This window comes from Streptomyces sp. NPDC003038 (assembly GCF_040611115.1).
Lineage (GTDB): Bacteria > Actinomycetota > Actinomycetes > Streptomycetales > Streptomycetaceae > Streptomyces.
In genome coordinates, this window is the sequence record NZ_JBEXNN010000001.1 from 1 (window position 1) to 57,422 (window position 57,422).

Sequence of the window (57,422 nt, forward strand, 5' to 3'; positions counted from 1 at the left end):
GAGCACGTGCGCGATGATCATCCCGGCGCCGCCGTGCCCGGCCATGCCGGCCAGGTCGTCGTATACGAAAAGCGGGTCAGCGCATCTTTCCGCCGCGCGGCATCTTCATGCCCTTGGGCATCGGGCCCTTCGGCAGCGGCATGTTGCTCATGAGGTCGCCCATGGCACGCAGCTTGTCGTTGACCTGGGTGATCTGGGGGCCGGCCAGCACGCGCGGCAGCTTGAGCAGCGTGGTGCGCACCTTCTGGAGCGGCACCTCGCCCTCGCCCGTACCCACGATGAAGTCGTGGACCGGCACGTCCGGCATGATCCGGGCCAGCTTCTTCTTCTCGTTCGCGAGCAGGGGCTTCACGCGGTTCGGGTTGCCCTCGGCGATCAGCACGACGCCGGCCTTGCCCACGGCCCGGTGGACGATGTCCTGGTTCCGGGTCATCGCGACGGCCGGGGTGGTCGTCCAGCCCCGTCCCACGTTGTCGAGTACGGCCGCGGCCGCGCCCGGCTGTCCCTCCATCTGCCCGAAGGCAGCCCGCTCGGCCCGTCGTCCGAAGACGATCGCCATCGCGAGGAACGCCACCAGGAAGCCCAGGATGCCCAGGTAGACCGGGTGGCCGATCAGGAAGCCGATCGCGAGAAACACACCGAAGGTGACGATTCCCACGCCCGCGACGATCAGACCGACCTTCGGGTCTGCCTTGCGCGTCATCTTGTACGTCAGGGCGATCTGCTTCAGTCGCCCGGGGTTCGCAGCAGTCTCTGCGTTTGACTTCCTCGCCATACGGCGAAGTTTACGTGGCCTGCGGGGTCCGGGTCGCCGCGGCCTCAAGTACGTGTTCGGTTTCGACCCGGTCCTTGGCCCTGCGGCGGTCTTCGAGTACCGCCGTCCAGGCGTTGCGGCGGGCCCCGCTCATGAGCAGGGACTCGATGCCCCGGAAGGCGTCGGTGAAGGACGGAAGGGCGGTGGCGCGTACGGGCGCGGCCTGCATGATGTCGGTCCCTTTCACGGTGTTCACGTCGGCAGGGTGTGCGGTGCGTGCGGTGCATGCGGTGCATGCGGTGCGTGTGTGCGAAGCGTGGACCCATCGTCACTGATTGGTGTTACCAGCGCATGACCGGTCGGTCAAACGTGGCAAAACATTGACGCGGCCCGCCGGACTCTTCCAAGAAAGAGCCTAGGGGCCGCGTCGCTGCGTGTTACTGCCTAGTATGACTTTGTGCGGGACTTCACACGGTGGCGCGCTTCTCCATCGCCTGCTGGTAGAGACGGCCCGCGCGGTACGAGGACCGGACCAGCGGACCGGACATCACACCGGAGAAGCCGATGTCCTCGGCCTCCTTCGCCAGCTCCACGAACTCGGCCGGTTTCACCCAGCGCTCGACGGGGTGGTGCCGCGGCGAGGGCCGCAGGTACTGGGTGATGGTGATGAGCTCGCAGCCGGCCTCGTGCAGGTCCTTCAGGGCCTGCGTGACCTCTTCGCGCTCCTCGCCCATGCCGAGGATCAGGTTCGACTTGGTGACCAGGCCGTACGCGCGGGCGCGGGTGATCACGTCCAGCGAGCGCTCGTAGCGGAAGCCGGGGCGGATCCGCTTGAAGATCCGCGGCACGGTCTCGACATTGTGCGCGAAGACCTCGGGGCGGGAGGCGAAGACCTCCTCCAGCAGCTCCGGGACGGCGTTGAAGTCGGGGGCCAGCAGCTCGACCTTGGTGTGTCCGCTCTCGCGGGCCGCCGTCTGCTGGTGGATCTGGCGCACGGTCTCGGCGTAAAGCCAGGCTCCGCCGTCGGGCAGGTCGTCGCGGGCCACGCCCGTGATGGTGGCGTAGTTCAGGTCCATGGTGACCACGGACTCGCCGACACGGCGGGGCTCGTCCCGGTCCAGCGCCTCGGGCTTGCCCGTGTCGATCTGGCAGAAGTCACAGCGCCGGGTGCACTGGTCGCCACCGATGAGGAAGGTGGCCTCGCGGTCCTCCCAGCATTCGTAGATGTTCGGACAGCCGGCTTCCTGGCACACCGTGTGCAGTCCTTCGCCCTTCACCAGGGCCTGCATCTTGGTGTACTCGGGACCCATCTTCGCCCGGGTCTTGATCCACTCGGGCTTGCGCTCGATGGGGGTCTGGCTGTTCCGGACCTCCAGGCGCAGCATCTTGCGTCCGTCGGGTGCGACTGCGGACACGACCGGCTCCCTGTGACTTCGATTCTTCGGCGCCCACCAGGGTACGCCCGTAATTTCATACGCTCTTACGTCGGCCAACCTGCGCAGGCTCGGCCCCATTCCCCGGTCGTCAGGAGCCCACGGCCGGTTCCACTTCACGGGGCCGCAGCTCCGCGTGCTCCAGCACGTCCTTCAGGTGCCGCTCGATGACCGGCAGCACCTCCGCGATGGTGATCTCGCGTCCGAGCTCGTAGGAGAGCGAGGTCACACCGGCGTCCCGGATGCCGCAGGGCACGATCCGGTCGAACCAGGTGTTGTCGGGGTTCACGTTGATGGCGAAGCCGTGCATCGTGACGCCCTTGGCGACCCGGATGCCGATGGCGGCGAGCTTGCGGTCCTCGCGGCGCTGGCCGGCATTGGACGGGGCGTACTCGGGGCCGGCCAGGCGGGGGTCGAACTCGTCGTCGTCCGGGCGCCCCCCGTGCGGGGACGCGGTGAAGTCGAGGGACAGGCCACCGGTCTGCGGGCGCTCGTGGACGGGGTCGCCGAGCACCCAGACGCCCGAGCGGCCCTCGACGCGGGTGGTCTCCAGGCCGAAGTCGGCGGCGGTGCGGATCAGCGCCTCCTCCAGCCTGCGAACGTGTGCGACCACGTCCACCGGGCGGGGCAGTTTCATGATCGGGTAGCCGACGAGCTGCCCGGGGCCGTGCCAGGTGATCTTGCCGCCGCGGTCCACGTCGACGACCGGCGTGCCGTCGAGCGGCCGCTCACTGTCGTCGGTGCGCCGGCCCGCTGTGTAGACCGGCAGGTGCTCCAGCAGGAGGCAGGTGTCCTCGATCTCGTCGGCGAAGCGGGCGGCGTGCACCCGGCGCTGCTCTTCCCAGGCCCGGGTGTACTCGACGGATTCCGGTCCGAAGCCCAGACGCACAAACCCAAGCTCAGCCACCGCAGCGCCTCCTCGTTGAACCTGCCGTGTGCACGTATCGCACTCAGCCAAGGGTACGGCTGCCCGCGCGGGCGTCTTCAGTGCCCCGTCCCGGCTCCGCCGCAGCCTCCGGCGCGGCCTGCGGCACGGGCCCGGGAAGCTGCTTCGGCCTGCGCCTTTTCTTGGCCGGGCGGTCCGGGTCCTCGTCCGCCCGGGGCAGCCGCCGGTGCCCCTCCGAGTGGTCGTTGACCCAGCCGCAGACCCCGCACGCGTACCGCCCGTCCAGCCCCGCGATGTAGGTGCCGCAGCGCCTGCACTCCGCCTCGGTCAGTTCGGGCGCCGGCAACGGAGCTGTGGATTCTGTGTACGCGTGGGGGAGGTGTGTCGCGGGTGGCCGGCGGGTCATGGGCCGCAGCGTACGCGGGCGGAGGGGGGCGATCCGTAAAGGGCCCTACCCGTTCTGCACACGATCGGATGAATGTGGGACAGAGCGGGCGGTCCGGGCGAAGTTCGCCGCTACATTCACGCCGTTCACAGGGCCGGGACTCCGGTCCGTCACGTCAGGAGACCGTGGAGCCGATGACGGAACGACCTGCCCAGCGCGTCCCCAACCGGCAGCTCGCGGCACTGATCGCGGAAGCCGGGTTCTCCAACGCCGGGCTCGCCCGCCGCGTCGACCAGCTCGGCCTGGAGCACGGTCTCGATCTGCGGTACGACAAGACCTCGGTGACCCGGTGGCTGCGCGGGCAGCAGCCCCGCGGGACCACGCCGGCGCTGATCGCGGAGGTCTTCACCAGACGGCTCGGGCGGCGGTTGTCGGCGCAGGATCTGGGTCTGGACGCGTGCGCGCCCGTGTACGCCGGGCTGGAGTTCGCGGCCACCCCGGAGGAGGCCGTGGACATCGCGAGCGGGCTGTGGCGCAAGGACTCCGGGTCGCACGCCGAGCTGCGGAAGATCGCCTTCACCCCGGCCGGTCTGGTCGTGCCCAGCCGGGACTGGCTGATCGGGCGGGCCGACGAGCGGGTGGGCCGGGGCACGGACCTGGCCCAGGCCCGCGTCCCGTCGCAGGGCCGGACCTCGGTGCCCCGGCAGCGGCAGATCGACCGGGGGCCCGGGCAGCGGGTGACGGCCGGTGACATCGCGGCGCTGAGATCGGTGAGCGAGCTGTTCCGCACCCTGGACCACGCCTACGGCGGCGGCCACGCCCGGCAGGCGCTGGTGCGCTACCTGGAGCACGAGGCCGAGCCGATGCTGCGCGGCACCTACGGGGAGACCACCGGGCGGCGGTTGTTCTCCGCCGCCGCCGACCTGACCCGGCTCGCGGGCTGGACCTCGTACGACATCGCCGCGCACGGGCTCGCCCAGCGGTACTTCGTGCAGGCGCTGCGCCTGGCGCAGGCGGCCGGCGACCGGCCGTACGGCTCGTACGTGCTGGTCACCATGAGCCGGCAGGCGGTCTACCTCGGCCACGGCCGGGAGGCGGTGCAGCTGGCCCGGGTCGCCCAGCAGGGCGTCGGCTCCGGCCCGCCTCCGGTGGTCCAGGCGCTGCTGCACTCGGCCGAGGCGCGGGGGCACGCGGTGATGGGCGAGGTGCGGGCGGCCACGGCGTCGCTGGTACGGGCCGAGCGCTCGCTGGGGGCGGCGCGGCCGGGGGACGACGTGCCGCCCTGGGCGCGGTACTTCGACGAGGCGCAACTGGCGGACGAGTTCGCGCACTGCCACCGGGACCTGCAGCAGTTCCGGGCCTCGGCGCAGCACGCGGAGCGCTCGCTGCAGTTGCGGGCGCCCGCCTACGCGCGGTCGCGGCTGTTCTGCCGGGTGGTGCTGGCCTCGGCCCGGCTGGGGCTCGGCGAGCTGGACCAGGCCTGTGCGCTGGGCGCGGAGGCGGCGCAGCAGGCGATGGAGATGCGGTCGGTGCGCGCGGTGGAGTACGTACGGGACTTCGAGCGACGGCTGGAGCCGTACCGGGACGCCGCGGCCGTGCGGACGTACCGGGACCGGGTGGCGGCCTTGTCGTGACCCTCCGGGTCGCCGCCGGGGTCCGGCCCCGGGGCCCGCGCCCCGACCGCCGGCGGGGCCGGCCTGCTGCCCCGCCGGCGGCACCGGCACCACCGGCACCACCGGCACCACCGGCACCACCGGCACCGAGTCTCAGGCAGCCACCGGAAGCGCGGACTCCGGGGTGGCCGGGAGCGGGATGCCGAAGTCCCGCAGCACCGCGGTGGTGGCGCGGCGCGCCGAGTGCAGGGCCCCCTGGACGGTGTTCGTGTCCCGATGGTCGCCGCACACGTACAGCCCGGCCAGAACCCGCACCGGGCGCCGCGCATCGTAGGGCGGCGGCATGGCCGGGACGGCCTCCGGGGTGTGGTGGACGGCCAGGAGCTCCCAGTCCCGTGTGGCGCTCTCGTAGAGGCGGGCCAGCCGCGAGGCGACCGTGCGCGGCGGTGGCGGCGGGCCGAGCACGGTGGTGGTGACCAGGCTCCGCCCGGCCGGGGCCCGCGTCGGGTCGACCGCGCTCATCACGGCGGTGTGGGAGACGGGCCACGCGGGGTCGCCGTCCAGGAGCAGTGAGCCGTCCCACGGCAGGGGCTCGGCGGTGGCGTGGTGCAGGACGGTGACCTGGTGGAACTCCGGGACCCGTAGACCGGGCAGCAGTTCGGCGGCGGCGCGGGCGCCGGTGGCCAGCACCACGGAACGGCAGGCGAAGTCGCCGTGCTCCTCGGTGGTGACGAGGTTGGTCGCCACAGAGCGGACCCGGACGCCGGTACGCACCGTGCCGGGCGGCAGGCCCGCGGCGAGCAGGTCGGGCAGGGCCGCCGCGCCTCCCTGCGGCACCGCGAGGCGGCCACGGGCGAAGCCGCGCAGGGCCAGATCGGCCACACGGCTGGACGTCGTGAGCTCCGGGTCGCGGAGCAGGGTGGCGAGCAGGGGGCGCAGCACCCCGTTGAGGGTGCGCGGCGGCAGGCCGCGGGAGCGCTGGGCGGCGAGCGCGGTGCGTTCGGGGCGGGCGAGCAGGCGCTCCTCCGGCAGAGCGGCGAGCCGGCCGAGGGCGGCGCTGAGCCGGGCCTGGTCGAGGGAGCCGCTGGCCAGGGCGCGGGCCGGGGTGAGAGCCCCGGCGCGGAGCTGTTTGCCGTCGGTGTGGACCAGGACCCCGGGCGCGAAGGGGCGCAGGGTCAGGGCCTCCAGGCCCGGCGTGCGGGCCAGTTCCGTGTACGAGGTGTTGAGCAACTGGCCGGTCCGGTCCAGCCGGAACCCGTCGGCCGACTCGGTGGCCATCCGGCCGCCGGGGTCGTCGGCGGCTTCCAGGACGGTGACGGTGACCCCCGCTGCGATCAGGTGGTGCGCGGCCGCGAGTCCTGAGACTCCGGCTCCTACGATGACGATGTCCGCATGGTGTGCGGCGTGGTGTGCGCTGCTGAGCACGTGCCCCTCCCCGAGGTCGGCGCGGCTGTGTCTGCTCCTCCTTCCCCCAACCTGCTTCGCCGGAACCCGACTTCGCGCCGCGATTACGGTCAAGTCCGGTCGCACGGCGGTCGCATTCGGGTCACGAACGGTCGCACGGTGGTCGCACCACGCCCCCACCGATGCGCTCCGCGGCGAGGCCTCTTAGTGGTCCCCGTCGAGGGCGGCGCGGATCGCCTGCTCGATGCCCGGATCGCGGAAGACGAAGCCCGACTCCAGCAGCCGGGCCGGCCGGGCCCGCTGACTGCCCAGCACGTCCTCGGCGAACTCCCCGAGCGCGATGCGAAGGGCCAGGGCCGGTACGGGCAGCACCACGGGCCGGCGCAGCACCCGGCCCATGGCCGCCGTGACCTGGCGGTTGGTCAGCGGCTCGGGGGCGGTGAGGTTGACGGGGCCGTGGAGGGCGGGGGTGTCGATGATGTGGCGCAGGGCCGCGATCTCGTCCCGGAGGGAGATGTGCGACCAGTACTGGCGGCCGTTGCCGAGCCGGCCGCCGACGCCCGCGCGGAAGACGGGGAACAGCCGCCCCCAGGCGCCGCCCTCGCGGGCGACGACCAGGCCGGTACGGGCGAATGCCGTACGGATGCCGGCCGCGCGGGCGGGCGCTGCGGCCGCCTCCCACTCCACGCAGACCGAGGGCAGGAAGCCCTGCCCGGCCGGGGCGTCCTCATCGACGGCCCGGTCGCCGGTATCGCCGTAGTAGCCGATGGCGGAGCCGCTGACCAGGACGGCGGGCGGCTGTTCCATCCCGGCGAGGGCCTGGGCGACGGCCGCCGTCCCGAGAACCCGGCTGTCGCGGATCTCCTTCTTGTACGCGGCGGTCCACCGGCGCTCCCCGACCCCGGCCCCGGCCAGGTGCACGACGGCCCCGCAGCCGGCCAGCCCGGCCGGATCGACGTGACCGCGCGCGGGATCCCACCGGGCCTCGTCCGGGGCGGCGGCCGCCCGGCGCACGAACCGCACCACGTCGTGCCCGTCCGCGCGCAGGGACCGTACGAGGGCTTTGCCGATGAGGCCGGAAGAACCGGTGACCGCGATACGCATGCCCCCATCCTGCCGGGTCGCCTCGCGGCGGGCCGAACGACGACCGCGCGCCGGATCCCTGCGGGCAGGGCGGGCGCACTGCGCGGCGGGCCGAACGACGACCGCGCGCCGGATCCCTGCGGGCAGGGCGGGCGCACTGCGCGGCGGGCCGGGGCCGGCAGGTGGGCGAGGGATGGCAGGCGGGCGCGGGTGGCCGACGGGCGAGGGGCGGGGAGGCGGGCCGAGCGGGCCGGGCGGGGGTCAGGACGTGCCGAGCCAGGTGCCCACCGCGTAGGTGACCGACATGGCCAGGGCTCCGCCCACCACATTGCGCAGGACCGCCCGGGGGACCGGGGCCCCGCCCAGGCGGGCGCTGATCACGCCGCACAGGGTGAGGGCGGCCAGGACCGCCGCCGCGGTGACCGGGACGCGGGCGGAGGGCCCGGGGAGGGTGATCGCCAGCAGCGGGAGCAGCGCGCCCACCGTGAAGGCGAGGAGGCTGGCGAAGGCCGCGTGCCAGGGGTTGGCCAGCTCGTCCGGATTGATGCCCAGCTCGACCCGGGCGTGAGCGCGCAGCGCGTCCCGCTCCGTCAGCTCTTCGGCGGCCGCCCGAGCCAGTTCGCGGCTCAGGCCCCGGGACCTGAGGAGGGTGGTGAGTTCGTCGAGCTCCGCCTCCGGCTCCTCCGCCAGTTCCCGGCGTTCCAGGTCCAGCGCGGCCCGTTCGGAGTCCCGCTGGGAGCTGACGGAGACGTACTCCCCCGCGGCCATCGACAGCGCGCCCGCCAGCAGACCGGCGACGCCCGCCGCCAGGATGGCCGGGCGGGAGGTGGTCGCACCGGCCACGCCTACCACCAGGCCGGCGGTGGAGATGATCCCGTCATTGGCACCGAGGACACCCGCGCGCAGCCAGTTGAGCCGCGTACTGATCTGCGCGCTCTGCGGTCCGCCCGCGGCGCCGCGACCGCCGTGGGCCTCCAGGTGCGCCCGCGTCGGTATCTCCGCTTCGTCGTCCGTCACGGCACCACTGTCGCGGCCCCGGCCCCGCCCGGCCACCCGTGGGGAGGATCCGGGGTGCGGCCCGGGGTGCGCGCGCCCCGTCCCGGTACCAGGGTGGAGGGGTGAGACGCGGACGCGGGGAACCGGGCCGGCTGCGCGGGGAACCCCCGCCGCGCTGGGCCCGGATCGCGCCCGCGGTGGCCCTGGTGGTGCTCGTGCTCGCGCAGCGGGCCACGCCGGGCGTCGAGCTGGGGTTCTTCCTCGCGGGTCTGCCGCCGGTGGCCGCCTTCGCGTACGGGGCGGCCGGTACCGCGTTCTTCGCGGCGCTGGTGCTGGTACTGGTGGGGGTGCCGGAGCTCGGCATCACGCAGGCCCGCGGCTCGGACGTGGCCACGGTGGCCGCCATCGGGGTGCTGAGCGTGGTGATCGCCTGGGTCCGCCGGCGCCGGGACGCGCAGCTGGTCAGCGTACGGACGGTGGCGGAGGCGGCCCAGCTGGCCGTGCTGCCGCCGGTGCCGGGGCGGGTGGGTCCGGTGGGCTGCTCCCTTCTGTACCGGGCTGCGCAGCGCGGCACCCTGGTCGGCGGCGACCTGTACGACGTACGGGCGGGGCCGTACGGGGTGCGCGCGCTGGTCGGGGACGTGCAGGGCCACGGCCTGGACGCGGTGGCCACGGTGGCGGCGCTGCTCGGGGCCTTCCGGGAGGCCGTGCTGGACGACGCGGAGCTGGCGGCGGTGGCCGCGCGGCTGGACCGGCGGCTGCTGGCGGACTCGGCGGCGGGCCCGGTCGACCATCCGGAGCTGTTCGCGACGGCGGTGCTGCTGGAGTTCCCGCCCGGCCTGGACGTCGTACGGGTGGTGTCGTGCGGGCACCCGCCCGCCCTGCGGCTGCGCGGGGCCGCCGTCGACGAGGTGGCCGTGGAGCCGGGTCCGCCGCTCGGCCTGGGACTCGCCGGGCCGGCCCCGCCGGCGGTGGCCGAGCTGCCGGTGCGGCCCGGGGACCGGCTGCTGCTGCACACCGACGGCGTGACGGAGGCCCGGGACGCGACGGGCCACTTCTATCCCCTGGCCGCCCGCGTGCCGGTGCTCGCGCGGGACCCGGACGGCCTGGTCCAGGCGGTGTGGCGGGACCTGGTGGCCTTCACCGACGGTGGTCTGCGCGACGACGTGGCGCTGCTGCTTCTCTCCCTGGACGGCGCCTCGGGTGAGAGGCGCACGCGGGCATGACCGCCTCCCCTCATCGCCGCCTCCCCTCATCCCCGCAGCGCCGCAGCGTCCGAGGCCCTCGGGAAGCCGCTGCCGCGCCAGCTTCCCGAGGTCCCGCTGGTCCGGCTGGTCCCCTGGTCCCGCTGGTCCGGTGGACGCGATGGCGGACCGGACCGTTACGACTCAGCCGCAGTCACGGATGAAGGCGCGCACCATCTTGCAGGTGACATTGGACGGCCGGTGGATCCCCGTCCGGACGGCCATCGTCCGGATCTTCCGGTTGGTGGCGCGCTGAGCGTCATAGGTGCCCGAGTCGAGCAGGGATATCGCCAGCCGCATCGCCTTGAGGCGGCGGTTGTGGCTCTCGTACCACTCGCGGGGCAGGCCCGCCGGCAGCGGCTTCTTCTTGACGTGCTGGATGGTGGTGGCAGTGGCCATCTACAGCCTCCCAAACGGTAGTTGGCGTCCTGTCGTTCTCCCTCGATTTTACCGGCGACCACTGACAGAAGGCCCTGGCCAGACACCCTCTGGATAGGCTTGGCGCCATGGAGATCTGGATCAATCCCGCCTGTTCCAAGTGCCGCGGCGCGCTGGCCCTGCTGGACGCGGAGGGCGCCGAGTACACGGTGCGCCGCTACCTGGAGGACGTCCCCTCCGAGGACGAGATCCGCGAGGTGCTCGGCCGCCTCGGTCTGGAGCCGTGGGACATCACGCGGACGTCGGACCCCCGGGCCAAGGAGACCGGCGTAGGAGCCCTGCCGCGCGAGGAGACCGACGCGGCGCGGGGACGCTGGATCGCCCACCTGGCCGCGCATCCGAAGCTGATCCAGCGCCCCATCATCACCGCCGAGGACGGCACGGCCGTAGTGGCCCGCTCCGAGGAGGCCGTCCGCGAGGCGCTGTCCCGCAAGGGCCCGGCCTGATCAGGCCACCGCGGCGAGCCGGCGGGCGATCTCCTCGGCGCCGTCAGCGGCAGCGCGTGGTGCGAGACACCGGGCAGTACGTCGACGCGCGCGCCCGGCAGCGCCTCGCGCGCGGCCCGGAACGCGCGGCCGGCGTCGTGACAGCGGGCGTGCTCGGCGAACAGCACGTCGATCCGCGCGCCCATCAGCTCCCCCAGTGCGGCCAGGGCCGGGCGCGGCCCAGTGACCGGCCGGACGGCGGGAAAGCCGGCGGTCTCCTCCTGCAGTCGCAGCCAGGCCGGATCGAGCGCGGCCCCGCGGGTCTCCCAGGCGAGGAAGGAGCGGATCCGCTCGGGGGTCGGACGCACCAGCATGGGCAGTGCGCGCAGTACGTAGCCGGGGCGCAGCCCGGCGAAGACCTGGGTCGGATCGAGCAGCACGAGGCGGTCGAGCCGGGCGGGCCTCCGGGAGGCGTGGCGGGCGGCGTGGTGGGCGGCGTAGTTGGCGGCGATCCACGCCCCGTAAGAGTGCCCGCCGAGGGCCACCGGCCCGTGCGGGCCGAGCCCGTCGAGGACCGCGTCGAGCCAGCCGACCAGGTCCCCGGTGTTCCGGATCGCCCGCCCGGGCGCCGGGACACTGAGCCCGGGGTCCCCCACCAGGTCCACGGCGTGCACCCGATGGCCGCCGGCCGCCCCGGCGGCGGCGCAGGCACCCCACACGGTGGAGGTGGACCCGCCACCGGGCAGCAGCACCAGCGGCGGGGCGCCGGCCGGGCCGCAGCTGTTGACGCGGGTGATCCCGTACGGGGTGGGCAGGTCGACGGACTCGACGGGCCGGGGCCACCAGCCGAGCACCTCGTCGTAGGCGGTACGGAAGGAAGACGTCCGGAACATGGCCGACTCCAATGCCTCGCTAGGCGATAATCTCGCTCAGCGAGAGACATTAGGCGGGAGGCGATGTGGACGACAAGCAGGAATCCCACAATCCGGAAGAGCCCGAGAACCTGGAACTGGTGCACCTGCTGCGGGCGGTGACCGTCGAGTTCGGCCTGCGCCAGGCGGAGTTCGCCGCCGGCAACGGCATGCACCCCACCGACGTACGGGCCCTGATCTGCCTGCTGGACGCGGCCCGCGCGGACGAGCCGGCCACGGCGGGCCTGCTCGGTGCCCGGCTCGGCCTCAACTCGGCGGGCACCACCGCCGTGATCGACCGGCTGGAGCGGCTCGGCCACGTGGCACGCTTCCGCGACGACCGCGACCGGCGCCGGATCCTGCTGCGCGTGGCGCCGGAGGCGATCCGCCTGGGCCGGGAGTTCTTCGGGCCGCTGATCGACGGGGTGCTCCGGGTGGTGGACGCCTTCGACCCCGCCGAACGGGACACCGTCCGCCGCTTCCTGACGGCCACCCACGCCGTCCTCGCACCGGAGCCGCGCCCATGACCACCCCCGGCTCGGGCTCCGACCTGCACCTGGACCTCCCCGCCGAGGGCGCCCGGCGGACCGCGCTCGCGCAAGCCCTGCGGGGTGCCGTGCGCAGCGGTCGGCTCGCCGGCGGGACCCGGCTGCCGCCCTACCGGGCCTTGGCCGCCGACCTGGGGCTGGCCCGAAACGCCGTCGCCGACGCGTACGCCGAGCTGGTCGCCGAGGGCTGGTTCACCGCCCGGCAAGGGTCCGGGACGCGGGTCGCCGAGGGGGCGGCGACCGCGGCCGTGCGGGCCGCCGCGGCCGGGCCCGCCCCCAAGGGGCCCCGCCACGACCTGCTCCAGGGCAAGCCGGACCCCGCCTCCTTCCCGCGCGGCCCGTGGGCCGCCAGTACCCGGCGCGCCCTGTCCGAGGCGCCCACCGAGGCCTTCGGGCCCGGCGATCCGCGGGGCCGCCCGGAGCTGCGACGGGCGCTGGCCGCGTACTTGTCCCGGGCGCGGGGCGTGCGTACGGGCCCGGAGAACATCGTGATCTGCTCCGGCTTCGCCAACGGCCTGCGGCTCCTGGCCTCCGTACGGCCGCGGGACTGGGCCGTCGAGGCGTACGGGCTCCCCTTCCACCACGCCATCCTCGAAGCGGCCGGGGTCCGCCCGCACGCCGTCGCCGTCGACGAGGACGGTGCCCGGACCGGGGAACTCCCCTCGCCGACCCGGACGTTGATGCTCACACCGGCTCACCAGTTCCCGACCGGCGGCCGGCTGCTGCCGGGGCGGCGCGCCGCCGCCGTGGAGTGGGCCCGTACGACGGGCGGCGTGATCGTGGAAGACGACTACGACGGGGAGTTCCGCTACGACCGCAAGCCGGTCGGCGCCGTGCAGGGCCTGGCGCCCGAGCACGTCGTGTACGCGGGCTCGCTCAGCAAGAGCCTCTCCCCCGCGATCCGCCTCGGCTGGATGGTCCTGCCGGACCACCTGATCGGCCCGGTCCTGGAGGCGAAAGGCCTGCGGGAGTCCTGGGCGAGCGCGCTGGACCAGCTGGCACTGGCCGACTTCATCGAGTGCGGTGCCTACGACCGCCATGTCCGCCGGATGCGCAGGCGCTACCGGGACCGCCGCGACCAGCTGGTCTCCGTACTGGCGGCGCGCGCCCCGCAGGTCCGGCTGACCGGCATCTCCGCCGGGCTCCACGCCGTGGTGGAGCTCCCGCCGGGTACGGAGGCCCCCGCCCTGGCCGCCGCCCACGCCGCGGGCCTCGCGTTGGACGGCCTCTCGGGCTACCAGCACCCCGCCGACCCGGACCCGCCGCACGAGGGGCTGGTGGTCGGGTACGCGGCCCCGCCGGACGCGGCGTTCACACGGGCTTTGGAGGCGTTGGTGGAGGTGGTCCGCCGGGTGGGCCCGTAGGGCGGCCGTCCCCAGCGCGCACTGCGCCCGCAGCTCGCCCTCGGCGGGGTGTAAGGCTGTACGGCGCAACGAGCGGCCGATGAGCGCGGCGCCTCACTCCGCTCACTCCGCCGGGAGCTGCGCCTGCGCCTGCGCCAGGATCTCCGTCAGCCGGGCCCCGAACTCCGCCCCGCGCGGGTCCGCCGCCCCCGTCCGGGCCGCGGTGAGCAGCGCGTCGAGGGCGCGCCCGTAGGCACCGGGCACGTCGCTCCAGCCGGGCAGTGCGAAGACGCCCTCGGCGCCGCGCAGCTCCAGTCCGACTCCGGCGGCCGCCTGCGGGGCGCCCAGGCTGAGCACGGCGGTGCTGGCCGCGCCGGAGGCGTGGCGCAGCGCCAGCTGGACCACGTCGGCGGGGCCGCGGGTGGCGCTGACGGAGGTGACGTCGCCGAGGATCGGGATCAGGACGGACAGGGCGTGCGGGCCGACGTCCCACAGCCCGCCCTTGGCCTTGCGCCAGGGCGAATCGCCGTACGGGCTGGGTGCGCCGTCGGGCGGGAAGACGGCGCCGAGCCAGTGGGCGGCCGCGGTGAACCAGCCCGGGCGTCCGGCCTGTTCCGCGACCCAGCCGGCGGTGGGCTCGGCGAAGCGGAGCGTGAGGAAGACGACGGAGGCGACCTGGTGCCGCGCCACCGCGTCGGCGAGGGCCCGCGCGTCCTCGACGGTCGTCGCGACGGGTTTGTCGAGCAGCAGGTGGCAGCCGGCGGCGGCCGCGCGCACGGCGAGCGGAGCCTGTACGTCCGGCGGCAGGGCGAAGGCCACGGCGTCACAGTCGGCGAAGAGCGCGTCGGGGTCTTCGTACACCTTTACGCCGTACGTGTCCGCCAGCTCGGCCGCGGCTTCGGGCCGGCGGCCCCACACTCCGGCGAAGTCGGAGCCGGAGTGCGCGGCGAGGGCGGGAGCATGGGTGCGGTGGGCCCAGGGGCCCGTGCCCATCAGCCCCACCCGGGGGCGGGGACCTGCGGGTACCCGGCCGACGGCGCTCTCCGCGGCACCTGCGGCAGGGGTCGGGCCGGCGGGATTCACATCGGATGAAATGCTCACCGGCCCAGTCTGCCCCACCGGGACGGGGGCGCTGCCACCAACCCGCACCACCCACCCGGCCTGCGGCGCACACCTCGGTAACACGGGGTTCACACACGGGCAACGGAAGAGAAATGGCGGGCAGGCACGCTGCGGTCATCACCCAAGCGAGCAGCAGCGACCAGCAGCACCCGCAGAGTCTGAGGATGGGGCCCGTGAGCTACAAGGCTGAGTACATCTGGATCGACGGCACCGAGCCGACGGCGAAGCTTCGCTCCAAGACCAGGATCCTGGCGGACGGGGACGCGCTGCCCATCTGGGGCTTCGACGGATCGAGCACCAACCAGGCCGAGGGCCACGCCTCCGACCGCGTGCTGCAGCCGGTCTTCTCGTGCCCCGACCCGATCCGCGGCGGCGACAACCTCCTCGTGCTGTGCGAGGTCATGAACATCGACATGACCCCGCACGAGTCGAACACCCGCGCACTGCTGCGTCCGGTCGCCGAGAAGTTCGCCGCGCAGGAGCCGATCTTCGGCATCGAGCAGGAGTACACCTTCTTCGACGGCACCCGCCCGCTCGGCTTCCCGGTGAACGGCTTCCCGGCCGCCCAGGGCGGCTACTACTGCGGTGTCGGCGCGGACGAGATCTTCGGCCGCGAGATCGTCGAGAAGCACCTGGACCACTGCCTCGCGGCGGGCCTGAGCATCTCCGGCATCAACGCCGAGGTCATGCCCGGCCAGTGGGAGTTCCAGGTCGGCCCCGTCGGGCCGCTGGAGGTCTCCGACCAGCTGTGGATCGCGCGCTGGCTGCTCTACCGCACCGCCGAGGACTTCAACGTATCGGCGACGCTGAACCCGAAGCCGGTGAAGGGCGACTGGAACGGCGCGGGCGCGCACACCAACTTCTCCACGAAGGCGATGCGCGAGGACTACCGCGCGATCATCTCCGCGTGCGAGGCGCTGGGCGAGGGCTCGAAGCCGCTGGACCACGTGAAGAACTACGGCGCCGGCATCGACGAGCGCCTGACGGGTCTGCACGAGACGGCCCCCTGGAACGAGTTCAGCTACGGCGTCTCGGACCGCGGCGCGTCGGTCCGCATCCCGTGGCAGGTGGAGAAGGACGGCAAGGGCTACATCGAGGACCGCCGCCCGAACGCGAACGTGGACCCCTACGTGGTGACCCGCCTCATCACGGACACCTGCTGCGCGGGCCTGGAGAAGGACGGCCTGGTCTGAGACCCGCGCCGCCGACGGGCCCACCCACCCCAGGGGGCCCACCCGCCTGACCCGACGCCCGCCGCGCCCTTGAGGCACGGCGGGCGTTGTCGTTGCCTCGCGGCGGTCCCGCGCGCCGGAAACAGGGGCGGACGCCCCGGCCGTTGGGTCCGTTCGGGACGGATGGGGGGCACCTGGGCCGGACTATGAGATGCGGATCCATCAGATGAGACGCGGTCTGCCCCCGGGCGGAGGACATCTGCTTGAATGACCGCATGGCCAGCCTTCCGCACACCTCGACCGGTCGCAGCGACCTCGAGCCGTTCTGGCCGTCCCGTCAGGATCACGATTTCGACCGGGTGTGTTGCCGCGCGAAGAACGCGCCGGCCCTCTAAAGCCTCCTGGATCTCCCACCGGACCTTCCCCGAGGCCTTCGGTCCGCGCGGTACGACGACGTACGTACGTCTCCTGCCGACCACTTCGCGTGAAAGAGCTGACCACTCATGGCCCACACCCGTCCCCTGACCTCTGCCGCCTCCGCCGCGACCGCCTCGACCGTCCCTCCGTCCTTCCCGTCCGGTCCGCGCCACCGGCTCCGAGCCGTGGACCGGGACGAGGTGGCCCGCGTGGTGGACCTCCTCCCGCCCGGCGCCACCTGGCTGCCCGCTCCCGCGCACACCCTTCCGGCGCTGCCGGGCCGGCCGCCGATGGTCGGCTACCTGCTCCTCGTACCGGCCGACCAGCAGCCGCCGGTCGCCGCCGCACCGCAGGCCGTCCCCGCCCCGGCCCTCCCCGCCCCGCGGGCGGCCGGGGACCCGGCCGCCCCTGGTGACGCCCTGGTCCGCATCGACGCGGCGCGGCGCACCGCCGAGGTCGACGGAGAGGTACTCGACCTCACCTACCTGGAGTTCGAGCTGCTGGCCCACCTGGTGGCGCACCCGTACCGGGTGCACAGCCGGGACCAGCTGGTGAGCACCGTGTGGGGCTACGGGCACGTCGGAGACGGCCGGACCGTGGACGTCCACATCGCCCGCCTGCGCCGCAAGCTGGGCGCCGCCCACCGCGGCGCGATCCAGACCGTGCGCCGGGTGGGCTACAAGTACGCGCCCTGACCGGTTCGCCGGCCCGCGCGTGGGCCCGTACTCCCGCTCCGGGAGTACGGGCCCACCCGGGCTACGCCGCCTCGGTGCGGCGGCGGGCCACCAGGCCGAGCAGCGCGTCGACCACGAGGAACACGAGCAGGCTGATCCCGAGCATCGGCAGGAACCAGCCGGCCACGGCGGTCACCGCGGCCATCGGCAGCAGCACCGTCACCGGCAGCTTCCGCCAGGCGCCGCGCGGCCGCACGCGGCCGACGGACAGCTTCCGCTCCTTGGTGGGACGGCGCAGCCACCACATCCGGTAGCCCCAGACCACGAGGAACATCACCGCGACGGCGAGCGCGGCCAGCGCGAGCTGGTTGGCGAGCCCGAAGGTCTGCCCCATGTGCAGGTCGATGCCGAAGCGCGTGAGCTGGGCGAGCAACGGGTAGTCGGCAAAGCGCAGTTCGTCCATGACCCGGCCGTCGGCGGGATCGACGGCGACGGCGTCCAGGTGCACGGGGACCTGCTTGTCCTTCTCCTTGACCACGTACCCCTTGCCCTCGGCCGGGAGCGTCACCTGGAGGTGCTCGGTGACGCCGGCCGCCCGGGCGGCGGCGACGGCCCGGTCGATGCCGATGTCGGCGCTGGGCGCGACGGGCGCCGGGGGCGGCATCTCCATACCCTCGGGCATGAGGTGCCCGGCGTGCTCCCCGGCCCCGCCCCCGGCGGCGCCGTCGTTCACCGACGCGGAGACGGAGGGCGTGGCCCCGCCGAGGCGGTCCTGGAGCTGCCCGATGTTCTCGCCCGCGTACCGCGACCAGGTCAGGCCGGTGGCTGACAGGGCGACGAGTCCGGCCACGGCCCAGAGTCCGACGGCCCCGTGCCAGGACAGGGTCCGGCGCCGGCCGGTGGCCTTGCGGTCCGGGAGGACGAGCCGCGACTTCCGCGTACGGCGGCGGCCGATCCAGAGGGCGAGCCCGCCCAGCGCGACCACCCACAGCCAGCTCGCGGCGAGTTCGCTGTAGTGGCGGCCGAACTCGCCGAGCTGGAGGCTGGAGTGGAACTCGCTCAGCCAGGCCCGCAGCGGCAGCGCGTCGCCGACGGTGGCGAGCTGCCCGCGCACGTCGGCCGTATACGGGTCGACGAACACGGTGAGGGTCTCACCCTCGGCCAGCCCCGGGCTCTCCATGATCACACGGGTGGTGGCCTCCGCGTCGGGCGCGGGCCACACGGACACGACCTCGCCCCGGGGCGCGGCGCCCTTCGCCGCCTCGACCTGGGCACTGAGCGGCAGCGGGCTGCCGTTGGCCCGGGCGACGGTCAGTTCGTCGGCGTAGACGATCGCCTCGGCCTGCCACGAGGCGGCGTACAGCAGCCCGGTGGCGGCGGCGGCGAACAGCAGCGGGGCGATCAGCAGGCCCGCGTAGAAGTGCAGGCGCAGGAGCAGTGGCCGCAGGGCGGCCAGGCTCCCGCTGCGGGTCGTGGGTATGTCGGCGTCCGCGGTGCGGACGTCCGGAACCTCGTCAAGAGACATGCGGATCCTAGGTGTTGGCGAAGACATGGGGGATCGGCCCCGGGTCTCGCCTCTCACCTCGCGCCTCTCGCGTTCGCGACTCAGGCGGGGGCAGGACGGCCGGGGGCCGTGGCTCGGAGAACGCGCGGAGCAGGCGGACCGCGGCGCACCACGGCATGGGCGGGTACGGCACCGCGCAGGCGGCGCGGCCGTCCGCGCGGGGGGCGCTTCACGGACACGGCCGGCGGCACCGCGACGGCCACCCGCGCCCGTACCAGGGCGAGCGCGCGGGAGAGCGGCCGGGCGGCCAGCAGCGCCGCGGATCCCAGGACCCCGGCCAGCCGGAAGACGGAGGCCTCGCCCCATGCCAGCCAGGCGGCGCAGAACAGTGCGGCGAGCACGTGCGCGATGATCATCCCGGCGCCGCCGTGCCCGGCCATGCCGGCCAGGTCGGCCAGCTCTGCCATGCCGGGCAGATCGGGCAGGTCAGTCAGATCGGCCAGCTCGACCCGGTCCGCCGCACCCGCCATGTCCGCCGGCCCCGGCACCCCCGGGGCTTCGGCGGCGGTCGGGCCCGTGTCCGTGCCCGGCATGTCCGTGCCCGGCATGTCCGTGCCCGGCATGTCCGTGCCCGGCATGTGGTGGTGCCCGTGCATCGGCTCCGGCGCGTGCCCGGCCGCAGGCGCGTGCCCGGACTGCGCCGCCCGGCTGCCCGAGAAGACCAGGTGCAGCGCGCCTTGCACGCCGAGCAGGGTCACCGTGATCCCGACCGGGCCCCGGCGCCGCCCGGCGCCGAGCCATGCGAGCGCGCCGGTCACGGCGAAGGCTCCCAGAAGCCCCGCGAACGGAATATCCGTCCCGGACATGGAGGAATGCCCCATCGCACCCAAAGCGACACACACCGCCGCGAACGTCGCGGCCCGTGCGGCGCGCATCGGCGCGGGGTTGTCGGACATGGCGGGAGCCATGCTCCCACGGGGCCCGGTGATGCCCGCCCCGGGGCCGTACCCGATCATGTGCGAGTGAAGCCATTGCCACTGGGAGCGGTGTACGCCGGCGGAGTCCAGCTCGGGGCGTACGTCCTGGAGCGGATGGGCGCGCCAGAGCGGGAGCAGGTGCTGCTGGGCTGCTCGACGAATGTCGACAATCTCGCCGCCGGGCGCTGGGAGACGCTGCTGAGCAGCGCCTTCGTCGTCGAGGAGCCCATGCCCCTGCCCTACGCGCTGCTGCTGGTCGCGGTCCTGGGATACGCCGAGTACGCGTACGGGGCCTGGTGGGCGGCGGGCGTGTTCCTCCTCGGCCACGCCACGGCGACGCTCCTGGTCTACGGCGCCCTGCGCGGGACGGCGGATCCGCTGACCCGCCGGGCCCTGGACGTGGGGACCAGCTACGGATTCAACGCCGTGCTCGGCGCGCTGACCTCGGCGCTGCCCCGCGGGCCGGTCCGCACGGCCGCCCGGGTGGGCCTGCTGGCCCTGGCGGCGGCCCCGGTGGCCATGCGCGCACGCACCTTCACCGACGCCGGGCATCTGGCGGCGCTGGGCATCGGCATCGCGGTCTCGCTGGCCGCCGATTGCCTTTCCGGGACGAACCGGCAGAAAATTGCATGACGCCGCCGAATGACACGAGTAACTCGCACACCACGGGAGCCACCACGATGTCCGCCACCCCCTCCACCACCGTCGCCAACCTCCGCGACCTCGGCGGCACCCCCCTCTCCGGCGGCCGCACCGTCCGTCCCGGCCTGGTCCTGCGCTCGGGCCAGCTCGACCGGCTCGACCTCGACGCCGATCCGGTCGTGGCCGCGCTGGGTCTTCGTACCGTCATCGACTTCCGCACCGACGCCGAGCGCGCCGACCACCCCAACCGGCTTCCGGCCGACGTCCGGACCCTGGTCGGCGACGTCCTCGCGGACAAGCTGAACTCCGCCGAGAAGCCCGCCGCCGTCCAGCTCAAGGACCTGCTGTCCGACCCGGTGGTCGCCGAGGAGCACCTGGGCGGCGGCAAGGCGCAGGCACTGTTCGCCGACACCTACCGGGCCTTCGTCAACTCCGGTTCCGCCCAGGCCGCGTACCGGACCCTGCTCACCGCGCTCGCCGACCCCGAGGCCGGCCCCCTGCTCTTCCACTGCACGGCCGGCAAGGACCGTACGGGCTGGGGCGCGACCATCGTCCTGGCGCTGCTCGGCGCGGACGACGAGACGCTCATGGCCGAGTACCTCTCCGTCAACCCGGCGGTCAAGCAGGCCTTCGCCCCGCTCATCGAGGGCTTCACGGCGGCCGGCGGCGACCCGGACATCGCACTCGCGCTGATCGGCGTCTTCCCGTCGTACCTGGAGGCCGCGCTGGGCGAGGTCGAGACCCGCTACGGCTCCATGGAGAAGTACGTGCGCGAGGGCCTCGGCGTCGACGACGAGACGGTCGCGGCGCTGCGCACCCGCCTGGTGGCCTGACCGCGGCGACGGCCCCCGCACGGCTTTTTGACCCGAACGTGTGGACTGCGGGCGGGTGACCATCCGACCATTCGCTCGTTCTGCTGAACGTGACTGCGCCGGATACCGCCAACCGCCCCCTGTCTCCCGATGTCGAGCAGGCCGAGGCCGCCATCGTCGAGCACTACCCGCGGCTGGTGCGGCTCGCCTACCTGGTGCTGCCGCCCGCCCTCGGCCGCAACCGCCGTGTGCTCACCGCCCATTCGCTCGTTCAGCGGGCACTGCCGCGCGGGCGCCGGGATGCCGCCGCCTCCGTGCGGGGCGGGGTCCCGGGCCAGCGCGGGCCGGGCTCCGGAGCCGGTTACGCGTACGTCCGGCTGCGGGTGCTGCGCGCCGCCCTGGAGGCCGGGATCCCGCTGACCTTCCGCGCCCTGCCCCGGCGTGCGCAGCTGCCGCCGGCGCTCCCCCAGGTGTGGGGGCTGCGGCTGTTCCCGCGCTCCGGCGGGGCCGAGGAGCTGGCGCTCGACCAGTGGCTGGCCACCCTCGACGGGCCCGGCCGCGCCGCATGTGTGCTGCGGGCCCTGGAGCGGCTGCCCGAACCCGAGGTGCTCCGCGTACTCACCGAGGCCGGGGTCGCGGATCCCGCCGCCGCGGTCGCGGAGTCGGGGGACCCGGCGAACGACACCCTCTTCGCCTCCCCCGAGTTCGACCCGTGCGTGCTCCAGGCCCGGCCCACCGACCTGCTGCGCCGGCGCCGCTTCGCGCGGGCCGCCCTCGCCGCCGGCGCCGCCCTCGCCGTCTGCGGGGCGCTGCTCGCGCTGCCGGGCGGCGGCTGGGGCGCGGACGGCGCCGCCGCGCCGCCGTACTCCCGCAACGCCGCGGCCGAACAGGCCCTCGACCCCGCGAAGCTGCTGCGCGCCGCGCCCACGGTCTGGCGTACGTCCTCCCGTACGGACTTCTCCTCCTGGCCCGCCCGCGGCGACCGGGCCGACGACGCCGCACTCCTGCGCCGGGCGCTGGCCGTCTGGGCGCGCCCCGGCTCCTCCGTGGTCGTCTCGGCCACCCCCGGCACCCCCGCCGGACCGCCGATGGGCCCGCCGCAGCTGCTGTTCGCGGGCGCCGTCGACCAGGCCGTCGTGGTACTGCTGTACGACGGCCTGCGCGTGGTCCGCTACGCCGAACCGCGCGCCGGGACCACCGGCGCCGCCCTCGACTTCGCCCGGACCGACGGCGCTTCGGCGGACACCGCGACCGCTCTGGTGCTCAGCCGGGTCGACGGCAACGTCCGCTACCTCACCGCGCCCTGGGTCACCGGCGCGGCCCTGCGGGACCTGCTCAAGCCCGGCGACGCCGCCGTACCGCTGAAGACGGGCCCGGACGGGGTCACCCCGCCGGTGGCGAGCCCCGCCCCGGCGGGCAACTGCACCAGCTGGAACGCCCTGGCCCTCACCGGTGACGGCGCCACCCGCCTGATCACCGACCTCGGCGAACTGACCCCGGCCCGTCTGACCTCGGGCGCGCCGGGCGCCGAGCGCGACGTGACGGAGACGGCGGAGCTCGGCGACTGGTCGAAGACCGCCTGCCTGCTGCCCTCGGTCCGCTCGCACGGGGTGCGCACGGTCAACGCCTGGACGTACGCGAAGCAGCCGCTGCCCGAGGGCGACGGCACGGCGACCTGGCTGTGCACGCGGGCCGAGACCTGGCAGGGCACGGCGGACCGGGTGCAGGCGCAGTTCCTGGCCCCGGGTGCCCCGTTGGCGGCGCAGGCCGCCAAGTCGGAGGGGTCGGCGGCGTGCGGGCCGCGGGAGCCGCGGGTGCTGGCGGGCGTGCTGTGGAAGTCGCGCGGGGGCCAGTGGTACGTCCTGGCGGCGGGCAGTGCGCAGTTCGCCTCGCTGTCGGTCTCGGGCGGCGGGGTGAGCGGTTCCGCGAACGGCAACCGGCTGGCGGTCAAGGCCCCGGCCGGCGCGCAGGTCGACCTGTCGGGCAAGCTGACGGACGGCACGAAGGCGGGGGTTCTGCGCTAGCCCCTGTCCAGCGAAGGCGGCGCGGTCGGCGGAAGGAAGTGGGTGCAGAGGGGTTTTCCTCGCACCTACCGCTCAGTACATTGACGCCATGTCTAATACGCCGCTCGCGCCCGCCCCCGTGGCGTCGGAACACATAGACCTCAAGCCCCGGAAGGTGTCCTTCGGCTGGGAGGGCACCCCGCTGCACTGGGTCCCCGGCGATCCCTTCGCCGGACACATGATCAATGTGCTGCACCTGCTGCTCCCCGCGGGGGAGCGGTGGTTCGTACACGTCTACAAGCAGGTGCTCCCGTACATCAAGGACGAGCGACTGCGCGCGGATGTCGTCGGCTTCATCGGCCAGGAGGCCACGCACGCCGCCGCGCACGACGACGTGCTGCCCCACCTGAAGCGGCTGGGCCTGGACCCGACCCCCTACACCGCGCAGGTGGACTGGCTCTTCGAGAAGCTGCTGGGCGACCGGACCCTGCCCCCGGGCCGGGCGCGGCACTGGTGGCTGATGGAGCGGGTCGCGATGATCGCGGCGATCGAGCACTACACGGCGTTCCTCGGCGACTGGGTGCTGAACGCCGACGAGCTGGACCGGCGGGGCGCCGACCCCACGATGCTCGACCTGCTGCGCTGGCACGGGGCGGAGGAGGTGGAGCACCGCTCGGTGGCCTTCGACCTCTTCATGCACGTGGACGGCGGCTACCGGCGCCGGGTCCGGACCTGGGCGACCGCCTTCTCGGCTCTGGTCTTCCTGTGGCAGCGCGGCGTCCGCTTCTTCATGGAGAACGATCCCCGACTGGCCGACGGCAAGGCCTCCTTCGGCCAGTTCTTCCGGGCGGGGCAGCAGGGCGTCCTGCCCTCGACGGGCTCGATGCTGAGGTCCATCCCGAAGTACCTCTCCCGTACGTACCACCCCTCGCAGGAGGGCTCGACGGCGCAGGCGGTGGCCTACCTCGCCTCCTCCCCCGGTGCGAACGGCGGCGGGACCAGCGGCGTGAACGGGGGTGCGAAGGCATGAGGCGCGCCCTGACGATCACGACGGCGGCAGCGGGAGCGGCCTGGCTGGCCAGGCGCGCCCTGAACCGCCGCCTCGGCGCCTCCCCGCTCTGGCCGCTGCCCGCCCTGGAGGCGCCGGTATCGGGCCATTCCCCGCGCCGCCCGCTGCGGGCGCTGATCGTTTCCCGTACGGAGCCGGCGCAGGGTGTGCTGGAGCTGAGGCTGGAATCGCCCGATCTCCCGCCGTGGACGCCGGGCGCGCATGTGGACGTCACCCTGCCCTCGGGGCTGATCCGCCAGTACTCCCTGTGCGGCGACCCTGCCGACGGTGGTACGTACACGATCGCGATCCGCCTGGTCGAGGACGGCCGCGGCGGCTCGCGTGAGGCGCACGCCCAGCTGGTCGAGGGCGCCGAGCTGGAATTGCGGCCTCCGCGCAACCGCTTCGCGCTGGTCCCGGCGCCGTCGTACGTCTTCGTCGCGGGCGGCATCGGCATCACTCCGATCCTGCCGATGCTCCGGGCGGCCACGGCGGCGGGCGCCGACTGGACCCTCCTCTACGGTGGCCGCTCGCGCGCCTCGATGCCCTTCCTCGCCGAGCTCGCCGCGTACGGAGAGCGCGTCACGATCGTCCCCGAGGACGAGGCGGGACTCCCCGACCTGGCTCCGCTCGCCGGGATCCGGCCCGGCACGCCGGTCTACTGCTGCGGCCCCGACCCCCTGATGCGGGCCGTCACCGCGGCCGCCCCCGACCCCGCGGCCGTCCACCTGGAGCGCTTCGCCCCGTCGCAGGCCGGCCCGGCGAAGGGCTTCACCGTCGAACTCCGCCGCTCGGGGCGCACCGTGGAGGTCGCCGCGGACGAATCCGCCCTGGCCGCGGTCCGCAGGGAGCTGCCGAACACCCCGTACTCCTGCGAGCAGGGCTTCTGCGGCACCTGCCAGCACCGTGTGCTGGCGGGCGAGGTGGACCACCGCGACGAACTCCTCACGGACCAGGAGCGTGCGGACTCGATGCTGCTGTGCGTCTCGCGTGCCAGGGACGGCCACCTGACCCTGGACCTCTGACTGCCGCCGGGCGGTGGGCTGGTGGGGGGTGGGGAGGGGCGAAGTAGGGTGTCCGCATGACAACCGGGGTGCGGCGCAGGATGGGTGTCGAGGAGCGGCGGCAGCAGCTGATCGGGGTGGCCCTGGAGCTGTTCAGCCACCGGTCGCCCGACGATGTGTCGATCGACGAGATCGCGGCGGCCGCGGGGATATCGCGGCCGCTCGTCTACCACTACTTTCCGGGCAAGCTGAGCCTCTACGAGGCCGCCCTGCGGCGTGCGGCCGATGAGCTGGCGCTGCGGTTCGTGGAGCCCCAGGAGGGGCCGCTCGGGGCGCGGCTGCTGCGGGTCATGGGGCGGTTCTTCGCGTTCGTCGACGAACACGGGCCCGGTTTCTCGGCGTTGATGCGGGGCGGCCCCGCGGCCGGGAGCAGCCGGGCCAACGCCATGATCGACGAGGTCCGGCAGGCGGCGTACGAGCAGATCCTCGCGCATCTGGGGATCGAGGAGCCGCCGGCGCGGCTGGAGCTGGTGGTGCGGTCCTGGGTGTCGCTCGCCGAGTCCACCGCGCTGATCTGGCTGGACGGGCGGAAGATCCCGCGGGGCGAGCTGGAGTTGCAGCTGGTGCACGACTTCGCCGCGCTGGCCGCCGTGAGCGCCGCGTACGACGCGCAGATGGCGGGGATCCTGGTGCGGATCCTGTCGGACGAGCCGGCGGACGGGCCCTTCGGGGAACTGGTCGGGCGGCTCGGCGCGCTGGTGCCGGGCGCGGCGGCGGGCGAGACCGTGGACGCGGTGCCGGGCACGGCGGCGGGCGCGGCGGACACGGCGGCGGGCGTCGTGCTGAGCGGCCCGGGTCCCGGGCCCGCGGTGATCAAATGATCTGGCGATAATGCCCGCGTGATCATTGACGACGGGATCTTGTTCCGGCAGGCCGAGGAGAAGGACGCCGGCGCCCTGGTGGAGCTGTACGACCAGGCTGCCCGGTGGATGCGCGAGCACGGGATCGAGCAGTGGAAGCCCGGGGAGAAGGACGCCGCGCACTTCCGGGCGAGGATGCTCGACGGCGAGGTGTGGATCGCCTCCGACGCCGACGGGCGCGTGTGCGGGGCGTACGAGCTGTGGTGGTCCGACGAGCCGGCGTGGGGAGTCCAGCCGCCCGTCGCGGGCTATGTGCACCGGCTGATGGTGGAGCGCGAGGCCGCGCCCGCCGGGGCCGGGCGCCGCATGCTCGAACATGCCGAGCGGCGGATCGCCAGGACCGGGCGGGAGCGGGCGCGGCTGGACTGCGTCTCCACCAACCGCCGGCTGCTCGCGTACTACCGGGACGCGGGCTACCGGGTGGTCGGGGAGTTCCCGTCCAAACAGGCCGCGGACGGCCGGGTGTACGGGGTGATCCTGCTGGAGAAGCGGCTCGATCGGCTGAGCGCCGTCTGAAGACGGCGCTCAGCGTCGTGTGTGGCCGCGATTCAGCGTCGCGTGAAGACGGCGACCGTGCGGGCCGGGGTCGTGAACTCTCCCGTCGTCGTGTCGTACGCCGACTGCTTGACCGTGGCGTCGGAGCCCGCGGCCTGGACCGGGTGCAGCGCGTACGCGCGGCCGGCCAGGCCGGGGACGCGCTGGGACTGGCCGGTGGGCGTGGCGTTGAAGACGACCACCAGGTCGCCCAGGGTCATGGTGATCACGCCCGGGGTCTCCTCCTTGCCCGAGAGGGGGAAGGCCAGGTGCGACTGGACCGCCTCCGTCGTGGTGAGGGCGAAGGCCCCTTCCGTCGTACGGATCTTCAGCAGGTCGCGGTAGGCCGACGCGGCTCCCGAGATGTCGGCGCAGGTGGGCACCGGGGCGGTCAGGAGGGGCTTCGCGTAGGGCCACTTGGAGGCGTTGTCGGCGGCCGGGGGCAGACCGCGGCCGAAGCCGTTGCCGTCCTCGCAGTCCCAGTGGATGGCGTTGAGCCAGTCTCCGCTGTCGTACGAGTTGCGGTCCAGGGACTTGGAGCGCAGCAGGTCCGTGCCCGCCTGGGAGAGGGCCGGGCCCTGCGAGAGCGTGGCCGTCGCCATGGCGAGGACCTGCATGCGGGCCTTGTCCGCGGCGCTGGTGGCGGGCGGGAGCTTGTAGGTCAGGGCGTCGGCGAGGGTTTCGTTGTCGTGGGCGTCCGCGTAGGCGAGGGCGTCGCCGGGGGCGGCCGCGTAGCCGGCCGGGGCGCCGTTGTAGTCCAGCTCGGATCCCTTGATCCGGCGGCCCGTGGTGTCGGTGAAGACGTACGAGGCGAGGTTGCCGGAGAGGCCGACCTTGATCAGGTCCTGGGCGTGCAGGAGGCGGGACTTCTGCTCGGCCGGGGTGCCGTTGGCGGGTGATCCGTTCGGGGTGGTGAACAGGCCCGAGGCGAAGCCCTGTACGCGCGGGTCCTCGTCGAAGGGGCCGCCGCCGCGGACCGCGTCGCGGGCCCGGTCGGAGAAGGTGGCGATGCCCGTACCGGCCATGTTCTTCTGCGTGGCCTGGACGAAGCGGGCGTCGTCCGCGATCTCGCCGAAGTTCCAGCCCTCCCCGTAGAGGACGATCTTCTTCCCGTCCACGCCGTCCTTGGCGAGGGTCAGGGAGTCCAGGGCGGCGCGCACCGCCAGGATGTTGGCCTTGGGGTGGTGCCCCATGAGGTCGAAGCGGAAGCCGTCGACCTTGTACTCCTTCGCCCAGGTGACGATCGAGTCGACGACCAGGCGGCCCATCATGGCGTTCTCGGGCGCCGTGTTGGCGCAGCAGGTGGAGGTGGCGACCGAGCCGTCCGCCAGCAGGCGCTGGTAGTAGCCGGGGACGACGCGGTCCAGGACGGACTTGTCCGACTGCCCGGAGGCGACGGTGTGGTTGTAGACCACGTCCATGACCGTGCGCAGGCCGGCCCCGTTCAGGGCTTGGACCATCTTGCGGAACTCGGGCGTACGGGCGGTGCCGTTCGGGTCGCTCGCGTACGAGCCCTCCGGAACGGTGTAGTGCAGCGGGTCGTAGCCCCAGTTGTAGGCGTCCTTCGCGGCCGCGGCGGCCACGCAGGCCTGCTGTTCCTGGGAGTCGGGCGCGTACACCTTCAGGTCGCAGGCCGGTTCGGTGCGGTCCGCCGGATTCTCGGGGATGGTGCCGATGTCGAAGGCCGGCAGGAGGTGCACGTACGAGGTACCGGCCGCGGCCAGGCCGCGCAGGTGCTTCATTCCCGCCGAGGCGCTGTCGGTGAAGGCCAGGTACTGCCCGGGGTGTCCGCTGGTGCGGTCCGCGACGGAGAAGTCACGGATGTGCAGCTCCTGGATCTGCGCCGAGGTGAAGGGCACCGGGTCGGGCTTGCGCAGCTCGCGCCAGCCGGGCGGGGCGAGCTTCGGGTCGGCCAGGTCGACGGCCAGGCTGTGGGTCGAATCGGTGGTCAGAGCGGTGGAGTAGGGGTCGGTGACGAGGTTGCGGACCACCTGGCGGGTGCTGGGAGCCCATACGGTGACGGCGTAGCGGTAGGGCTTGCCGGTCCAGTCGCGGTCGCCGCGCACCGACCAGACGCCGGTGGCGTCGTCGCGGCGCATGGCGACGGTGCGGCCGTCGAGTTCGAGGGCGACGTGATGGGCGGTCGGGGCCCACACGGAGAGGGTGGGGCGGCCGTCCTTGAAGACGGGTCCGAGGGGGGCGCCCGCCGCGGCGGCCGCGTACAGGTCGTCCAGTACGCCGGCGAGCTGGACGCCCGTGGCGGCGAGGACGGCGCCGTTGGCGGCGCGTGCGCTCGCGACGAGCTGGCCGCGCAGGGCCTCGCGGACCCGGTCCCGGTCGCGCGGGTCGACGGTGTAGGCGGCGTACGCGGCCAGGTGCGGGAACTTCTCCTTCTGGGCGGCGGTGAGCTCGGACCTGGCCAGGCGCAGCCACTGCGCCGGCCCGGTCAGGACACCGTTCTGCGCCGTGACGGCGCCTTCGCGGGAGGCGAGGAGCTGTACGGAGGCGGCCGCCGCGGGGGCGTTCCAGGCGAGGGTGTCGCGGTCGATCCAGATCGCCTGGGACTTCGTGAGGTCCAGGGCGGCGGCGGAGCCGGCGGGCTGCGGCAGGAGGTAGGAGGCCTGGCCGCCCAGCATCCAGACCTCGTGGCCGGTGGCCTTCAGGTCCAGGGACTGGTCGGAGGGGAGGTCCTTCTCGTCACCCTTGTGGAGGATGTAGCTCAACGAGGTCGCGCCGGCGGCGAGCGGGACCTCGTACACCGCTCCGTAGGAGTCGATGCGGGACGGGAGCAGCGGCTTGGACCAGTCGGTGGGGGTGGCGGCGCCGGTCCACACGTGCAGGCCCCAGCCGTCGTAGGCGCCGTCCGCGCGCTGGTAGTGCAGGACGGCCTTGGTCGTGTCCTGCGGCGGGTGGGCGGGCCGCTCGGTGCGGACGGCCTCCTTGCCCTGTTCCAGCCAGATCTCGCCGGTCCTGGTCACATCGATCGTGCGGTCGGCGGAGACGTCCTTGTTGCCGTCCTTGTCGATGACGAGGTAGCCGACGGAGGAGGCGCCGGGCTTCAGCTTGACGTACGCGAAGGCGCCGTAGGCGTCGCGGCCGGTGAAGTCGTGGCCGGCGGGCCAGGGGGTGGCCTCGCCCTCCGCGAGGTCACCCCAGGCGTAGAGGCGCCAGTTCGTGTAGTCGCCGTCGGGGCGGTTGTAGTGGACGACGGCGTAGTCCCGCTGGGTGGCGGTGGGCACCTCGGCGGGCGGGGCCTGACCGGCGGTGGAGGCGGCGAGGGCGCTCGCCGTGCGGCCGGCGGAGTCGACGACGACGGCCTTGTACCGCAGGGGCGTGCCCGCCGGGGCGGTGACGTGCTGGGTGACCTTGTAAGGGGCGTGGTCGGCCGAGCCGAGGACCTGCCACTTGTCGGTGCCGGTCTGGGCGGCGAAGACGACCCGGTTCAGGCCGCCGCCGGTGACCTCGGCCGACAGCTCGACGGTGCCGGCCGCTCCTGGCGCGGGGGCCTTCAGGGTGACGGCGGGCTTGGCGGCGGGTGCGGCGAGCGGGTTGACGCCCTGGAGGACGACCGAGCCGAGGGCCGGGACGGGCACGGTGAGCTTGCCGGCCGCGGAGGCGCGGATCAGTGCGTTGCCGCCGTACAGGGTGCGGTACTGGGCGCCGGCCGGGGCGTCGATCTCCACGGTCCGGGACGCGGCGCCGTTGTTCGCGGCGACCAGGTACTCGGTGCGGCTGCGGACGTCGGTCCGCGCGAAGGCGTAGACCGGACCGTCGGCGAGGCGCTCGCTCTGGACGCCGTCGCGCAGGGCCGGGTGGGCCTTGGTCAGCTGTGAAAGAGCACTGATCTGCCGGTAGAGGGGGTGCGCCGGATCGTAGGCGTCACTCGCGTGGGTGCGGGTGGTCCCGAGCTGGTCGTCGTCCAGGTAGTCGGCCGTCTGGGAGGCGAAGAGGGGCTGGCGGGCGTCCTTGTCGCCGCCCGCGCCCGTGAAGCCCTGCTCGTCGCCGGAGTAGACCACCGGGTTGCCCCGGGAGAAGAACATCAGCTCGTTGGCGAGCCGGTAGCGGTCCAGCAGCTCCGGTTCCCCGGCTGTCGGCCGGTCCTGCTTCAGGAAGGTCCCGAAGCGGCCCATGTCGTGGTTGCCGAGGAAGGTCACCTGCTCGTAGGCGTTGGCCTTCCCGGTGGTGTACCGGTAGTCGTCGCCCAGGACGGAGGCCAGGCGGCCCGCTTCCCCGCCCTGGGAGGCGTACGAGCGGATCGCGTCCTGGAGCGGGAAGTCGAGGGTGGCGTCGAGGCCTCCGCGCGTCACGTAGGGGGAGGTGACGGCGGTGTCCGCGGAGTAGACCTCGCCGAACATGAAGAAGTCCTCGCGGCCGCGCTCGGCCGCGTACTCGTCGAGGGCGGTGGCCCACTGGGTCCAGAACTCGGTGTTGACGTGCTTGACCGTGTCGATGCGGAAGCCGTCGATGTCGAAGTCGCGGACCCACTTCTCGTAGATCTTCTCCATCCCGCTGACGACCTCGGGACGCTCGGTCCACAGGTCGTCGAGGCCGAAGAAGTCGCCCTGTCCGGAGGATTCCCCGGCGAAGGTGGAGTCGCCCCGGTTGTGGTACATCGTCGGGTCGTTGAGCCAGGCGGGGACCTTGGCGTTCTCCTTGCCGGGCGGGACGAAGGGCGTGCGCGGGAAGGACTCGCCCGACACCTTCGGGAACTTCCGCTTCCCGTCCGCGTAGTCGGCGTCGTCGAAGGGGACCCCGTCCTTGGTCAGGTACGGGAAGGCGCCCTTCGAGAGGTAGGAGTAGGACTTCTCCTGGTAGTCGACGACGTCGGCGGTGTGGTTGGTGATGACGTCGAAGAAGACCTTCATCCCCTTCCCGTGCGCCTTGTCGATCAGCCGCTCCAGGTCGGCGTTGGTGCCGAAGTGGGGATCGACCTGGGTGAAGTCGGTGATCCAGTAGCCGTGGTATCCGGCCGACACGTCGTCGCCCTTGCCCTGCACCGGCTGGTTCTTGAAGATCGGCGCCATCCAGATGGCCGTCGTGCCAAGGCCCTTGATGTAGTCGAGCCGGTCGGTCAGCCCCTTGAGGTCGCCGCCCTGGTAGAAGCCCTTGTCCTTCGGGTCCAGGCCGGTCTCCAGGCGCGTACCGGTCAGGCCGCCCCGGTCGTTGCGCGGATCGCCGTTCGCGAAGCGGTCCGGGAGCACGAAGTAGAACTGCTCCCGGGTCAGGTCGTGGCGGGCCGGTTCGGCGGCCAGTTTCGCGTCCGAGGGCGGGGCGGGGGGCCGGGCCGCGGCGGCCGCCGCGGGGAGAGCGGGCAGGAGCGTCACGGCCAGTGCGGCGGCGAGGACTCCTGCGGCAGGGCGTATCAAGGCGGGTCTCCTTGTGTACGGGACAGGATGAGGGCCGCCCGGCGGCGGGGGTTCGGTGATGCCGGGCGGCCCTGGTCTAGGGGGTGTTTCTGGGGGAGGTCAGCTGCGCCAGGTGTCGTTCAGCGTGACGGCCCCGCTCGCGGGGACGGTGGCGGTGCGGTTGGCGCCGCTCTCCCAGGTGACGTTGCCGGAGGCGTCCTTGCGGATGTACTTGTACGCGAAGGACGTTCCGGCGGGCAGGGCGACGTCGAGCTTCCACACCGGGTAGGCGGCCGGGTCCAGCTTGAGGGCGGCGGCGGTGTTCCAGTTGCCGAGGGCGGACTGGTCGCCGGTGACGTAGATGTTCTGTCCGAGGGCGGTGGTCGCGTTGACGTGGAACGAGGCGCCCGATGCGGTGGTGGGCGGCGGGGTCGTCGGGGTGCAGGTAGGGGCGTTCACGTGCAGGGCGACGGCGGTACCGGCGCCGAGGGTGGCCGTGAACTGGCCGGAGGAGTTCACGTTCACCGTGCGGCCGCTCTGTACGTCGCAGTAGTCGCCGGCCGGGAGCGAGGTCTGGAAGGTGCGGCTGAGCGAGGAGCCCTCGTGGTTGATGGCCACGTACGCCTTGGCGCCGCGCCCGAAGGCGATCTGGTCGGCGCCGTTGTCCCACCAGTCGGTGACGGACTGGCCGCGCGCCGCGTTGCGGAAGCCGACCATCGAGGAGATCTCCCGCCAGGAGTGCTGGCACTTCCAGCCGTCGGCGTAACAGGCGTTCACGGAGCCGCCGTTGGGGGGACCGGCGTCGTGATCGGTGAACTCGTAGCCGGAGTGCACGTCGGGGGACCCGTAGGGCCAGGCCAGCATGAAGACGCCTGCGAGGGTGTAGGCGGAGCCGTTCTTGTAGGTGAGGGTGTCCCCGACGCGCTCGGTGTCGTGGTTGTCGACGAAGACGGCGGACTGGCCGCTCGGCATGTGGCCCCAGGCCTCGCCGAAGTTCTTGAGGTAGGCGAGGTTCTCGCTCTGGAAGACGCGCTTGAGGTCGCGGGCGTAGCGGAACTCCTGGACGTCTCCGCTGCCGAGGTACTCGCTCGGCGCGACGGCCTCGCCGGCCCCGTGGATCGCCTCCTGCTTCCAGTAGGCGTTCGGGTTGCTCAGCCGCGACTTGATGTCGGCGAGGTCGTCGGCGGGCATGTGCTTGGCGGCGTCGATGCGGAAACCGTCGACGCCGAGGGAGAGCAGGTCGTTGAGGTACCCGGCGATCCGGCCGCGTACGTAGTCCTCGCCGGTGTCGAGGTCGGCGAGCTGGACGAGCTCGCAGTTCTGGACGTTGGCGCGGTCCTGGTAGTTCGAGATCGTGGACCGGCAGTTGTCCATGTCGGCGCCGGAGTAGATGCCGGGGTAGTTGTACTTCGTGTACGAAGTCCCGCCGGTGCCGATGCCGTCGCCGGCCGCCATGTGGTTGATGACGGAGTCCGCGACGACTTTGACGCCCGCGGCGTGGCAGGTGTCGATCATGTTCTTGAAGGCGGTGCGGTCGCCGAGCCGGCCGCCGATCTTGTAGCTGACGGGCTGGTACGAGGTCCACCACTGGGGGCCCTGGATGTGCTCCTGGGGAGGCGAGACCTGGACGTAGCCGTAGCCGGCGGGACCGAGGCTGTTCGTGCAGGCCGTGGCGACGGAGTCGAACTTCCACTCGAAGAGGACGGCGGTGACGTCCTTCTCGCCGGGCGGGGCTGCGAGGGCCTGCGGCGCCTGGGCGGTGAGGGTCGCTGCGGCGAGGGCGGTGGCTGCCAGCAAGGTTCTTGCGGTGCGGGGCATGTGGGGCCTCCTGGCGGAGAGGTGGGGATGCTGGCGACCGTAGGGGCCCGAGCCCACCTCCTGCAAGACTTTGCGCAAGGGATTGCAGGATTGTTTCCACCACGTGTCCTGTCGCAGGTGGCGCCGGCGCCCCCGGGCAGGACACGCGGCACCCGCCCCAACGGGCAGCCGAGATCGGCGAATCAGCGGGATCGCTCGCTGGTGGTGTGCGGCTGGCCGAGGCCCGGCTCCGTGAGCTCGCCGGGATCTGCGACGTCGAGGTGTACCGGTACGCCATGCTGCCCACGTGGCGGCTGATCCGGACCGACTCCACCATGTTCGTCGGCGCGTTCGACGCGGGTTGGGAAAGGCACGAGTCTGCCACCTACAAGGTGATGGAAACGCCGCACGGCCCGCTGTTCAGGGGGTTCCGGCGCATGTTCGCGGCGATCGCCACAGGCGCCGAACGCACGGCCTGAGAGGGCAATGGACGGATGATCGAAGCGGAGCTGAAGGCACTGACCGTGCACGGGGCGGACGGGACCCGCACGGTCCTCACGTACAAGGGCGCCCCGGTGGACGAGGAGTCCGGGTCGAAGCCCGAGCACGAGACCCGCGTGGAGGACGCCGAGGCAGTGCACGCGATGCTGCGCGGCCTCGGCTACGCGCCGGCCATCGCCTTCGAGAAGCGGTGCAGAAACTACGGCTTCGAAGCGCAGGCAGCCGGATGCTCGCCACCTTGGTCCGCGTACCCGAACTGGACGGGACGTTCCTGGAGCTCGAGACCCTGGCCGAGGAGAAGGACTTGGCGGCCACTCGTGACGATCTCCGCACGGTCCTCGCCGAGCTCGGCATCGGTGCGGAGGACCTGACCCGCGAGCTGTATACCGACGCGGTGCGGGGCCGTCGCCGGGGCTGAGCACGAGAACGACCTACGAGACGGGCTCCCTGCGCCGGCATTACCCGGATCAGGTAGTGGGGGTCGCCTTCCGGTCCTGCGACCTTCCGGCCTCTCAGCCCGACCGTCGACGTCGGCCCCGGCGGTCTCAAGCTCTCCGCCAAAGTCGGCTACTCCGGTTGAACTCCCTCGCTCATCCCGTAGGCCTAGGTCCAGAATAGCGCTCCAGAGACGGGACAAAAGGGTTCGTATCATGATTTTTTGCCTCCGTTCCCAGGCGTGGCACCGGGCCGCCTCCCCGGATTCCGGGAGGCGGCCCGGTGGCGCTGCAGCGGCGGGCGGACCCCGGCGCCGGGTGGGCCGCCGGCCCCGTCACGCTGGCGTCGGAGCCTGGGCCGTGGAGCCGCGGACCACCAGCTCGGGCTGGAACACGTACTCCGTGCGCTGCACCGGCGTACCCCCCACCGCCTCCAGCAGCGCGCCCACCGCCGCCGTCGCCATCGCCCGCACCGGCTGCCGCACCGTCGTCAGCGGCGGATCCGTGAACGCGATCAGCGGCGAGTCGTCGAAACCGACCACCGACACGTCCTCCGGCACCCGCAGCCCCCGCTCCCGGGCCGCCCGGATCACCCCGAGCGCCATCGGGTCGCTGCCGCACACGATGCCCGTACAGCCCCGGTCCAGCAGGGCGACGCCCGCCGCGTGGCCACCCTCCACCGTGAACAGCGTGCGCTGGACGCGGCCTTCGGCCTCCGCCGAGGGCAGCGCCGCGAGGAAGCCCTGCTCCTTGCGGGCCGAGGGCACATAGCGCGTCGGCCCTATCGCCAGGCCGATCCTGCGGTGCCCGAGGTCCTCCAGGTGCCGTACGGCCATGTCCGCCGCCGCCCGGTCGTCCGGCGAGACGAAGGGGGCGCTGATCCGTGCGTTGAAGCCGTTGATCAGTACGAAGGGCACCCCCCGCGCCGCCAGCCGCTGGTAGCGCGAGGGGTCGGCGGAGGAGTCCGCGTGCAGGCCCGACAGGAAGACGATGCCCGTGACCCCCCGCTCCTCCAGCTGCTCGACCAGCTCGTCCTCGGTGGCCCCGCCCGGGGTCTGCGTACACAGCACGGGCGTGTAGCCGTGACCCGCCAGCGCCTGTTCGATGACCTGGGCGAAGGCCGGGAAGATCGGGTTGGTGAGCTCCGGCGTCAGCAGCCCGACCAGGCCGTTGCTGCGCCGCTTGAGCCGGACCGGCCGTTCGTAGCCGAGCAGGTCGAGCGCGGCCAGCACCTTGTGCCGGGTGCCGGCCGCCACGCCCGACTTGCCGTTGACCACACGGCTGACGGTCGCCTCGCTGACCTGGGCCTGCGCGGCGATGTCCGTCAGCCGTAGCGGGGAAGTCACCCTTGCCACCACACCGTGCAGTCCGCCGGGAGGATGCTGGGCTCCGCGAGGTCGGCGCTGGCGAGCAGCACCGTGCCGGGCGCGGGCAGGTGTACCGGCGCCTCCGTGGTGTTGACCGTGCAGACGAAGTCTCCACGGCGGAAGGCGAGTATGCCGGCCGGGGCGGGCAGCCACTCGACGGCGTCGCCCGCGCCCAGCGCCGGATGCGCGCGCCGCACGCGCAGCGCCGCCCGGTACAGCTCCAGCGTGGACGCCGGGTCGCCGGTCTGCGCCTCGACGCTCAGCGCGGCCCAGTCGGCGGGCTGCGGCAGCCAGCTGCCGCCGGTACCGAAGCCGTACGGGGCCTGGTCACCGGACCACGGGATCGGGACGCGGCAGCCGTCGCGCAGCCCGTCCTGGCCGTTCGCCTTGAAGAAGGAGGGGTCCTGGCGCACCTCGTCCGGCAGGTCCACCACCTCGGGGAGCCCGAGCTCCTCGCCCTGGTAGACGTACGCAGACCCGGGCAGCGCCAGCATCAGCAGCGCGGCGGCCCGCGCCCGGGACAGACCCTGAGCCCCGCCCCCGTACCGCGTCACATGCCGCACGACATCGTGGTTCGACAACACCCACGTGGTCGGCGCCCCCACCGGACGCATCGCGTCGAGGGACTCGTCGATGGCCGAGCGCAGCGCCTGGGCATCCCAACCGGTGTTCAGGTAGTGGAAGTTGAAGGCCTGGTGCAGCTCGTCGGGGCGCAGGTAGAGCGCGGTGCGGTCGGCGCTCGGCGTCCAGGCCTCGGCGACGCCGATGCGGTCGCCGGCGTATTCGTCGAGGACCAGGCGCCAGGAGCGGTAGATCTCGTGGACCCCGTCCTGGTCGAAGAAGGGCAGCACCTGGTTGCCGAGGAGCTTGAGCTGCTCGTCGCGGCCGAGGTCCGGCAGGCCGGGGGCCTTGACCAGCCCGTGGGCGACGTCGATGCGGAAGCCGTCGGCGCCGAGGTCGAGCCAGAACCGCAGGATGGAGCGGAACTCGTCCTGGACGGCGGGGTGTTCCCAGTTGAAGTCGGGCTGCTCGGGGGCGAAGAGGTGCAGGTACCACTCGCCGTCCGGGGTCCGGGTCCACGCCGGACCGCCGAAGATCGACTCCCAGTCGTTCGGCGGCTCCGCGCCGTCGGCCCCGCGCCCCGGGCGGAAGTGGAACCGCTCGCGCAGCGGGGTGCCGGGGCCTTCGCGCAGCGCCTGCTTGAACCATTCGTGCTGGTCGGAGCAGTGGTTCGGGACGAGGTCCACGATGATGCGCAGGCCCAGCGCGTGGGCCTCGCGGATCACGGCATCGGCGTCGTGCAGGTCACCGAACATGGGGTCGATGGCCCGGTAGTCCGCGACGTCGTAGCCCGCGTCGGCCTGCGGGGAGGCGTAGAAGGGGCTGAGCCAGACGGCGTCGACGCCCAGCTCCTTGAGGTAGGGCAGGCGGCTGCGGATGCCTTCGAGGTCCCCCATGCCGTCCCCGTTGGAGTCGGCGAAACTGCGCGGATAGACCTGGTAGATCACCGCTTCTCTCCACCAGCCGGGCTGGGTGCCGGTCGGGGTGTGGAGGCCGTCGAACGAGGTCTCGGCGGCGAGGTGCTGGGTCATCCCAATCTCCTGGCGTGGGTGTCCCCGGCTTCAGCCGGGGAAGGAAACGCATCCTTGGCTCGGAGCCGCGCGGCGTTGGCATATCGCTGCGTGATGCTGTGACCTGTGCTTGTGTTCGGATCGTGATCGCCCCTAGCGTCCGGGGCGTGGGGGATTCTTCTTCTGTGAAGCGGGCGTTCAAGTACCGCTTCCATCCGACCGACGCGCAGTCGACCGAGCTGTCGCGGACGCTCGGATGCGTGCGGAAGGTCTACAACCTCGCCCTCGCCGCCCGTACCGAGGCGTGGACGACACGTAAGGAGCGGGTGGGGTACGGACAGACCTCGGCGCTGCTCACGGCGTGGAAGAGAACCGAAGAGCTGGCCTACCTCGCGCAGGTGTCCTCGGTTCCGCTTCAACAGGCGCTGCGGCACTTGCAGAGTGCGTTCGTGGGGTTTTGGGGTAAGCGTGCGAAGTACCCTCGCTTCAAGTCGAAACGGAAGTCTCGGGCCTCGGCCGAGTACACGCGTAGTGCGTTCCGTTACTTGGACGGCCGGCTGACGCTCGCGAAAATGGCAGAGCCATTGGAGATCGTCTGGTCCCGCCCCCTGCCGGAGGGTGTGGAGCCGTCCACAGTCACGGTTTCCCGCGACAGTGCCGGGCGCTGGTTCGTGTCCCTGCTGTGCGAGGACACTCCTGTCCCCATGCCTGCCACCACAAGTGCGGTGGCGATTGATGCCGGGCTGACGGCCTTGGTCACCCTCTCCACCGGCGAGAAGATCGCCAACCCCAGGCATGAGCGCAGGGAGCGGGAGCGCTTGGCGCGCGCTCAGCGGTCGCTGTCGCGGAAAGAAAAGGGTGGCAAGAACCGGGCCAAGGCCCGCATCCGGGTGGCCAGAATCCATGCGCGGATCGCCGACCGCCGCAGGGACGGCCTGCACAAACTGACGACTCGACTCGTGCGCGAAAACCAAACGCTCGTGATCGAGGACCTCGCCGTCCGCAACATGCTGGGAAACCACAAGCTCGCCCGGGCGATCAGCGACGCGGCCTGGCGCGAACTGCGGTCCATGCTGGAGTACAAGACGGCCTGGTACGGACGGCAGCTGATCACCGTCGACCGGTGGTTCCCCAGCACACACCTGTGCTCGGCCTGCGGTGCCCTGACCGGCAAGATGCCCCTGAACGTCCGCGAGTGGACGTGCGAAAGCTGCGGGAGCACCCACGACCGGGACGGCAACGCAGCGATCAATCTTCTGGCCGCCGGGCTGGCGGTTACTGCCTGTGGAGCGGGTGTAAGACCTCAACGGGAGTCCTCCTCTCGGTCGGGGCGGTCCGTGGTGAAGCAGGAAACACCACCCGCAAGGGTGGGAATCTCCTCCCGCTAGGGAGGAGAGCAAGTCAAGTCGTCCTTGTGAGATCGGGCCGGGAGAGACGTCGGGCAGGCGGAAGGAGACGGGGTGTCTTCCGGGTCGGGCCGGATCAGCGCGAGCCCGGCTCGGCCGGAAGACGCCCCCCTAGCCCTTGGTGGCGCCCGCGGTCATTCCGGCGACGAGGTGACGCTGGGCGAAAAGGAAGAAGATCGCTGCGGGGATGGCGATGAGGACGGAAGCGGCGCTCATCGCACCCCAGTTGGAGGTGTACTGGGTGACGAAGGTCTGCAGTCCGCCGGCCAGCGTGAGGTTCTCCTCGCCGACCATGAAGGCGGAGGCGTACGCGACTTCGCCCCAGGCGGTGATGAAGGCGTAGAACCCGGTGACGGCGAGGCCCGGCTTGGCGAGCGGAAGGATCAGCCGCCAGAAGGTGCCGAAGGGGTTGAGCCCGTCGACGCGGCCGGATTCGTCGATCTCCACCGGGATGGTGTCGAAGAAACCCTTCATCATCCAGGCGCAGAACGGCACGGCGATGGTGAGGTAGGTGATGATCAGACCGACCGGCTGGTTGAGCAGCCCGAGCTGTCCCATCAGGTTGTAGAGCGGGACGATGAGGATCGCCATCGGGAACATCTGCGTGATGAGCAGGGTCCACATCAGCGGCCGCATGCCGGGGAACTTGAACCGGCTGACCGCGTACCCGGTGGTCGCGGCGATGAACACGCCGAGCACGGTGGTGACGCCCGCGACCAGGACGGAGTTGGCGAACCAGCTGAGGAAGTGGCTCGACTCCAGCAGGTACGCGTAGTTGCCGAAGCCCGGTTCCTTGACGAAGTCCGTCGTGATCGCGTGCTCGGCGGGCTTGAGCGAGGTCAGCAGGATCCACAGCACCGGGAAGACGGCGATCACGGACGCGGCGATCAGGCCGGCGTGCAGGCCGACGGAGGCGAGGGGGGCGCGCTGGCCCCGCGTGCGGGCGGTCATGGTCACCACACCTCTCCCTGCTTGCGCAGCGAGCGCCGGTAGACCAGCGCGAAGATCATGAGCAGGGCGAGGATCAGCACGCCCCAGGTCGCGGAACCGGCGAAGTCGCGCGGGCTCGTGATGAAGGCCTCGCGGAAGGCCTGGGTCACCAGGATCTCGGTGGAGTCACCGGGTCCGCCCCGGGTGAGCAGGAAGATCACCGGGAACATGTTGAAGGTCCAGATGGTGGAGAGCAGGATCACCGTCATGCTCACCGCGCGCAGGCTGGGCAGGGTGATGTGCCGGAACCGCTGCCAGGCGCTCGCGCCGTCCATCTCGGCGGCTTCGTACAGCTCACCGGGGATGGACTGCATGCCGCCGAGCAGGGCGACCATCATGAAGGGGACGCCGAGCCAGACGTTGACGGCGATGACCGAGAACTTGGCCCAGGTCGGGTCGTCGAGCCAGGGGACGGCGGCGATGCCGCCGCCGTCGAGGAGCTTGTTGAGGATGCCGTTGTCGCGGTTGAAGAGGAACCGCCAGGCGAAGACGGAGACGAAACCGGGGACGGCCCAGGGCAGGATGAGCGCCATCCGGTAGGCGGCGCGGCCCCGGAAGTTCCGGTTGAGCATGTTCGCCAGGACCAGTCCGAGCGTGAAGGTGATGGACACGCACGCGACGGTCCACACGACCGTCCACACCAGCCGCTGCAGGAACACCGGGTCGCTGAGGACGGCGGCGTAGTTGTCGAGTCCGACGAACTCGTACGTGGCCTCGATCTCGCGGGCGCCGATCGTACGGGCGACGTTGCGCTCGTTGGCGTCGGTCAGCGACAGGTAGACGCCGCGGAGGAGCGGCCAGCCGATGATCACGCCGAGGACGAGCACCACCGGGGCGACCATGGCCCAGGCGTACCAGTGGGTGGCGAGGGCGCGCCGCAGCCCGGACGGCCGGTGACCCCCGTGACCGCCGCGGGTTCCGCTGTCAGTCATGCGGCTCCGGCCGCGGGCGACATCGTCACCCGCGGCCTTCGCCACCGACTGGCTGGTGTGAGCAGCCATGTTTCGTTACTTCCAGCCCTTGAGGATCTTGCGGAACTCGACGCCGGTCGCCTTGGCGGCTTCCTCGGGGGTCGACGCCCCGGTGATCGCCTTGGTGTATTCGACCTTCAGCGGCTCGAAGAGGGCGCCGTTCTCCGGGATCCAGGCGCGCTCGACGGCCTTGTCCACGGCCGGCTTGAAGAACTGCACCATCTCGCTGCCCTTGACGTCCGGCTGCTCGTAGGCGGCGGTCCGGGTGGGGAGCAGGCTGAGCTCCTTGGCGGCCTGCACCTGGACGTCCTGGGAGGTCATGTACTCCACGAAGGCGTGCGCTGCGGCGCGGTTCTTGGAGCCCGCGAAGACGGCGAGGTCGTGGCCGCCCTGCGGGGCGCCCGCCTTGACCGAGCCGGCCGGGACCGGGGCGACGCCGAGGTTGGCCTTGTCCTTGAACTGGTCGCCGGCGTAGCTGTCGGCGACGGCCCAGGGACCGTTGATCATCATGGCGGCCTGCCCGGTCTTGAAGGCCGTCTGCATGTTGTTCCAGCCGTCGGTGGCGTTGGTGATCGCCGCGCCGGAGGTGACCAGGTCGCGGGCGGTCTTGAACGCCTTGACGCCCGCCGCGTTGTCGACGGTGACCGTCTTGGTCTTCGCGTCGACCAGGTCGCCGCCCTCGCCGTAGATCAGCGGGAGGAACCAGTAGGAGTCGTCGCCGCGCAGGTAGAGCCCGGCCTTGCCGGTCTTCTCCTTGATCGCCGCGGCGGCGGTCTTCAGCTCCTCCAGCGTGGTGGGGGGCTGGACACCGGCGTCGGCGAGCATCTTCTTGTTGTAGAAGAGGCCCAGGGTGTCGATGACCTGCGGCACGGCGTAGGTCTTGCCCTCGTACTTCCCGCTGGCCGCGGCCTGCGGGAGGAACTCGGAGTCGACCTTCTTCGCCGTCTCGGCCGGCAGCTCGTCGAGGTAGCCGAGCGAGGCGAAGTCGGCGACCCAGCCGACATCGGCGCGGATCACGTCGGGCGCGTCGGAGCCGCTGCTGAAGGCGTTCTTGACCTTGTTCTGCGCGTCGCCGTACGGGACGTTGACGTACTTGACGGTCACCTTCGGGTGCTTCGCCGTGAACGCCTCGGCGATCTTCTGGAAGCTCGCCTTCTCGGCGTCGTTCGAGGTGTCCCACCACGTGACCGTGCCGGAAAGCTCGCCGCCGGCCTTGGTCGCACCGCCGTCGTCCTTGGTGTCACCACCGCAAGCCGTCGCCGCGAGCGCCAGGGCCGCGACCAGCGCGGTGGCCGCTATGCCACGCCGCATATGAACTCCTTCGATGATCCCGGCCGCGCCTCGCGGTCCCGAGTTGCAGGGAACGTAACAAGCCTGAAAGCTGACCGAAAGAGCTTGCGGCAATTTTCTGCAAGAGACGCTGATCGTTACATCCGTGTGTCCGTACGGTTGCCGCAGCTTGCTGTTAGTTCGAGTCACCTTCGACTCGTCAGGCCCGCAACCAGGGGGCGTGTCCTCGCGTTGACCCCGATATGACCCATGAGCTCACCGCCTCCCGTCTTGCAAGCGCTTCCAGCGACGCGACCGCGAGCGGCGGCTGGTGGCGTGATGCCGTCATCTATCAGGTGTACGTACGCTCCTTCGCCGACAGCGACGGAGACGGCATCGGGGACCTGAGCGGGGTGCGCAGCCGCCTCCCCCACCTCGCCCGGCTCGGGGTCGACGCCGTGTGGCTGACCCCCTTCTACGTGTCCCCGCAGGCGGACGGCGGTTACGACGTCGCCGACTACCGGGCCGTCGATCCGCTCTTCGGGGACCTCTCCGACGCCGATGAGCTCGTCCGGGCGGCGCACGCGCTGGGGCTGCGGGTCATCGTGGACGTGGTGCCGAACCACACCTCCGACCAGCACCCGTGGTTCCGCGCCGCCCTCGCGGGGGAGGAGGGCGCCCGGGAGCGCTACCACTTCCGCGCGGGGCGCGGGGCCGACGGGGCCCAGCCGCCGAACGACTGGGAGTCCGTCTTCGGCGGTCCGGCCTGGACCCGGACCCCGGACGGCGAGTGGTACCTGCACCTCTTCGCCCCCGAGCAGCCCGATCTGGACTGGGAGAATCCGGAGGTCGCCGCCGAATTCGCCTCCGTCCTGCGCTTCTGGCTCGACCTCGGCGTCGACGGCTTCCGCGTCGACGTCGCCCACGGCATGGTCAAGGCCCCGGGGCTGCCGGACATCGGCCGCGGCGCTCAGGCCACCCTCATCGGCACCGAGCCCCTCCCCTTCTTCGACCAGGACGGGGTCCACGAGATCCACCGCTCCTGGCGGCGGCTCCTCGACTCCTACGAGGGCCCGCGCATCGGCGTCGCTGAGGCGTGGGCGCCCACGTCCGAGCGGCTCGCCCTCTACGTCCGCCCCGACGAGCTGCACCAGGCCTTCAACTTCCGTTTCCTGAACTGCCCGTGGGACAGCGGTGCGATGCGCACCGTCATCGACGAGTCCCTGGCCGCGACCGCCTCGGTGGGGGCGCCGACCACGTGGGTGTTGTCGAACCACGATGTCGTGCGGCATGTGACGCGGTACGGGGGCGGGGCTCAGGGTCTGGCCCGGGCGCGGGCCGCCGCGCTGCTGATGCTGGCGCTGCCCGGGTCGGCGTACGTCTACCAGGGCGAGGAGCTCGGGCTCCCCGAGGTGGTGGACCTCCCGGCCGGCGTGCGCCAGGACCCGGCCTTCCGCCGCGGGCGCCGGGCCGGTTCCGGGGCCGGGGCGGTGGCCAGGGCGGTGGCGGGGGCGGAGGTCCCGGAGGCACGGTGCGGGGACCGGGAGCCGGGGCCGGGCCCCGCCGGGCAGGCGGGACGCGAGGGGAAGGAGGGACAGGAAGGGAAGGAGGGACAGGAAGGGCTGCGTGACGGGTGCCGCGTCCCGATCCCCTGGTCCGACGCGGAGCCGTCGTACGGCTTCGGCCCGGCCGGCAGCTGGCTCCCGCAGCCCGCGGGCTGGGGCGAGCTCAGCGTCGCCGCCCAGACCGGCGACCCCCACTCCACCCTGGAGCTCTACCGCGCCGCCCTGGAACTGCGCCGGGCCCTGCCGGGGCTGGGCGCGCCGGAGGCGGGTCTGGACGGTGGGCACGGGGCGGGCGGCCGGGACGGTCAGCGCGGTCAGGACCGTCCTGCTGGTCGGTACGGGCCCGCCGACACCTCGGGCGAGCCGGCCGCCGGGGGGCCGGGCGCCTCCGGAATGCGGTGGCTGCCCGCACCGGAAGGCGTGCTCCTCTTCACCCGGCCCGGCTTCGCCTGCACCCTCAACACCCGGCCCACCCCGGTCGAACTCCCCGCGCCCGGACGCCCGGTGCTGTCCAGCTCCCCCGTCGAGACGGACGGCCGCACGGTGTTGCTGCCGCCGGATTCGTGCACCTGGTGGGCATCGTGACGTGGGACCGGTACAGTCCAATCCGTGACCGCACGGCTAGCCGACATCGCAGCCCAGGCGGGGGTCAGCGAAGCCACAGTCAGCCGCGTGCTCAACGGCAAGCCGGGTGTGGCCGCAGGCACCCGTGAGTCCGTGCTGGCCGCGCTCGACGTACTCGGCTACGAACGGCCCGTGCGGCTGCGCCAGCGCAGCGCGGGACTCGTCGGCCTGATAACCCCCGAGCTGGACAACCCCATCTTCCCCGCGCTCGCCCAGGTCATCGGTCAGGCGCTGACCCGCCAGGGGTACACCCCGGTCCTGGCGACGCAGACGCCCGGCGGATCCACCGAGGACGAGCTGACCGAGATGCTGGTCGACCGCGGGGTGTCCGGGATCATCTTCGTCTCCGGTCTGCACGCCGACACGACCGCCGACATGGGCCGCTACGACCAACTCCGCGGGCAGGGCGTCCCGTACGTCCTCATCAACGGGTTCTCCGACAAGGTGCAGGCCCCCTTCGTCTCCCCCGACGACCGGGCCGCGATGCAGCTCGCCGTCACCCACCTGACCGCGCTCGGGCACACCAGGATCGGGCTGGCGGTCGGACCCAAGCGGTTCGTGCCCGTCGTGCGCAAGATCGAGGGGTTCCGGCTCGGGATGAAGGAGCGGCTCGGGCTCGGCGAGGCCGAGATCGAGGAGCTGATCCAGCACTCCCTCTACACGCTCGAAGGCGGGCAGGCCGCCGCGGCCGCCCTCATCTCGCGCGGCTGCACGGCGGTGGTGTGCGCGAGCGACATGATGGCACTCGGCGCGATCCGGGCCGCCCGGCAGCAGGGCCTGCGGGTGCCGCAGGACGTGTCGGTGGTCGGTTTCGACGACTCTCCCCTCATAGCGTTCACCGATCCGCCGCTGACCACCATCCGCCAGCCCGTGCTGGCCATGGGGCAGGCGGCCGTCAGGACGCTGCTGGAGGAGATCGGCGGTACCCCGGCCCCGCACAGCGAGTTCGTCTTCCTGCCCGAACTGGTGGTGCGCGGCTCCACGGCCTCGGGGCCCCGGCAGTCGCGCGGCGCATAGCGCCCCCGGCCGAGCGACCGTCGGCCCGACCGCCGGTAACCCCTACGGGGTTCGGGGTCCTCCCCGAGGCGGACCCGCTGCGCCGAAGACCGTCCCGGGGGATGATCGAAGGCGGGAACGCATCTGGCAGACTCTCTCCCCATGGGTGAAGCGAGCGTGAAGACACTGGAAACCCGGACGGATGTCTCGTCACCCACCGTGACCGAGAGTGAGGCCCGCCCGGGGCCCCAGCGCACCCTCGTCTCCCGGCTGCGCGCCCCGCGCCGGCCCAGGATCTGGTTCGAGATCCTCCTCCTCGCGGTCAGCTACTGGACGTACTCGCTGATCCGCAACGCCGTGCCCGAGCAGAAGGCGGCCGCCCTCGCGAACGCCGACTGGATCTGGAGCGTCGAGCGCGCCCTCGGCATCGCCGTCGAGGAGACCGTCAACCGGTCCATCAATTCGGTGACGTGGCTGATCGTGGGGATGAACTACTACTACGCCACGCTCCACTTCATCGTGACCATCGGCGTGCTGGTGTGGATCTACCGCTTCCATCCGGGGCGTTACGCGGCCACCCGCCTCGTCCTCTTCGCCACCACGGGCGTGGCCCTGGTCGGCTACTACCTCTACCCGCTCGCGCCGCCCCGGCTGATGAACGGGCAGAACTTCATCGACACCGTGCTGGTCCACCACACCTGGGGCTCCATGGCGTCGGGGAACCTCAAGCACATGTCGAACCAGTACGCCGCCATGCCCTCCATGCACATAGGCTGGTCGCTCTGGTGCGGGCTGACGATCTACGCGGTCGCCTCGGCCCCCTGGGCCCGGATCCTGGGCCTGCTCTACCCCACGGTGACCCTCGTCGTCATCGTGGCCACCGCCAACCACTTCTGGCTGGACGCCGTGGGCGGCATGCTCTGCCTCTCCTTCGGTTACACCGTCTCGCGGTCCTGGTACGGCTCGCTCCCGCACCACCTGCCGCGCCACCCGGAGCCCGTGGGCCCGCATCCGGCGTCCGCCCTGTTGAACCGCTTCCGCCGCCCGTAGGTCCCGCTACCCGTAGGCCCCTCTAGACGCCGCGGTCGCGGTGGGTGATCCGCCCGCCCGACACGGTCAGGCGGATCGGAGCCTCGGCCAGTTCGTCCGGCGCGGCCCTGACCGGGTCGAGGGCGAAGGCCGTCAGATCCGCCCGGTGGCCGGGGGCGATCCGGCCCGCCACCCGCTGTTCCCCCGCCGCGAGCGCGGCGTGCGAGGTCAGTCCCTCCAGAGCCATCAGTCCCGTCAGGGCGGGCCCCGACGCGGCCGCGCCGAGCGGGCTGCGGGCGGTGACGAGGATCCGGCGGGCGTCGTAGTGGGCGATGGGCCAGTCCGAGCCGAGCGCGAGCACGGCCCCCGCGTCCCGCAGTTCCCGGCAGCGCCAGGCCCGCCCGGCCCGTTCGTCGCCCAGCCGCTGCGACCAGGCGTCGGTGTGGTCCGCGCGCGTGTACCCGGCGTGCGGCGGCTGCATCGAGGCGATCACCCCGAGCTCCGCGAACCGCTTCAGCTGGTCGTCGGGGACGGTCTCGATGTGCTCGATCCGGTGCCGCATCCTGGCCCGCTCGCCCAGCGCGGCCACGGTGTCCAGGACGTGGCGGACCGCCGCGTCGCCGATGGCGTGGGTCGCGGTACGCACCCCGGCCGCGTCCAGGACCCGTACGGCCTCCGAGTAGGCGTGCGGGTCGGGCCAGAAGGCGTCCGTGCCCTGGCCGTGGCAGTCCGGGTGCTCAAGCCAGGCGGTGCCTCCCTCGACCGTGCCGTCCATGAAGAACTTCACGCCGCCGACCTGCCAGTGGCGGCCGGCCAGCCGCTGGAGTCCGACCAGTTCGGCCAGTTCCTCCGCGCCGGCGCCCGGCATGCACCAGGGGGCAAGGTTCAGCCGGAGCGGCAGGTCGCCCTCGTACTCGACAGTCGCGAGGAGAGCCGGTACGTCGCCGTCGCCGAGGTCCATGACGTGGGCGCCGGTGAGGCCGGTGGCGGCCATGGCGGCGAGCAGGTCGACGAGGCGCGAGCGGCGCTCCGCCGACGAGGGCTTGGGGACCAGGGCGCCCACGAGCTCCATCGCCGCGTGTTCGACGAGGTGGCCGGTGGGGCGGCCCTGCGGATCGCAGACGATCTCGGAGCGCTGGGCGAAGCCGCGGGGGCCGGTGATGCCCGCGGCCTTGAGGGCGGCGTCCGAGGCGAGGGCGGAGTGGCCGTCGTAGAGGCGCAGGAAGGCGGGGGCGCCCGCGAGGGCCTCCTCGATCAGACTCCGGTCGACCGGGTGCCCGCCGAAGGCGTTGTGGTCGAGGCCGTGGCCGGTGACCCAGCCGCCGGGGCCCCGGTCGGCGGCGCGCAGGGCGGCCCGCAGCTGGTCGAGGTCCCGGACGTGGGAGAGGTCGGTGCCGCCTGCCATCTCGATGCCCCAGACGGGGTGGCTGTGGCCGTCGGTGAGGCCGGGGGTGAGGGTGGCGCCGCCGAGGTCGATCAGCTCGGTGCCGGGGCCGCGCCAGTCCCGTACGTCGGCCTCCTCGCCGACCGCCGTGATCTCGCCGTCGCGGACGGCTACCGCGCGGGCTTCGGGGCGGGCGGGGTCGAGGGTGCGGACGCGGGCTCCGATGAGGACGGTGTCGGCAGCGGGCACGGCTCTGCTCCTTCGGGGAGGGATTCTTCGGGGAGGGGTTCTACGGCGGAGGGTTCTTCGGCGAAGCGGGCGTACGTCTCGGGGCGGCGGGTCTTCAGCCACTGGGCGAGGCCGAGGCCGGTGAGGAAGACGGTGGGGACGACGGCGATGAGGACGGTGTTGACGGTGGTGGAGGCCATGGTGAAGAGGCCCACTTTGGAGACGACCAGGAAGATCGCCGCGGCCAGCAGGACGGCGGCGGCGACGGGCGCCACCAGGGTCCGCCAGCGGCCCTCGTCGTGGCGGACGCGCCGGAAGTAGACGGGTACGGAGATCGCCGCGAGCAGCATGAGGGCCATGAGGCCGATCATGCCGGGGGTGTTCACCCAGAGCAGGAGCTGCTGGTACGGGTCGGCGCCCGCGAGGGCGAAGCCGAGGACGATTCCCGCGCCGAGGACGGTCTGGGCGAGTCCGGCCAGGTACGGGGAGCGGTGGCGGGGATGGACGCGGCCGAGGGTGGCCGGCAGGACGCCTTCCTCGGCGAGGGCGAGCACGTACCGGTTGATGGCGTTGTGGAAGGCGAGGAGGGAGGCGATGACGCTGGTGACGATGAGGACGTGCATCAGGTCGGCGGCCCAGGGGCCGACGTAGGTGCTGATCGCGGCGAAGAAGAGGCCGCCGGGGTCCTCGGCGGCGGCCGTGACGACCTCCTCGGCGCCGAAGGCCTGGATGACGGTCCAGACGATGAAGGCGTAGAAGAGGCCGAGGAAGGCGACGGCGATGTAGGTGGCGCGCGGGACGGTCCGGTCGGGGTCGCGAGCCTCGCGGCGGTAGATGACGGTCGACTCGAACCCGGTGAAGGCGGCGAAGGCGAAGGCCAGGACGGCAGCGGTGCCGGGGACGAGGACCGCGCCGGGGGCGAAGCTCGCGGCGGAGAGGCCGTGGGCGCCGCCCTTGATCAGGACGCCTGCGGCCAGCAGGACGAGGATCCCGGTCTCGGCGACGAGCAGGACGCCGAGGAGCTTGGCGCCGAAGTCGATGGAGCGGAAGCCGCCGTACCAGATGAGCACGAGTCCGGCGAGGGAGACGGGCAGCCAGGGGATGTCGAGCCCCCACAGGGCGTGCGCGGTGTCGGCGGTGGTGGTGCCGAGGAGGCCGTAGACGCCGATCTCCATGCCGTTGTAGCCGATGAGCGCGAGCAGGGCGGCGCCGATGCCGACGCGCTTGCCGAGACCGCGCGTGATGTACGCGTAGAAGGCGCCGCCGCTGCGGACGTGGCGGCTCATGGTGGTGAAGCCGACGGCGAAGACGGTGAGGGTGATGCCGGCGAGGAGGTAGCCGGCCGGGGCGCCGATGCCGCCGAGGAGGATCGCGACGGGGGCGACGCCCGCCATGACGGTGAGCGGGGCGGCGGCGGAGACGACGAAGAAGGAGATGTCGGCGGTGCCGAGGGCGCCGGGGCGCAGGGCGGTGGGGTGCGGGGCCGTGGGGGCGTTGGCCGTGGGGGCGTCGGCGGTGGCACCCGGCGCTGCGGTTGCGGGTGCGGCGGCGGGTTTCGCGACGGGTGGGGCAGTGGGTACGGCGGCGGGTCTCACGGAGGGTCCGGCCGTGGGTCCGGCGGGTGGCGCTGGCGTTTCGGGCATGCGGAGGCACCCTTCTGCGGCGGCGGGCGGAGGGGGAAAGCAGAAACCTAAAGGCTTTCGGTTCGCGGCAATGTAGCCTCCCGTTTTGGCATACGGGAAGACCTCACGGCGGGAGAAAACCGATGGCACGGCCGCGCACTCCCCTGCTCGACCGGGAGCGGATCGCCACGACCGCCCTGCAACTGGTCGCGGAGCACGGCGAGTTCAGCGTTCCGCAGATCGCCCGGGCGCTCGGTGTCCAGACCGGGTCGGTGTATCACCACGTGGACGGCCGGGCCGGGGTGGTGGAGTTGGTACGGGAGCGGGTCTGCGCGGAGATCTCCGACGCCCCGCTGGCGCTGGAGCCGTGGGACCGGGCGCTGGAGGAGTGGGCACGCTCGTACCGGGCCGCCTTCGCCGCCTACCCCCGGGCCATCCCGCTGCTGATGACCACTCCGGTCCGGGCCCCGAAGGTGCTCGACCACTACGAGCGCGCGGTCGGGCTGCTGCTGACGGCCGGCTTCGGCGCGGAGCTGGTGATGCCGCTGCTGACCGGCCTGGAGAACCTGATCCTGGGCTCGGCGCTCGACCTCGCCGCCCCCGAGGCCATGTGGGAGCCGTCCCCGCGGACTCCGCTGCTGGCCCGCGCTCTGGCAACCGTGGGGCCGGGCCGCGCGGACGCCGCCTTCGACCTGGCCCTGGCGGCGTTCCTGGCGTACGCACGGACGCTGCTGGACTCCGCGCGGGAGGTCGCACGGGCCCCGGAGAGCGGGGACGCGCCGGGGGCCGGGGACGCGCCGGAGACCGGGGACGCGCCGGGGGCCGCCCCGGGGAGCGCCGGTGGAGCGACGCCCTACGCCGCCCCGTAGAACAGCTCCTCCATGACCGCCCGCGCGCGGCGCGTCGTACGGCGGTAGTCCTCCAGCATCTCGCCGGCCGTGCCCGGGGCGTAGCCGAGGTAGCGGCCCACCGCCGCCAGTTCACGTGCCTCGGACGGGAAGGTGTCGCCCGCGCGGCCGCGCACCAGCATCACGGCATTGCGGACCCGGGTGGCCAGGACCCAGGCCTCCTCCAGGATCTGCGCCTCCTCGGTCGGGATCAGCCCGGCCGCGTGGGCGGCGGCCAGGGCTCGGCGGGTGCGGGTGGTGCGCAGGCCCGGTTCGGCCCAGGCGTGCCGCATCTGGATGAGCTGCACGGTCCACTCGACGTCGCTGAGCCCGCCGCGGCCGAGTTTGGTGTGCAGGGTGGGGTCGGCGCCGCGCGGCAGCCGCTCGGACTCCATCCGCGCCTTGAGCCGGCGGATCTCCCGTACGGCGTCGTCGCCCAGGCCCTCCATGGGGTAGCGCAGCGGATCGATCAGCTCGATGAAGCGGCGGCCGAGCTCCTCGTCCCCGGCGACCGGTTCGGCGCGCAGCAGGGCCTGGCTCTCCCAGGTCAGGGACCAGCGCCGGTAGTAGGCGGCGTAGGAGGACAGCGTGCGCACCAGAGGGCCGGAGCGTCCTTCGGGGCGCAGGTCGGCGTCGATGAGCAGCGGCGGGTCGGCGGTGGGCAGTTGGAGCAGCCGGCGCATCTCGGAGATGACGGTCTGGGCGGCCTTCGCGGCCTCCTGCTCGTCGACGCCCTCGCGGGGTTCGTGGACGAAGAGCACGTCGGCGTCGGAGCCGTAGCCCAGCTCGTGTCCGCCGAAGCGGCCGACGCCGATGACGGCGAAGCGGGTGGGCAGCGTGTCGCCCCAGTGGTCGTGGACCGCGGCGCGCAGGGCCCCGGCGATGGTCGCGGCGGTGAGATCGGAAACGGCTCCGCCGACCCGGTCGACGAGGGCTCCGTGGTCCTCCTCGGCCGGGTTCTCCTCCGTACCGTACGAGCCGATGATGTCCGCCGCGGTGGTGCGGAACAGCTCGCGGCGGCGCACTCCGCGGGCGGCGGCGACACCGGCTTCGGAGTTCGGGGCGCGGCCCACGGCGGCCAGGACCTCCTGTTCGAGGGCCTCGTGCGTACGGGGAGCCAGGCCTTCGGGGTCGCCCAGCAGGGCGACGGCCTCGGGGGCCCGCATCAGCAGGTCGGGGGCGAGGCGCCCGGCGGACAGCACGCGGGCGAGGTTCTCGGCGGCGGCGCCCTCGTCCCGGAGCAGGCGCAGGTACCAGGGGGTCTTGCCCAGGGCGTCGGAGACCTTGCGGAAGTTGAGCAGGCCCGCGTCCGGGTCGGCGGAGTCGGCGAACCAGCCGAGCAGCACCGGCAGGAGGGTGCGCTGGATGGCGGCCTTGCGGGTGACGCCGGAGGCGAGCGCTTCGAGGTGGCGCAGGGCGGCGACCGGGTCGGCGTACCCGAGGGCTTCGAGGCGCTGGCCGGCGGCGCGCGGCGAGAGCCGGGTCTCGCCCGGGGTGAGCTGGGCCACGGCGTCGAGGAGCGGCCGGTAGAAGAGCTTCTCGTGGAGGCGGCGCACCACGGAGGCGTGCCGCCGCCAGGCCTTGTTGAGCTCGGCGACCGGCTCGGTGCGCAGGCCCATGGAACGGCCCAGGCGCCGCAGGTCGCCCTCGTCCTCGGGGACGAGGTGGGTGCGGCGCAGCCGGTAGAGCTGGATGCGGTGCTCCATGGCGCGCAGGAAGCGGTACGCGTCGTGCAGCTGCGCCGCGTCGGCGCGGCCGACGTACCCGCCGGCGGCGAGGGCGTGCAGGGCGTCGAGGGTGGTGCGGGAGTGCAGGGTGGCGTCGCTGCGGCCGTGCACGAGCTGGAGCAGCTGCACGGCGAACTCGACGTCGCGCAGGCCGCCGGGGCCGAGTTTGAGCTCGCGGTCGATCTGCGAGGCGGGGATGTTGTCGACGACGCGGCGGCGCATCTTCTGGACGTCCGCGACGAAGTTCTCGCGCTCGGCGGCCTGCCAGACGAGGGGCGTTATGGCGTCGATGTACTCGGCGCCGAGTTCGGGGTCGCCCGCGACGGCGCGGGCTTTGAGCAGGGCCTGGAACTCCCAGGTCTTGGCCCAGCGCTGGTAGTAGGCCAGGTGGGAGGAGAGGCTCCGTACGAGGGGCCCGTTGCGGCCCTCGGGGCGGAGGTTGGCGTCGACGGGCCAGATCGTGCCCTCGACGGTGGTCTCGGAGCAGATCCGCATGAGGTGGGAGGCGAGCCGGGTGGCGGCCTGGAGGGCCTTGCCCTCGTCGACGCCGGCGCCGCCGGTGTTGGTGTTGGTCTTCGGCGTGTCCCCGACGAAGATGACGTCCACGTCGGAGACGTAATTGAGCTCGTTGCCGCCGCACTTGCCCATCGCGATGACGGCGAGGCGGCACTGCGCCGCGTCCTGGGGGGCGGCGGCGCTCGCGATGCGCAGGGCCGCGCGGAGGGTGGCGGTGGCGAGGTCGGCGAGCTCGGCGGCGGTCTGGGCGACGTCTATGGTGCCGCAGACGTCGCGCGCGGCGATGGAGAGCAGGCAGCGGCGGTAGGCGATGCGCAGCGCGACGGGGTCGTGCGCGTCGGCCAGCCCGCGCTCGAAGTCGGGCAGGCCCGGGTGCAGGTCGGCGGCCTCGTACGTGACGAGCGCCTGCCAGTCGCGGGGGTGGCGGGCCAGGTGGTCACCGAGGGCCTCCGAGGCGCCGAGCACCCCGAGCAGCCGGTCGCGGAGCGGCTTGGCGCTGACGAGGGTGCCGAGGAGCCCGGGGAGTTCCTCGGGCGGCTGCGCCTCGGCGAGGCGGACGAGGCCGAGCAGCGCGAGATCGGGGTCGGCGGTCGCGCCGAGCGCGTCGATGAGCACCGGATCGGCCCGTACGGCGGCCAGCGCGTCGGCGTCGAGCAGCCGGGCGGCGGTGGAGGGGTCGGTGAAGCCGCTGCGCAGCAGTTGGGTGACGGTGCTGCTCCTGCGTCCCGGGACTGTCATCCCGCCGCCTCCCGCGGTTGTGGCTGCGTGCTTGGGGCGAGCCTAGCCGGAGCGGGCGTTCGCCTCACCGGCACGTACCGTGAACTGGATCATCGGGTCATCTGATTGCCGGATGCTCCGCACGATTCAATCGATCATTCATGAAGAGAGCGCGCGATGGGGCCCGCTCCCCCGCCGACGGGCCCCGAGGAGCCCCATGTCCGAGGGACACCCCCGCGCGGACCGGGCCCAACCGGGTGACGCCCAGTCGGCATGGCCGCCGTCACCGTCCCCCTTGCACGCGCCGCACGCAGGGCACGCCGACCGATAGGTCCTGGCACCCGGCACCCCACCCGGGCGAAGACCCGCACCCCCGAGCCGACCAGGCCGACCCGGCAGGACACGAGCCCGAGGGTTCGGATGGTGCTCGGCGGCCAGGTCGCCGTCTGGCACCGGGTGGGCCTGATCGGCCGCTGGAACGGGCCGACTCCGCTGGCCGGCACCGGCATGGACCCGGGCATATCGACGCTCTCCCTGCGGGACGGCCGCATAGCCGCCTTCGGTACCCGTACTTCCCTCGGGGCGAAGCCCGCGGACTACCGGCGCGAGGTCGTCTACACCCTCCAGAAGGGGCCGGGGTCGGAGGAGTTCGGGGAGTGGCGGTCGATGGGCACACCGCAGGCCGCGGACGAGAACTGGACCTCCGACGTCAGCGCGCCCGCGGTGTCGGTCGACGGCACCGGGCAACTGGCGGCGTACGTCCGCGACGGCGCGTACACCCTGCGCGGCCGGGTGCGGCCGGCGGACGGGACGTGGGGCCCGTGGGAAAAGTACGGCGGCGCCGACCTGCACGGCACCCCGGCCACCGCCACCGACGGGGCCGGCTGAAGGTGAACAACCTCACAGACCTCGGCGGACTCGCGGCAGCCGTGGGAGTGGCGGAAGGGGCGGAAGTGGCGGGAATCACCGTACTTATCGCGCTTACCCGCACGTACCGGCAACCCCTACGCCCACCACACCCGCCGCATTCACCACAAAAGCACCCATCACCGACATTGGACATAACGCCTCATACCACACCCAAAACCCCACCCTGCCCCGCTGGTTGACCCAAGGGGCGGACGAACTCCGTCCACACTTCGAGCACATACCCTGATCAAAACCCGCACAAGGCACAATCACGTCCGGTCATTTCGGAAAGCAGGAGTCATCGGCTCAATCGGTGAACCAAGTTCCCCGATGTGGCCTCTCTCTGACTGCTCAGCGGTTTTCCCCGCCCGGAACGAACCCCAAGGCTTAGCCGATGCCCCTGACCCGCCGCCGCTTCGCGGCTCTGCTCACCGTGCTCACCGCCGGCGCCACCGGCGTGCTCGGCGTGGCCACCGGGCAGCAGACCGCGGCCGAGGCCACCCAGGAGAAGAATCCGGCGGCCGTCCCCCCGAGCACCACGGCGGGGTCGGTCGTCCAGATCGTCGCCCACCCCGACGACGACCTGTTCTTCATGAACCCGGACCTCAGCCGGTCGCTCACGGCCGGCACCCGGGTCACCACCGCCTACCTCACCTCGGGCGAGGCCGACGGCCGCAACCAGGCCCGCGGCGGGGCCGCCCAGGACCCGGATCAGCCCGCGGACCACTCCCACTACGCAGAGGCCCGGCAGAACGGCATACGCTCCGCCTACGCCCAGATGGCCACCGGGGACCGCACCAGCGCGTGGAAGCGTACGGTCATACCCACCGCCGGCGGCGGCCAGGCCGAGCTCGACGTCCTCGTCGCGAAGCCCGAGGTCAACCTCGTCTGGCTGCAGCTGCGCGAAGCCCGCAGCACGACCGGGGACAACCCGGACAGCCTGCGCGGCCTGTGGAACGGGCGAATACCCGCGCTCGGCGCCCAGCTGGCCTCCGGCACCCCGGTCAAGCAGCCGTACGCGTACACGAAGGACCAGGCGATACAGGCGATAGCCGGCATCCTGGAGCGGTACAGGCCGACGACGATACGGATGCAGGACCCGACGCCGGGCCGCTACGACCACACCGGCAAGTACACCGACCACCAGGACCACATGTACGGGGCCCGCTTCGCGCAGGCGGCCACCGCGGCGTACGCCGCCCAGGTCGCGGACCGCCCGCACTTCTCAGTGCAGAGCTACCTCGGCTACCACAACGGCACCCTCCCCCACGCGCTGGACCCGCAGACCGCCGAGACGAAGACCGGCTACCTGCGGACGTACGCCTGGCAGGACCGCGAGAACCACTGCGGCAGCCCCTCCGGTTGCGGCGACCGCAAGGTCGCGGGCAACCCCACCGGCCACAACTGGGCCCAGTCCCTGCGCTACGCCCGCGCCGACCACACCTCCTGGCTGATCCAGGGCACGCCCGGCCGTCTCTGGGCGTTCTCCGTGCTGGACGGCCAGATGGCGTACTGGACCCGTGCGGGCGCCCCGGCGCATGCGGGCGCCAAGGCCACCACCGCCACCGCGGGCAAGTGGACCGGGCCCGTCCTCCTCCCGGGCACAGGCATCGACCCGGGCGCGACCACCGCACGCCTCCCCGACGGCCGCATCACCGTCCTCGCCACCCGGACCGTCTTCGGCGAGCGGCCCGAGGAGTACCGGCGCGAGGTCGTGTACGCCGTCCAGTCCGCGCCCGACGGCCCGTTCGGCGCGTGGCAGTCCCTCGGCACCCCCGAGACGGCCGACGAGCACGGCACCTCGGCGATCAGCGCGCCCTCGGCCGCCGTCGACGCCGAAGGCCGCCTCACCGTCTACCTCCGCGACTCCCGCCGCACCCTGCGCGCCCGCACCCAGCTGCCGGACGGCGGTTTCTCCCCCTGGCAGCGCCTGGGCGGCGAGGACCTGCAGAGCGACCCCGTGACGGCGGTCGACTCCGCCGGGCGGCTCCACGTGTACGCCACCACCACGCAGTCGGTCCTCACCTGGATCCAGCCGGAGCCGGGCACGCCCCTGGCCGGGCCGTCGGAGACCGGTCTGCCCGCCACGACGGTCCCCCTCTCGGCGGTCGCGGAAGGCGCGGGCGTCCGCCTCTACTTCCGCCGTCCGGACTCGGGGGTGGTCCGCACCGCCTTGGTCACGGCGGGCCCCGGCAAGCCGCAGGTCTCCAGCGTCTCGGAGGCGGGCGGCCGGGCCGGCTACGGCGCGGTCGGCGTCGCGGGCCGACTCATCTCGGGCCGCGCGAACACCGGCACCATCAGCACCACGGGCCTCGGTGGCCCACCGGCGTGGACGGAGTCCCAGATGCTGTACGCGGGCGCCCCGGCGGCCGTCCTCGAACCGGCCGGCACCACCACGACGGCGGTCCTCGGCCTGGACGCGGAACTCCACATCACCACGGCCCCCGCCACCCCCCACCCCACCCGCACCAGCACCTGGCACCGCGCCGTCCCGCGCCCCTGATGCCCCGCGCCGCGCCGCGCATCGTGAAAGCGGTGCGCGGCGACGGCCGCCCAGGACGTCAGGGCGATGTCAGGGCGATGTCAGGAGGTCCACGACCTGGTCCGCGCTCCAATGGCCGGCCGCCCCGGGGCACGCGGTGAGGTACTCGGCGATGGACCGCTCGTCCCAGGGTCCGCACTCCAGCATTCCCGCCGCCAGGTACTTGACGTACGCGGCGGACGGCTTGGCCCAGTCCACTTCGTGCATCGTCCAGGGCGCCGTGAAGGTCAGTACGGGAACGCCCTCCAGCACGCCGGAGCAGATGAGCGTCTCGTACCGACCGGGGCCCACCTCGTCCCGCCCGTCCCGCAGGACGGTGGTGAGATCGAAATCGAGGCCGGGAGCCCGGTACATCTCCTGAGCGGCGATGTCGGAGAACTGCTGCGCCGTCACCAGATGGGCGCGCGCACGCGTCCGCCCGCGTGCCGTCGGGTCGTAGAAGCCCCTCCCCCCGGTCCACACCGCGGACTCCGTGGCGAAGTACAGGCGCCCGCGCAGCTCGACGGGCACCGACCGCTCGGGAGCCCGGTGATCCCGGCATCCGGGATACCGCCGCGAGGCCCCGGGAGGAGTCCCCCCGGCGATGTAGAAGGCGAGGCGGTCCATGTGCATGTTCGAGCCGTAGGACGTGTACCAGACCACCTCGGGCACGGCCCCTTCGATCCGGGCCTCTTCCACGGCATGTACGACGCTCATGGCGCTCATGTATCGCACCCCGAAGGCCCCCCACGGG

At 72.9% G+C, this 57,422-nt stretch carries 44 protein-coding genes, 3 pseudogenes and 1 riboswitch; of the genes and pseudogenes, 23 read left to right on the plus strand and 24 right to left on the minus strand.

Features of this window, described 5'->3' with window-relative positions:
* Window positions 1-76: 76 nt before the first annotated feature.
* From ABZX75_RS00005 to ABZX75_RS00025, 5 genes are all read right to left on the minus strand, one after another.
* Window positions 77-775, minus strand: a complete 699-nt coding sequence (locus ABZX75_RS00005) for a DUF4191 domain-containing protein (RefSeq protein WP_355406084.1) — start codon at window positions 773-775, stop codon at window positions 77-79.
* 10 nt (window positions 776-785) lie between these two features.
* Entirely contained in the window at window positions 786-983 is a 198-nt protein-coding gene (locus ABZX75_RS00010) for a hypothetical protein (protein ID WP_355406978.1), read from the minus strand.
* Window positions 984-1,221: 238 nt separating this feature from the next.
* A complete protein-coding gene (gene lipA / locus ABZX75_RS00015; RefSeq protein ID WP_355406086.1) occupies window positions 1,222-2,169 on the minus strand; it encodes a lipoyl synthase in 948 nt (315 codons plus the stop codon).
* Between the two features lie 109 nt (window positions 2,170-2,278).
* Window positions 2,279-3,094 carry a lipoyl(octanoyl) transferase LipB gene (gene lipB / locus ABZX75_RS00020; RefSeq protein ID WP_355406088.1) on the minus strand — a complete coding sequence of 272 codons (816 nt, stop codon included), beginning with the start codon at window positions 3,092-3,094 and terminating at the stop codon, window positions 2,279-2,281.
* Window positions 3,095-3,137: 43 nt separating this feature from the next.
* Window positions 3,138-3,479, minus strand: a complete 342-nt coding sequence (locus ABZX75_RS00025; protein ID WP_355406090.1) for a hypothetical protein — start codon at window positions 3,477-3,479, stop codon at window positions 3,138-3,140.
* Window positions 3,480-3,652: 173 nt separating this feature from the next.
* Between ABZX75_RS00025 and ABZX75_RS00030 the strand changes: the two genes are divergently transcribed.
* Entirely contained in the window at window positions 3,653-5,092 is a 1,440-nt protein-coding gene (locus tag ABZX75_RS00030; protein ID WP_355406092.1) for a regulator, read from the plus strand.
* A 132-nt stretch (window positions 5,093-5,224) separates the two neighbouring features.
* Here the strand turns inward: ABZX75_RS00030 and ABZX75_RS00035 are convergent, their stop codons facing one another.
* The 3 genes from ABZX75_RS00035 to ABZX75_RS00045 form a co-directional block, all read right to left on the minus strand.
* Window positions 5,225-6,496 carry an FAD-dependent oxidoreductase gene (locus ABZX75_RS00035; RefSeq protein WP_355406094.1) on the minus strand — a complete coding sequence of 424 codons (1,272 nt, stop codon included), beginning with the start codon at window positions 6,494-6,496 and terminating at the stop codon, window positions 5,225-5,227.
* A 183-nt stretch (window positions 6,497-6,679) separates the two neighbouring features.
* On the minus strand, window positions 6,680-7,579 hold the full coding sequence (locus ABZX75_RS00040) for a TIGR01777 family oxidoreductase (RefSeq protein WP_355406096.1): 900 nt from the start codon (window positions 7,577-7,579) through the stop codon (window positions 6,680-6,682).
* A 240-nt stretch (window positions 7,580-7,819) separates the two neighbouring features.
* Window positions 7,820-8,485: a VIT family protein gene (locus tag ABZX75_RS00045; RefSeq protein WP_355406980.1), complete on the minus strand. Its 666-nt coding sequence runs from the start codon at window positions 8,483-8,485 to the stop codon at window positions 7,820-7,822.
* A 191-nt stretch (window positions 8,486-8,676) separates the two neighbouring features.
* On the opposite strand from ABZX75_RS00045, the gene ABZX75_RS00050 reads away from it, so the two are divergent.
* On the plus strand, window positions 8,677-9,780 hold the full coding sequence (locus ABZX75_RS00050) for a PP2C family protein-serine/threonine phosphatase (RefSeq protein ID WP_355406098.1): 1,104 nt from the start codon (window positions 8,677-8,679) through the stop codon (window positions 9,778-9,780).
* Between the two features lie 162 nt (window positions 9,781-9,942).
* On the opposite strand, the gene ABZX75_RS00055 is transcribed toward ABZX75_RS00050, so the two are convergent.
* The gene (locus ABZX75_RS00055; protein ID WP_355406100.1) at window positions 9,943-10,197 is read right to left on the minus strand and encodes a hypothetical protein; all 255 of its coding nucleotides are present in this window, start codon (window positions 10,195-10,197) and stop codon (window positions 9,943-9,945) included.
* Window positions 10,198-10,304: 107 nt separating this feature from the next.
* Between ABZX75_RS00055 and ABZX75_RS00060 the strand changes: the two genes are divergently transcribed.
* Entirely contained in the window at window positions 10,305-10,682 is a 378-nt protein-coding gene (locus ABZX75_RS00060) for an ArsC/Spx/MgsR family protein (RefSeq protein ID WP_355406102.1), read from the plus strand.
* Window positions 10,683-10,774: 92 nt separating this feature from the next.
* Here the strand turns inward: ABZX75_RS00060 and ABZX75_RS00065 are convergent.
* Window positions 10,775-11,554: pseudogene (locus tag ABZX75_RS00065) on the minus strand (alpha/beta hydrolase); the annotation flags it as partial.
* A 65-nt stretch (window positions 11,555-11,619) separates the two neighbouring features.
* On the opposite strand from ABZX75_RS00065, the gene ABZX75_RS00070 reads away from it, so the two are divergent.
* Window positions 11,620-12,099, plus strand: coding sequence for a MarR family transcriptional regulator (locus ABZX75_RS00070; protein ID WP_355406104.1), 480 nt, complete (start codon window positions 11,620-11,622; stop codon window positions 12,097-12,099).
* Window positions 12,096-13,484, plus strand: coding sequence for a PLP-dependent aminotransferase family protein (locus ABZX75_RS00075; protein WP_355406106.1), 1,389 nt, complete (start codon window positions 12,096-12,098; stop codon window positions 13,482-13,484). The genes ABZX75_RS00070 and ABZX75_RS00075 overlap by 4 nt, the downstream gene beginning before the upstream one ends.
* Window positions 13,485-13,586: 102 nt before the next feature.
* Here the strand turns inward: ABZX75_RS00075 and ABZX75_RS00080 are convergent, their stop codons facing one another.
* On the minus strand, window positions 13,587-14,456 hold the full coding sequence (locus tag ABZX75_RS00080) for a Gfo/Idh/MocA family oxidoreductase (protein ID WP_355406982.1): 870 nt from the start codon (window positions 14,454-14,456) through the stop codon (window positions 13,587-13,589).
* Window positions 14,457-14,758: 302 nt separating this feature from the next.
* Between ABZX75_RS00080 and glnII the strand changes: the two genes are divergently transcribed.
* Both glnII and ABZX75_RS00090 read left to right on the plus strand, forming a co-directional pair.
* The gene (gene glnII, locus ABZX75_RS00085) at window positions 14,759-15,778 is read left to right on the plus strand and encodes a glutamine synthetase (protein WP_355406108.1); all 1,020 of its coding nucleotides are present in this window, start codon (window positions 14,759-14,761) and stop codon (window positions 15,776-15,778) included.
* A 482-nt stretch (window positions 15,779-16,260) separates the two neighbouring features.
* Complete coding sequence (locus ABZX75_RS00090; protein ID WP_355406110.1) at window positions 16,261-16,869, plus strand: winged helix-turn-helix domain-containing protein; 609 nt, start codon at window positions 16,261-16,263, stop codon at window positions 16,867-16,869.
* Between the two features lie 61 nt (window positions 16,870-16,930).
* Here ABZX75_RS00090 and ABZX75_RS00095 read toward each other — a convergent pair whose 3' ends face one another.
* On the minus strand, window positions 16,931-18,373 hold the full coding sequence (locus ABZX75_RS00095; RefSeq protein ID WP_355406112.1) for a PepSY domain-containing protein: 1,443 nt from the start codon (window positions 18,371-18,373) through the stop codon (window positions 16,931-16,933).
* 80 nt (window positions 18,374-18,453) lie between these two features.
* On the minus strand, window positions 18,454-19,308 hold the full coding sequence (locus ABZX75_RS00100; RefSeq protein ID WP_355406114.1) for a hypothetical protein: 855 nt from the start codon (window positions 19,306-19,308) through the stop codon (window positions 18,454-18,456).
* A 66-nt stretch (window positions 19,309-19,374) separates the two neighbouring features.
* Between ABZX75_RS00100 and ABZX75_RS00105 the strand changes: the two genes are divergently transcribed.
* The 7 genes from ABZX75_RS00105 (at window position 19,375) to ABZX75_RS00135 (ending at window position 26,274) form a co-directional block, all read left to right on the plus strand.
* Window positions 19,375-19,962, plus strand: coding sequence for a rhomboid-like protein (locus ABZX75_RS00105; protein WP_355406116.1), 588 nt, complete (start codon window positions 19,375-19,377; stop codon window positions 19,960-19,962).
* A gap of 47 nt (window positions 19,963-20,009) precedes the next feature.
* Window positions 20,010-20,804 carry a tyrosine-protein phosphatase gene (locus ABZX75_RS00110; RefSeq protein WP_355406117.1) on the plus strand — a complete coding sequence of 265 codons (795 nt, stop codon included), beginning with the start codon at window positions 20,010-20,012 and terminating at the stop codon, window positions 20,802-20,804.
* An 80-nt stretch (window positions 20,805-20,884) separates the two neighbouring features.
* Window positions 20,885-22,807 carry a hypothetical protein gene (locus ABZX75_RS00115; protein ID WP_355406984.1) on the plus strand — a complete coding sequence of 641 codons (1,923 nt, stop codon included), beginning with the start codon at window positions 20,885-20,887 and terminating at the stop codon, window positions 22,805-22,807.
* Between the two features lie 88 nt (window positions 22,808-22,895).
* Window positions 22,896-23,816 carry a metal-dependent hydrolase gene (locus tag ABZX75_RS00120; protein ID WP_355406119.1) on the plus strand — a complete coding sequence of 307 codons (921 nt, stop codon included), beginning with the start codon at window positions 22,896-22,898 and terminating at the stop codon, window positions 23,814-23,816.
* Window positions 23,813-24,859 carry a PDR/VanB family oxidoreductase gene (locus ABZX75_RS00125; RefSeq protein WP_355406121.1) on the plus strand — a complete coding sequence of 349 codons (1,047 nt, stop codon included), beginning with the start codon at window positions 23,813-23,815 and terminating at the stop codon, window positions 24,857-24,859. The genes ABZX75_RS00120 and ABZX75_RS00125 overlap by 4 nt, the downstream gene beginning before the upstream one ends.
* 56 nt (window positions 24,860-24,915) lie before the next feature.
* Window positions 24,916-25,719, plus strand: a complete 804-nt coding sequence (locus ABZX75_RS00130; protein WP_355406123.1) for a TetR/AcrR family transcriptional regulator — start codon at window positions 24,916-24,918, stop codon at window positions 25,717-25,719.
* An 18-nt stretch (window positions 25,720-25,737) separates the two neighbouring features.
* Window positions 25,738-26,274, plus strand: a complete 537-nt coding sequence (locus ABZX75_RS00135) for a GNAT family N-acetyltransferase (RefSeq protein WP_355406125.1) — start codon at window positions 25,738-25,740, stop codon at window positions 26,272-26,274.
* Window positions 26,275-26,306: 32 nt separating this feature from the next.
* On the opposite strand, the gene pulA is transcribed toward ABZX75_RS00135, so the two are convergent.
* Entirely contained in the window at window positions 26,307-31,658 is a 5,352-nt protein-coding gene (gene pulA / locus ABZX75_RS00140) for a pullulanase-type alpha-1,6-glucosidase (RefSeq protein ID WP_355406127.1), read from the minus strand.
* Between the two features lie 99 nt (window positions 31,659-31,757).
* Window positions 31,758-33,455 carry a carbohydrate-binding module family 20 domain-containing protein gene (locus ABZX75_RS00145; protein WP_355406129.1) on the minus strand — a complete coding sequence of 566 codons (1,698 nt, stop codon included), beginning with the start codon at window positions 33,453-33,455 and terminating at the stop codon, window positions 31,758-31,760.
* Between the two features lie 206 nt (window positions 33,456-33,661).
* Here ABZX75_RS00145 and ABZX75_RS00150 point away from each other — a divergent pair, with 206 nt between their 5' ends.
* Both ABZX75_RS00150 and ABZX75_RS00155 read left to right on the plus strand, forming a co-directional pair.
* The gene (locus ABZX75_RS00150; protein ID WP_355406130.1) at window positions 33,662-33,913 is read left to right on the plus strand and encodes a hypothetical protein; all 252 of its coding nucleotides are present in this window, start codon (window positions 33,662-33,664) and stop codon (window positions 33,911-33,913) included.
* Window positions 33,914-33,928: 15 nt separating this feature from the next.
* Window positions 33,929-34,353 (plus strand): annotated as a pseudogene (locus tag ABZX75_RS00155) (CYTH domain-containing protein).
* A gap of 9 nt (window positions 34,354-34,362) precedes the next feature.
* Window positions 34,363-34,501: riboswitch (TPP riboswitch) on the minus strand.
* Window positions 34,502-34,704: 203 nt separating this feature from the next.
* Here the strand turns inward: ABZX75_RS00155 and ABZX75_RS00160 are convergent.
* Both ABZX75_RS00160 and ABZX75_RS00165 read right to left on the minus strand, forming a co-directional pair.
* On the minus strand, window positions 34,705-35,715 hold the full coding sequence (locus ABZX75_RS00160) for a LacI family DNA-binding transcriptional regulator (RefSeq protein WP_355406132.1): 1,011 nt from the start codon (window positions 35,713-35,715) through the stop codon (window positions 34,705-34,707).
* Window positions 35,712-37,328 (minus strand): glycoside hydrolase family 13 protein, encoded by a 1,617-nt coding sequence (locus ABZX75_RS00165; RefSeq protein WP_355406134.1) that lies wholly within the window; start codon window positions 37,326-37,328, stop codon window positions 35,712-35,714. Before ABZX75_RS00165 ends, ABZX75_RS00160 begins: the two co-directional genes overlap by 4 nt.
* 146 nt (window positions 37,329-37,474) lie before the next feature.
* On the opposite strand from ABZX75_RS00165, the gene ABZX75_RS00170 reads away from it, so the two are divergent.
* On the plus strand, window positions 37,475-38,695 hold the full coding sequence (locus ABZX75_RS00170) for an RNA-guided endonuclease TnpB family protein (protein WP_355406136.1): 1,221 nt from the start codon (window positions 37,475-37,477) through the stop codon (window positions 38,693-38,695).
* A 129-nt stretch (window positions 38,696-38,824) separates the two neighbouring features.
* On the opposite strand, the gene ABZX75_RS00175 is transcribed toward ABZX75_RS00170, so the two are convergent.
* From ABZX75_RS00175 to ABZX75_RS00185, 3 genes are read right to left on the minus strand one after another with little or no spacing between them, the layout of a single operon-like run.
* Window positions 38,825-39,664: a carbohydrate ABC transporter permease gene (locus ABZX75_RS00175; protein ID WP_355406138.1), complete on the minus strand. Its 840-nt coding sequence runs from the start codon at window positions 39,662-39,664 to the stop codon at window positions 38,825-38,827.
* Between the two features lie 2 nt (window positions 39,665-39,666).
* A complete protein-coding gene (locus ABZX75_RS00180) occupies window positions 39,667-40,704 on the minus strand; it encodes a sugar ABC transporter permease (protein ID WP_355406140.1) in 1,038 nt (345 codons plus the stop codon).
* 6 nt (window positions 40,705-40,710) lie between these two features.
* On the minus strand, window positions 40,711-41,985 hold the full coding sequence (locus ABZX75_RS00185) for an extracellular solute-binding protein (RefSeq protein WP_355406142.1): 1,275 nt from the start codon (window positions 41,983-41,985) through the stop codon (window positions 40,711-40,713).
* Between the two features lie 221 nt (window positions 41,986-42,206).
* Between ABZX75_RS00185 and ABZX75_RS00190 the strand changes: the two genes are divergently transcribed.
* The 3 genes from ABZX75_RS00190 (at window position 42,207) to ABZX75_RS00200 (ending at window position 46,178) form a co-directional block, all read left to right on the plus strand.
* Complete coding sequence (locus ABZX75_RS00190; RefSeq protein WP_355406144.1) at window positions 42,207-44,093, plus strand: alpha-amylase family glycosyl hydrolase; 1,887 nt, start codon at window positions 42,207-42,209, stop codon at window positions 44,091-44,093.
* A gap of 24 nt (window positions 44,094-44,117) precedes the next feature.
* On the plus strand, window positions 44,118-45,149 hold the full coding sequence (locus ABZX75_RS00195; RefSeq protein ID WP_355406146.1) for a LacI family DNA-binding transcriptional regulator: 1,032 nt from the start codon (window positions 44,118-44,120) through the stop codon (window positions 45,147-45,149).
* A gap of 141 nt (window positions 45,150-45,290) precedes the next feature.
* Window positions 45,291-46,178, plus strand: coding sequence for a phosphatase PAP2 family protein (locus ABZX75_RS00200; protein ID WP_355406148.1), 888 nt, complete (start codon window positions 45,291-45,293; stop codon window positions 46,176-46,178).
* A 22-nt stretch (window positions 46,179-46,200) separates the two neighbouring features.
* Here ABZX75_RS00200 and ABZX75_RS00205 read toward each other — a convergent pair whose 3' ends face one another.
* Window positions 46,201-47,790, minus strand: coding sequence for an amidohydrolase (locus ABZX75_RS00205; RefSeq protein WP_355406150.1), 1,590 nt, complete (start codon window positions 47,788-47,790; stop codon window positions 46,201-46,203).
* Complete coding sequence (locus ABZX75_RS00210; protein WP_355406986.1) at window positions 47,712-49,235, minus strand: APC family permease; 1,524 nt, start codon at window positions 49,233-49,235, stop codon at window positions 47,712-47,714. The genes ABZX75_RS00205 and ABZX75_RS00210 overlap by 79 nt, the downstream gene beginning before the upstream one ends.
* 299 nt (window positions 49,236-49,534) lie before the next feature.
* Between ABZX75_RS00210 and ABZX75_RS00215 the strand changes: the two are divergent.
* Window positions 49,535-50,128: pseudogene (locus tag ABZX75_RS00215) on the plus strand (TetR/AcrR family transcriptional regulator C-terminal domain-containing protein); the annotation flags it as partial.
* A gap of 116 nt (window positions 50,129-50,244) precedes the next feature.
* Here the strand turns inward: ABZX75_RS00215 and ABZX75_RS00220 are convergent.
* A complete protein-coding gene (locus tag ABZX75_RS00220; protein ID WP_355406152.1) occupies window positions 50,245-53,259 on the minus strand; it encodes a bifunctional [glutamine synthetase] adenylyltransferase/[glutamine synthetase]-adenylyl-L-tyrosine phosphorylase in 3,015 nt (1,004 codons plus the stop codon).
* Between the two features lie 399 nt (window positions 53,260-53,658).
* On the opposite strand from ABZX75_RS00220, the gene ABZX75_RS00225 reads away from it, so the two are divergent.
* Complete coding sequence (locus ABZX75_RS00225; protein ID WP_355406154.1) at window positions 53,659-54,126, plus strand: hypothetical protein; 468 nt, start codon at window positions 53,659-53,661, stop codon at window positions 54,124-54,126.
* 415 nt (window positions 54,127-54,541) lie between these two features.
* On the plus strand, window positions 54,542-56,650 hold the full coding sequence (locus ABZX75_RS00230) for a PIG-L family deacetylase (RefSeq protein WP_355406156.1): 2,109 nt from the start codon (window positions 54,542-54,544) through the stop codon (window positions 56,648-56,650).
* A 69-nt stretch (window positions 56,651-56,719) separates the two neighbouring features.
* Here the strand turns inward: ABZX75_RS00230 and ABZX75_RS00235 are convergent, their stop codons facing one another.
* Complete coding sequence (locus ABZX75_RS00235; RefSeq protein WP_355406158.1) at window positions 56,720-57,385, minus strand: histone deacetylase; 666 nt, start codon at window positions 57,383-57,385, stop codon at window positions 56,720-56,722.
* Window positions 57,386-57,422 lie beyond the last annotated feature (37 nt).

Bases quoted from the DNA above. Each gene is read 5' to 3' on its own strand.
- ABZX75_RS00005 (WP_355406084.1), bottom strand. From the start codon at position 775: ATGGCGAGGAAGTCAAACGCAGAGACTGCTGCGAACCCCGGGCGACTG.
- ABZX75_RS00010 (WP_355406978.1), bottom strand. From the start codon at position 983: ATGCAGGCCGCGCCCGTACGCGCCACCGCCCTTCCGTCCTTCACCGAC.
- ABZX75_RS00025 (WP_355406090.1), bottom strand. From the start codon at position 3,479: ATGACCCGCCGGCCACCCGCGACACACCTCCCCCACGCGTACACAGAA.
- ABZX75_RS00030 (WP_355406092.1), top strand. From the start codon at position 3,653: ATGACGGAACGACCTGCCCAGCGCGTCCCCAACCGGCAGCTCGCGGCA.
- ABZX75_RS00040 (WP_355406096.1), bottom strand. From the start codon at position 7,579: ATGCGTATCGCGGTCACCGGTTCTTCCGGCCTCATCGGCAAAGCCCTC.
- ABZX75_RS00055 (WP_355406100.1), bottom strand. From the start codon at position 10,197: ATGGCCACTGCCACCACCATCCAGCACGTCAAGAAGAAGCCGCTGCCG.
- ABZX75_RS00060 (WP_355406102.1), top strand. From the start codon at position 10,305: ATGGAGATCTGGATCAATCCCGCCTGTTCCAAGTGCCGCGGCGCGCTG.
- ABZX75_RS00075 (WP_355406106.1), top strand. From the start codon at position 12,096: ATGACCACCCCCGGCTCGGGCTCCGACCTGCACCTGGACCTCCCCGCC.
- ABZX75_RS00080 (WP_355406982.1), bottom strand. From the start codon at position 14,456: ATGGGCACGGGCCCCTGGGCCCACCGCACCCATGCTCCCGCCCTCGCC.
- ABZX75_RS00090 (WP_355406110.1), top strand. From the start codon at position 16,261: ATGGCCCACACCCGTCCCCTGACCTCTGCCGCCTCCGCCGCGACCGCC.
- ABZX75_RS00095 (WP_355406112.1), bottom strand. From the start codon at position 18,373: ATGTCTCTTGACGAGGTTCCGGACGTCCGCACCGCGGACGCCGACATA.
- ABZX75_RS00100 (WP_355406114.1), bottom strand. From the start codon at position 19,308: ATGTCCGACAACCCCGCGCCGATGCGCGCCGCACGGGCCGCGACGTTC.
- ABZX75_RS00110 (WP_355406117.1), top strand. From the start codon at position 20,010: ATGTCCGCCACCCCCTCCACCACCGTCGCCAACCTCCGCGACCTCGGC.
- ABZX75_RS00120 (WP_355406119.1), top strand. From the start codon at position 22,896: ATGTCTAATACGCCGCTCGCGCCCGCCCCCGTGGCGTCGGAACACATA.
- ABZX75_RS00125 (WP_355406121.1), top strand. From the start codon at position 23,813: ATGAGGCGCGCCCTGACGATCACGACGGCGGCAGCGGGAGCGGCCTGG.
- ABZX75_RS00130 (WP_355406123.1), top strand. From the start codon at position 24,916: ATGACAACCGGGGTGCGGCGCAGGATGGGTGTCGAGGAGCGGCGGCAG.
- ABZX75_RS00145 (WP_355406129.1), bottom strand. From the start codon at position 33,455: ATGCCCCGCACCGCAAGAACCTTGCTGGCAGCCACCGCCCTCGCCGCA.
- ABZX75_RS00165 (WP_355406134.1), bottom strand. From the start codon at position 37,328: ATGACCCAGCACCTCGCCGCCGAGACCTCGTTCGACGGCCTCCACACC.
- ABZX75_RS00175 (WP_355406138.1), bottom strand. From the start codon at position 39,664: ATGACCGCCCGCACGCGGGGCCAGCGCGCCCCCCTCGCCTCCGTCGGC.
- ABZX75_RS00180 (WP_355406140.1), bottom strand. From the start codon at position 40,704: ATGGCTGCTCACACCAGCCAGTCGGTGGCGAAGGCCGCGGGTGACGAT.
- ABZX75_RS00185 (WP_355406142.1), bottom strand. From the start codon at position 41,985: ATGCGGCGTGGCATAGCGGCCACCGCGCTGGTCGCGGCCCTGGCGCTC.
- ABZX75_RS00190 (WP_355406144.1), top strand. From the start codon at position 42,207: ATGACCCATGAGCTCACCGCCTCCCGTCTTGCAAGCGCTTCCAGCGAC.
- ABZX75_RS00200 (WP_355406148.1), top strand. From the start codon at position 45,291: ATGGGTGAAGCGAGCGTGAAGACACTGGAAACCCGGACGGATGTCTCG.
- ABZX75_RS00220 (WP_355406152.1), bottom strand. From the start codon at position 53,259: ATGACAGTCCCGGGACGCAGGAGCAGCACCGTCACCCAACTGCTGCGC.
- ABZX75_RS00225 (WP_355406154.1), top strand. From the start codon at position 53,659: ATGGTGCTCGGCGGCCAGGTCGCCGTCTGGCACCGGGTGGGCCTGATC.
- ABZX75_RS00230 (WP_355406156.1), top strand. From the start codon at position 54,542: ATGCCCCTGACCCGCCGCCGCTTCGCGGCTCTGCTCACCGTGCTCACC.
- ABZX75_RS00235 (WP_355406158.1), bottom strand. From the start codon at position 57,385: ATGAGCGTCGTACATGCCGTGGAAGAGGCCCGGATCGAAGGGGCCGTG.